Source organism: Paenarthrobacter nicotinovorans (genome assembly GCF_021919345.1).
Classification (GTDB): Bacteria; Actinomycetota; Actinomycetes; order Actinomycetales; family Micrococcaceae; genus Arthrobacter; species Arthrobacter nicotinovorans.
The window spans coordinates 57,672-115,342 of record NZ_CP089294.1; the positions used below are offsets into that span (position 1 = coordinate 57,672).

Here is a 57,671-nt window from a genome sequence, read left to right on the forward strand (position 1 = left end):
TCCAGGACTAAGTAAGGCAGAAGGGCCTGCCACGCTGAACGTCGAGTTGGCTCGGCTTTAAGCCGTCGTATAGGGAGGACCCGGGAAGGAGCGCTACCACACCAGGCTGACCAGACGGCTTAGCCGTTAACTCGCCTGGACGGCGGCGTCTACTCCCCCATTGGAGTGTGCAGTGGCGGGGAGATAGGCAGCAACATGATGGGTCAGGGCATGCTCGGCCAGCTCAGGATCGCCAGCTTCGAGGGCGTCAACAATTGGTCGATGTGATTCGGCTGCGTCATCTAATGGGATGTCGCTGGAGGCCATTGCCAAGATCGTCATGACCTCGATTCCCAGGGCGTTCCAAGCGCGCAGCAGAGAGGCGTTTTCGGCCGCCCGTACGACGGATCGGTGGAACGTGGTACTGGCCGCAGCGAAAACCCTGCGGTCACCCCCTTCCGCTACTTCCTTCATAGCCTCGAAGCTTCCACGAACCTCCTCAGCGTGTTTGTGATAGTTATTGGCGGCTAAGCGGCCGGCTATGCCTTCAAGGGCAGAACGGATGGGCACCGCCTCAACCAAATCCTTTTCGGCTAGTTGTCGTACGCGGGTGCCGACGTGGATACGGGATTCGAGCAGGCCAAGGGCGGCGAGTTCACGAAACGCCTCACGCACCGGCGTCTGACTTGTCCCGAGCTGTGCCGCTATTTCCATCTCACGAACGGGGGCACCCAAAGGTAGCCTTCCCTGCGCAATTTCCATGACGATGAAGTCTCGCACTTGGCTGGCGACGGTCGTTCTCGTCAGCCGCTTAGAGGTAGCGTCCATGGTTCCTCGGCCTTTCTTGGTGCGCCCGGAAGGCAAGCACGAGCTTTCTGGTCTCGCCGGGCTTTGCACTCACCCTACGCGGGGCAAGGAGAAAAAGAAAGTTTTAGGCATTATCGATAATGCTTGACTTGGGGGTGACCGCGGTCATACAGTTGCTGCTCGAACAGGCCGCCGAGACGGTGCGGTTTCCGCTTCGGCGGGCGTCACAACGAAGTGAGATGAGGCTTTCGTGTTAGCACTTGAAGTACGGGGAGTGAGCAAATCATTCTTCGGATTCCCGGTACTGACCGGCGTAGACCTTGAGATAAGGCCGGGAGAGGTGCACGGGCTCGTAGGAGAGAACGGCGCCGGGAAATCTACATTGATGAAGATTCTTGCGGGAGTCTACACAAGGGACGAGGGCAAGGTTGTTCTAGGTGGCAAGGATGTTATGTTCAGCCATCCTGTGCAGGCTCAGCTGGCAGGCATTTCCACGGTATTCCAGGAATTCAACCTGTTGCCGGACCGGTCCGTAGCCGAAAATATCTATCTCGGCCGCGAACCGCGTGTGCGAGGTTTCATCTCGCAACGAAAGATGAACGCAGCGACTGCAGAGCTTTTTTCATCCCTTGGAGTTGACTCCATTAACCCGGCAGCGCATGTGCGGACACTATCTGTGGCGCAGCAACAGCTCGTGGAAATTGCCAAGGCCCTCAGCTTTGACGCCCGGGTCATCTCCATGGACGAGCCAACCGCTGCGCTTGCGGATCACGAAGTGGAGCTCCTGTACAGCATCATTGAAAACCTCAAGAAGCGCGGCGTTGCCGTTCTCTACGTTTCCCACAGATTGCGGGAAATTTTTAAGCTTTGTGACCGCATCACGGTTCTCAAGGATGGCGCCCTTGTAGCCACGAAGCCGGCAGAAGAACTCAACGAGCAGGAACTGGTCCGGCTTATGGTCGGGCGCCCCCTATCCTCGTTCTTCCCGCCCAAGACCGAAGGAACAGTAGTTGGAGACACAGCGCTCTCCCTTCAAAACGCCGGGAACCATGTAGTAAACAACGTGACGCTGAAACTCCGTCGCGGGGAAATCCTGGGAATAGCCGGACTGCAAGGGTCAGGCCGCACAGAAGTTTTGGATGCTATCTCCGGATCGGCACCATTCACCCGCGGCGAGATACACGTCAATGGGGCACCCACGACCATCAAAACAACCCGCCAAGCAATTCGAGCCGGGATTGCTCACGTCACGGAGGACAGGAAAGCTACGGGACTGCTCCTGAATCAATCAGTCATTGATAACGCTCTGACAGTAATCCGAGCCTGCTATCCCAAACGCACTTCAACTGCCCGTCAGGCTGCAACCGACCTGTTTCTGGAGCTGCAACTCTCAGCACGGGGACCGGATCAGGAGATCAGGTACCTTTCCGGCGGCAATCAACAAAAGGTGATTCTCACCAAGTGGCTGCTTATGGAACCACAAATCGTCCTTCTCGATGAGCCAACCAGAGGGATTGATGTTGGTGCGAAGTTTGCCCTGTACGTCCTCATGCGACGTTTGGCTGCCGCCGGACACGCCATCCTCATGGTTTCCAGCGAATTGCCTGAACTCATCGGGATGGCCGACAGAGTTCTCGTTATGCGTGACGGGGAACTGGTCTCCGAGCTTCCTGCCGGGTCCAGCGAAGAAAGCATTTTGCAGGCAGCGGCCGGCATAACCGACGCGGCGGTGGCAGCATGAACGCTCACAGATTCAAGTCCACTTTGAACAACACCCTCCGGTCCAATACAGGTTCGGTATATCTGGTCTGGATCCTCGTCCTCTGCTGCGGTGGGGCTCTCACTGGGCTCTCCGGCCGCAGCTTTTTTACCGAAGGGAACATTACCGACCTTCTGACCAGCACCACCGTCCTTGGTCTGGTTGTCGTCGGACAGACCCTCGTCATTCTCCTTGGAAGCCTTGATCTGTCCGTTCCATTCGTGCTCAGCCTTTCCAGCGTCCTGGCCGCAGGAGTCATGGCAGGACGATCAGAAAACTCTACTGCCGGTATCGTCACAGCGATTTTGGTATCCCTCGCCATTGGACTCGTCAACGGCCTGCTCGTCGGTCTAGTCAAGATCAATGGCTTTATCGCCACGCTCGGTACAGGTCTCGTGGTTTCGGGATACCTCTTCACCAACTACCGCGGAAGCACTGGCAAAGCATCCCCTGAACTTGCCGCCATCGGGTCAGCCTCCTGGGGAGTGGTGCCATGGACGACAGTTGCCATGGTCCTATGCCTGGTGGCCACAGCCCTGTTTCTGAACAGGACCCGGACAGGGCTCCACATTTACGCCGTGGGCGGGGATCCCGCCGTCACAAGGATGTCGGGAATCAGGGAATCGTTACCCGCAATCGTGGCTCACTCCCTTTCCGGACTCTTCGCGGGCCTCGCCGGACTGGTCATCGTCGCGCGTCTGGGCGTCGGCAGCCCCGAGGTCGGCACCCAGGGTGGTTATGACCTGCTCTCAATCGCGGCCGTCGTGGTGGGCGGAGCAGTCCTAGCCGGCGGAAAAGGATCGATTTGGGGCTCGCTCGGCGGCATCCTCATCTTCGCGACCATCGACAGCCTGCTGGGAATCATGGAAGTCAACCCCTACCTGAAGGAAGTAGTCAGGGGCCTCATCATCATCATCGCTGTCGCTGTCTATGCGAAAAGAAACCAGCTCAAACGATCCGCGCGCTTCGACTCACTGCGGACGAAATCAACCAGTTCAATGAAGGAGGGCAGCATCCGATGACCACAATCAGGTATTCCGCCCAAAGGCAGCCCCTGTTTTCACGAACCCTGCGTTCCTTCGCCACACCTGGTGGAGCGATCTACTTGCTCCTCCTCGTCCTCCTTATCATCCTGACCTTCTACAATCCATCCCTCGCAGAGCCGGACCAGATGACCCGGTTCATTGGGAGGTCAGTACCAATCGCGGTCGTGGCAATTGGCCAGTACTTCGTCATCGTCGCAGGGGAATTCGACCTGTCAATGGGCGCCGTCATCTCGGCTCAGGTCGTTCTTGCCGGAAATCTGATTGGCCAGGAGCCATCCCGCATCCCGCAGGTTATGGTGCTCATGATGGTGCTGGGAACCGTTGTAGGCATCGTCAACGGCGTACTGACCTCTCTGCTCAAGGTACCCAGTTTCATCACCACGCTCGGAACGGCGCTGGTCCTGTCCGGACTGACTTTCTACTTCACCGGGGGCGCTCCCAGCGGAAACCCGGCCGATGCATTCCGCGCCATTGGCCGCGGCGGACTGCAAAATGTCCCCCTTATAGGATTCGTGCCCTACTCCGTTCTGGTTCTGCTCTTCGTAGCTATAGGCGCGGCCTGGCTCATGAAAAAACCGTTCGGACGAATGCTGATTGCAGTTGGTGACAATCCTGCGACAACAGCCCTTGCTGGCGCCAGCCCCTGGTGGATCCGTACTAAAGCCTTCATCCTTTCATCCACAGCAGCCACCGTGGCAGCAGTTCTCATGGTCGGCTACGCCGGTGTCAGTCCGGTTGTCGGACAGGGCTATGAGTTCACGGCCATCACGGCCGTCGTTCTCGGCGGCGTCGCCCTGGGAGGTGGACGTGGCGCAGTCCTGTCCGCGGTAGCAGGGGCTTACGTCCTGGAAACCCTTGTCAGCATTCTCAACTTTGCCGGCGTCCAATCGACGTGGCGCCCTTCAGTTCAAGGCGCAATTATCATCCTCGCTCTCGGCATCCCACTGCTGCGCATGAAGCGCCCAGCATGGCTGACGAAAAGGCCGGTAAACCGCAACACCCCGGATGACCAGTAACAAATAACAACAACCCCCTGGCCATAGCAGGCCACTTCGAAAGGAACAACGTGCCTACACAAGGGACCAAAACAAAGATGTTTGCGGTACTAGGTGCAGCCGCCATGATGATCACCGCGTGTGCTCCCGGTTCGACCGCTGGTGCGGAAACCTCTCCGGGTTCCACCACCACAGCCAACGACTGGTTCGACCAGGCACAATTCGATCTGGAAAACTCGCAACGGACTGCAACCTTTGCCGGGGACCCATCCACCCCCTATCTTCAGTACCTCGACGGGCCAATGGTAGACGCCACAGCATTCAAAAAGAACGCGCCGGCCAAGGTCTGTTTCTCCAACGCTGCGCTCAGTAACACGTGGCGGCAGACCGGCTGGATCACCATGAACGAACAGCTCAAGGAGCTGCAAAAGCAGGGTGTCATCTCGCAAATGGAAACCCGCAACGCCCAAGACAGCGACAACACACAGGTTGCTGACATCGACTACTTCGTGAACCAGCAATCCTGTGACGCCTTCATCATCGCCCCCAATTCGCCACAGGCAACGGCACCGGCAGTGGAAAGAGCCTGCAACACAGGAAAACCCGTCATCATCTTCGACCGTGGGGCCGGCACGGATTGCGCAACCACATTCATCCACTCCGTGGGCGGCATGGCCTGGGGAATTGATTCAGCGACGTTCGTAACAGAAAACGTCAAACCAGGAGGACACGTAGTAGCACTGCGTACGGCGCCTGGAGTTGACGTTTTCGAGCAGCGCTGGGCCGCTGCCCAGCACATTTTCAGCGAGGCAGGGCTGAAATACACGGACTACATCACCGGTGCCGACCCCACCAAGATCAAAGCAGTCGTGGCCGATGAGCTCGCCAAAGGAACTGTCGATGCCGTTTGGGTGGACCTGGGCGACCAGTCGGTTCCAGCTATCGAGGCCTTCGAGGATACCGGCAAGGACATCCCTGTGGTGACCGGCGAAGACAACCTCTCTTACCTCAGGGCATGGAAGAACAAAGGGTTCAAAGGCTTCGCGTCCGTGTATGACGCCTACCAGTGGCGAACCGCGCTCCTTGCGGCAGCGTCCCTCTTCCGGGGCGAATCAATCCCCAAGGATTGGGTATTGCCGCAGGTACCCGTCACTTCCGAAGATCTCGACAAGGTCCTGAAGACCAACGAGGGAATGCCCGATTCGCATTACGCAGCCTTCGGCGGCGAGGACCTTCCAGGCTTTCCGCAGGTATGGCAAAAGCGGGTCATTCCCTAACGCACAGGGGAGGGCCGGGAAGAACGTCCTTCCCTCCACACTTCACTTCAGTTCGAAAGGAAAGCCCATGGCGGCAGACAGCGCTGTTTTTTCGCCCCATCCAGACCTATTTCCACCTGCGCGCGTCGCAGAGCTCATCGTGCTGGCAAAAGCACTCTATCCACACCCGGACCTACGGGACGGACCTTACACCCGGACTGTTTCCAGCATCATCACACAGGCCGCATCAGATCCCGGGCTATACCGAACCCTGTCAGACGGATTAAGGGACTTGGTCCAGATAACAACTTCGCCAATCCGCGACATGGATTCCAAGGCCATTGATTGCCTGTTGCGAGCGGTTGAGCAAACGACGTTCTTCAACACTCTGCGTCCGCTGGTTGCATTTCACCTTTACGACGACCGCGAAGTCTGGGAATTCATAGGCTACCCGGGGTCTTCGTTCGAACAGGGCGGCTACCTGCACCGCGGATTCGACGACCTGGCATGGCTTCCCCAACCCCGCATCGAAGAACCCGCCGAGCCCCTCCTCCCCATCGGACCTCTCCCAACCATGTCTCCTGACGTGACCGAATATGCAAGGACAGCCGGATGAAAAAGTATGACCTCACTGATGACGACGTCGCCGTTATCATCGGTTCCGGCCCCGGCGGTGCCACCTTGGCCCTCAGACTCGTGCAGCAAGGCCTTAAAGTCGTGCTTCTCGAAGCAGGCCCATGGATCACCAACGACAAGTTCATCAACGACGAACGGGAGTCCTACAAGCAGCTCACATGGACCGACACCCGACTGGCAACTGGATCATGGAGCCTCGCGAAGGACTTCCCCGGCAGCCCGGCGTGGAACGGAAAGGCCGTCGGTGGAACGGCGACATTCTGGACCGGACTGACACCCCGATTCAAATGGCACGAGTTCAAGACACACACGTACTACGGAGACCTGCCCGATGGAACCATCGCAGACTGGCCACTGGACCTGGACGAACTCGACCATTACTACACCGCAGCGGAAAAAGCGGTGGGAGCCTCCCACCGGCACGGCCGACCTCCGCTGCCGGCGAGCAACGGCTACAAGGTTCTGGCGAACGGCGCCGAACGAATCGGATACCGCCATTACGCTACAGGCCCCTACGCCACCAACGTTGAACCCTACGATGGCCGCCCGGGCACAGTTCAGGACGGCTTCGCTATGGCAGGCGATAAAAGCCGCGCCAAGTGGTCACCACTTGTCAGCGAGATACCAAAGGCTTTAGCCACGGGCCTGCTGGAACTGCGGACCGAAGCCCAAGCCGTACAAATCACGCTTGGCCCTGACGGCCGCGCGGACGGCGTCGTCTACACAGACACCGTCGGAAACCTGCAACGTCAACGGGCTCGCCTCGTAGCTGTAGCAGGAAACGCAATCGAGACCCCACGCCTGCTCCTGCTTTCGGCTACCTCGGGCCATACCGACGGCCTTGCCAACTCCTCAGGCCAGGTCGGGCGCAACTATATGCGGCACACCACCGGTCTCGTCTACGCCGAGTTCCCCAACGAAGTCCATATGTACCGCGGCGAACCAATGGCAGGCATCATCAGCGACGAATCGCGGCATGACCCATCACGGGGCTTCGTTGGCGGCTACTACATCGAGATGATCGCCCAAGGGCTGCCCTCATTCAGTACCTTCATGAGCCCGGGGGAGTGGGGGCCACAATTCACAGAAAAGGTAGAAGCCTACACCCGCACAGCGGCACTTTGGATTTGCGGTGAGGACGTTCCGCAGGCATCCAACAGAGTGACCCTAAGCAACACCGTCACCGACCGCCTCGGTCTGCCCGCACCTGTCGTCCACTACGACGACCATCCCAACGACATCGCCATGCGGAACCACGGCTACGAGCAGGGCGAGAAACTCTTCAAATCTGTCGGAGCCATCCGCACAACCAGAGCCCCGGGGATGCCCTCCGGCCACAACCTGGGAACAGCCCGAATGAGCCAGAAGCCTGATGAAGGCGTCGTCAACAGTTTCGGTCAAGCCCACGACGTACCTAACCTGTTCGTCTCCGACGGGTCACAATTCACCACCGGCGCTGCCGCGAACCCCACCCTGACAATCGTCGCCCTGTCGATGCGACAGGGCGACTACATCGGCCGGCAGCTCAGCGCGGCAGCTCTGTAGACATTCCGTTCCGCTGCCCTACCAGCCATCGAAAACAGCAACAAGGAGCATCATGGCAATCGCGACCATCGACCCCACCACGGGCATCACCCTGAAAACCTTCGACGCCCATACGCCCGAAGAGGTAGAAAACCGGATCGCCCGTGCGGAAGCAGCATTCCGGTCACTGCAGAACACCTCCTTTGAAGAACGTGCCCGCTGGATGCATAAGGCCGCTGACATCCTCGAAAGCGAAGCCGACGAAGTGGCCCGTCTCATCGCCACCGAGATGGGCAAAACCTTAACGACAGCAAAGTACGAGGCCCTCAAATCAGCCACCGGCATGCGGCACTTCGCCGATCACGCCCAGCGCTACCTTAGCCCGGAAACCCCGGTCCCGGCGTCCGAGGTCAACGCCTCCAACCTCCACGTACAATTCGACCCGTTAGGCGTCGTTTTGGCCGTTATGCCCTGGAATTACCCCCTTTGGCAGGCCGTCCGCTTCGCCGCCCCCGCACTAATGGCGGGCAACACGGGGCTCCTCAAGCACGCCTCAAACGTTCCTCAATGTGCGCTGTACCTGGGAGACCTCTTCGCCCGCGGCGGTTTTCCTGAAGGCGCGTTTCAGACACTGCTGGTTGAAGGCAAAGACGTTATTCCCCTCGTGGATGACGCAAGGATCAGGGCGGTCACCCTGACCGGCTCCGTCGCTGCCGGTTCCGCCATTGCTGAAGCAGCCGGCAGGAACATCAAAAGGAGTGTCCTGGAACTGGGAGGCATGGATGTCTTTATCGTCATGCCCTCGGCCGATATTGAAAAGGCCGCTGCCCAGGCAGTAATCGCACGCCTTCAAAACTCGGGGCAGTCCTGCATCGCGGCCAAGCGCTTCTACGTTCACGAAGATGTCTACGACCGCTTTGAACATCTGTTCGTTACAGGTATGGCCGAAGCAGTTGCCGGTGACCCCTTGGACGAAAGCACCAGCTTTGGCCCCCTGGCCACGGAGCGAGGACGCCAGGACGTTCATGAACTGGTTAGGGACGCCCGCGAAAAAGGGGCAGCAGTTCAGTGTGGAGGAGAAATACCGGAAGGGGAGGGCTGGTACTACCCGGCGACTGTCCTCACAGGCGTAACAGAGGACATGCGCATCTACCGGGAAGAATGCTTCGGCCCCGTGGCTTGCCTCTACAAAGTGTCATCACTCCAGGAAGCCATCGCTCTCAGCAACGACTCTGATTTTGGTTTGAGCTCAAGCGTGTGGACCAATGACGAGACCGAAGCGACCGAAGCAGCTCGATCAATCGAGGCCGGGGGCGTCTTCATCAACGGTCTGACGGCGTCATTCCCGGCGGTGCCTTTCGGCGGCCTCAAAGACTCCGGCTACGGACGTGAGCTCTCCGCCTATGGAATCCGGGAGTTCGTAAACATCAAGACGGTCTGGACCTCCTGACCCACCCGAAACGGGGCGGCGCTGGCCCTACTAACCCTCAGCGCCGCCCCTTCAACCCTTTTCTCTGAGGAAAATATGACTAAAACAGCGATTGTCCGCGTCGCCATGAATGGCATCACCGGCCGGATGGGCTACCGCCAGCACCTGCTGCGTTCCATCCTCCCCATCCGCGACGCCGGCGGCTTCACCCTCGAAGACGGCACCAAGGTCCAGATCGAACCGATCCTCGTAGGCCGCAACGAAGCCAAGATCCGCGAACTCGCCGAGAAGCACAAGGTTGCCGAGTGGAGCACGGACCTGGACTCGGTCGTCAACGACCCCACCGTCGACATCATCTTCGACGCCTCCATGACCAGCCTCCGCGCCGCCACCCTGAAGAAGGCGATGCTGGCCGGCAAGCACATCTTCACCGAGAAGCCCACCGCGGAAACCCTGGAAGAGGCCATTGAACTGGCCCGCATCGGCAAGCAGGCAGGCGTCACCGCAGGCGTCGTACACGACAAGCTGTACCTCCCGGGCCTGGTCAAGCTCCGCCGCCTGGTGGACGAAGGCTTCTTCGGCCGCATCCTGTCCATCCGCGGTGAGTTCGGCTACTGGGTCTTTGAAGGTGACGTTCAGGCAGCACAGCGCCCGTCCTGGAACTACCGCAAGGAAGACGGCGGTGGAATGACCACGGACATGTTCTGCCACTGGAACTACGTCCTTGAAGGCATCATCGGCAAGGTCAAGAGCGTCAACGCCAAGACCGCCACGCACATCCCCACCCGCTGGGACGAAGCCGGCAAGGAGTACAAGGCAACGGCTGATGACGCTTCCTACGGCATCTTCGAGCTTGAAACCCCGGGCGGCGACGACGTCATCGGCCAGATCAACTCTTCCTGGGCCGTCCGCGTCTACCGCGACGAACTCGTCGAATTCCAGGTGGACGGCACCCACGGCTCCGCCGTTGCCGGCCTGAACAAGTGCGTCGCCCAGCAGCGCGCACACACCCCCAAGCCGGTCTGGAACCCTGACCTGCCCGTCACCGAGTCCTTCCGCGACCAGTGGCAGGAAGTCCCCGCCAACGCCGAACTGGACAACGGCTTCAAGCTGCAGTGGGAAGAGTTCCTGCGCGACGTCGTCGCCGGCCGCGAGCACCGCTTCGGCCTCCTCTCCGCAGCCCGCGGCGTGCAGCTTGCAGAACTCGGCCTGCAGTCCAACGACGAACGCCGCACCATCGACATCCCGGAGATCACGCTCTAATGACTTCGCTCATCCTTCCCTCCTCCGACGGCGGCACCCGGGAATACCGCCTGCAGGGCGCCACCACCTGGGCCCGCCCCGGCGGGCCGCTGACGGCCCGCCGGGCGTACGCCGCCGCCCACGTCATCCCCGAAGTCCTCGCGGATAACACTCCGGGTGCCCCGGCCCGGCTCGACTGGGACGCCACCATGGCGTACCGCCACGAGCTGTGGTCCTACGGTCTCGGCGTCGCCGATGCCATGGACACCGCGCAGCGCGGCATGGGCCTGGACTGGGCCGCCACCCAGCAGCTCATCAAGCGCACCGGCGTAGAAGCGGCGTCCGTGGTTGCAGCGAACAACGCAGCCACGGCCGGCAAGTCCGTCCGGGACCTTGTCTCCTGCGGTGCCGGAACGGACCAGCTGGACATTGACTCACTGCCCGCAGGCGAAGCCGGCCTGAAGGCCGTGCTCGAGGCCTACCGCGAACAGATCGCCGTGATCACCGAAGCCGGGCCGAAGGTCATCCTGATGGCCTCCCGTGCCCTGGCCAGGGTAGCCAAGGGTCCGGAGGACTACCTGAATGGGTACTCGACGCTGCTGCAGGAGGTGGACCAGCCGGTAATCCTGCACTGGCTGGGCACCATGTTCGACCCCGCGCTTGCCGGTTACTGGGGCTCGGACGACGTCGCTGCCGCCACCGAGACCTTCCTGGGCCTCATCAAGGACAACGCGGACAAGGTTGACGGCGTCAAGGTCTCGCTGCTCGATGCCAGCCACGAGGTGGCCCTGCGCGCAGCGCTGCCCGAAGGCGTCCGCCTCTACACCGGTGACGACTTCAACTACCCCGAGCTCATCGACGGCGACGGCACCCACCACTCCGACGCGCTGCTGGGCATCTTCGCGGCCATCTACCCGGCCGCCTCGGTGGCCCTGCAGAACTACGACGCCGGAAACGCCGCCAAAGCCCGCGAGATCCTGGACTCAACCCGGGAACTGGGCAAGCACATCTTCAGCGCCCCCACTTTCTACTACAAGACCGGCATCGCGTTCATGTCCTGGCTCAACGGCAAGCAGCCCGGGTTCCAGATGGTCGGCGGCCTGCACTCCGGCCGCTCCGTCTGCCACCTCGCCAAGACCTTCGAACTGGCCGACCAGGCCGGCCTGCTCAAGGACCCGGCACTGGCTGCCTTCCGGATGTCTGAATTCTTACAGACAAGCGGGATCTAGATGGACCTTGCCAATCCGCGCCCGAATGAACACGCACGGGTTCTCATCGCATCAGATAAATTCAAGGGCTCCCTTTCCTCACGAGAGGTCGCCGCCCATCTCACTGCTGGTCTTCGCAGCGTGCATCCAGACGTTCAGGTCAAACAGCTGCAGGTCGCTGATGGTGGCGAAGGCACAGTAAAAGCGGTGATCAGTGCAGGCTTCAGCAGCCATCTCGTTCAAGTCAGCGGTCCCACGGGACGTCCAGTTGTCGCAGAATTTGCAACACGGGGCAACGAAGCCGTTATTGAGATGGCAAATGCCGCTGGCTTAGCCCTTCTCCCAGGGGGTGCCTCCGCTCCGCTGACCGCTAGTAGTAGAGGAGTAGGAGAACTCGTCTGCGCAGCCCTCGACCTGGGCTGTAACAAGATCATCATCGGGGCTGGAGGAAGCGCCTGCACTGACGGTGGGGCTGGATTGCTGGCGGCACTCGGTGCCGAATTTCTCGATGCCAAGGGTCAACCTCTGCACGAGGGCGGGGGGTTTCTGATGGACCTCGCCTCCGTGAAACTGGACAACCTGGATAAGAGACTTCGTCGGGCGCGATTCGTTTTGGCAACAGACGTTAACAACCCATTGCTCGGTCCTGAGGGTGCAGCAGCGATATTCGCGCCCCAAAAGGGGGCTACGATGACCGACATCGCGCGCCTCGAAGCCGGACTTGAGCAGCTAGTCGCAAGTATGGAGCAAGAAATCGGTCCTCGGGCTATTAGAGCCGCCGCAGTACCAGGAGCGGGATCTGCCGGCGGGCTCGGTTACGCTGCCATCGCAGTCCTGGCTGCGCAAACCCAACCAGGAGTCGTTGCCTTCCAAAACATCCTGGAACTGAACCACTACATCGCGGACTCAACACTCGTAATAACCGGTGAGGGAAACATGGACGAGCAAAGCCTCGGCGGGAAGCTGCCCCTGGGCATCAGTCGCATCGCTTCAGAACACGGTATACCAGTGATTGCAGTCTGCGGAAACATCGCCCTGGACGCTTCGCAAGTTGAGCTCGCCGGTTTCACCCGGGCCTACTCTCTGCGGGAACTGCAGCCCGATCTGTCCCGATGCATCAACCAAGCTGGGCCACTGTTAGAACAAATTGGGAGCACCATCGGATCTGATCTTCACAAACTGGGTGCATGACAGACACGGCGGGCAGGGCAGGTCGCACGTTGGAGGCAAGAATATGAGCAAATTCCAATACCTTGAGCCCGGCAGCCGAATTGAAGCATGGGACAAAACCGGCACCCGCTGGCAAGGAACCGTAGATATGGCAGACCCTGATCTGGGCGTTATTTGGATCCACACAGACGTTGGGGAACGCAAACTCCTCGACTTCCACGAGCATACGATCCTTGCGCCCTGCCGGTAAATCTGCAACCAGACTCGCTGAGGCTCGTGGTTTTAACGCCGATAACGAATATTCCGTCAAGCTGGGGGAGCAGGCCGATCACTGATTCGTAGCAGAGTTCTGGCACTGCAGTCGGGGACTGTGAAGCCGAGCAATGTCTATCCCTCCGCGCTATCAACCTCAACTTCCATCTTCACCATGATGTTCTCGACCTCGGCGCGCGCCTCGTCCGACAAGGTGGTCCTTGCCAGTACCGATTCATGATCGAGTTCTTCCAGCTCGTTTTCATCAGAGAATCTCAGTGCGTCTGCGTGGTCTGCCAAAAGCTCCGCCGCTACAGCCCGACCGAAGCCCACCTCTTGCAGTTGAATCGCGCGCTCGTCCGTGGTGCCGTACTCGACGAGCGTCGCCACATTGATCCCCGATGCATTTCTTCCAAGCGCCATGACACTGACGTCAATGAAGTTCTGCAGGTACCCCATGATGCGGAACCGTAGGCCCCCTTCTATATCTTTGAGAGTCCATTCGATAATGAGGTTGATGTGCTTCGCAGAGTGCCTGTCGAAGGGCTCAGTAACCAGGCTCTCCTCGCGGGAGTAGTCACGGTAGGTGATTGAACCACGTTGACTGTAGTAGGCAACCGAGCTGGAGATAACACGGCTGATCGGGTCGCCTCGCACCCACCCGCGCATAAGGAGCGCCCAGTAATAGAGACGGCGATCCCATCCATCGGCATCCGCTCTCCTCGGCATGAGAGGGTCTGTTCCCGATACCTCGGTTGTCCTCCAGTCGTACAAGGTGCTGAGCCGTCTAAGAACGGTGAGGAACGTCTGGACATCACTGAGAACGGCGTCATTTGTAACGAGGGGAACAGTAGAGCCGGCCTTTAGTTCGTTCCAGATACGGTCCTGGTATTTCGGGAGGATGTTCGGTGAGCGCCGCAAAACGTCCGTTGGCACGGCAATTGAAGAGGCTGCTTTTCTGAGCAACTCCCGGCCGTCTTTGACCTTGTCGAGGAAGTAGCTGCGAAGCGGTGTCTGCTGGTTATCGAGCTGGTGCAGGGTGAGGATTGACGCGTATTGCTCAACACTTCGCTGCTGGTCAGCCGATGTCGCCGCGGGCAGACTCTCGCCCCGCAGGATCCGCGCTATGTCCGTGTATTCTTTCTTTCGGTTGTTTGCCGGCCTGACCAGAAAGCTCTCCGCCCGGCCAGGATCTGACCGAGAAATCAGTGCGCGCGTCGTCGTTGCCCAGCGGTTATCCTCCTCGCGAACACAGACAACGTTGCCAGAAAAGTCGTATGTGAGACGCCCTGCGCGTCCGGCAAGGTTCTCAAAATCGATCTTCGTAAACAGACTGTTTCCGTGCTTGTCGTTAAGGACGAAGATGTTCTTCGCTGGGAGATTGACGCCCTCCAGTAACGTCGATGTGCACACTACGAACTGGACTGCTGAGTCGGGGTCGGCGAAGGCCTGCTCGACTCGTTCGCGCACCTCTTGCGGCATCTTGCCGTGGTGGAAGGCAACGCCATGACGCAACGTGTTTGCCAGGAAGTAGTCCTTGTGGACGTACTCGCGAACGTGCGCGGCAAGCTCTTCGACCTTCTCATCAGTGACTTCATTTCGACGTTCCGCAAGTCTGAGGGCGAATTCTGCAGACTTTAGCGACCCGTTGATGTAGATGATTGCCTTCCGCTCGCCACTAAGCGAGAGGATGAGGTCCACCACGCCTCCATGTCCCGGCCCGGCCTCGATTTCCCTAGGCTGCGTATCCTGCCCGGAGAAGTAGTACTGCTTTCCGGCGATTAGATCAACGAAATAGCGCTGCTGCGCGACCGTTCGCTCCCGGACGGTGAACGCTCCGTTGACGGCCTTACCAAACAATTCCAAGAAGAGCTCGGGATTTTCAATGCTGGGTGACGCGAACACGAGTTTTGTAGCAAAACGACGAGTCACCTCGACGATCGAGTGGTAGTAGAGCGAGCTTCTTGCGTCGTTTTTTGCAATGACCTTCTGGGCCTCGTCAACCACAAGGTAGTCAATCTCGCGCACAGGGTTGGCGAGATAACGAAGCAGCCGTTCTGGCGTTAGCACGAAAACGGTGCGTCGGTACTTCTGACGCAGCAACTTGGGCAGTGAAGGATAGGTTGCAACGTTCACCTCCGGCACGTCCGCAAGGAGCTTCCGAAGATCGGCCGCCGTCTGCCCGATGAGTGCCTTGGTTGGAACAAGCACGACGACGCAATGATCGTTGAGATCATCGCGACGAACGATGTCATACAGTGCGTCCTTGATGATGAAGGACTTACCGAGCGAAGTTGGTCCCGAAAAGCTGAAGTAGTCCTCGCCGCGCATTTTCTCTGTAATGGCGTATTGGGTATCGGTGAGTGTGGCATCTCCCTTGCTGGTGCGCTGCAACACCTCCTTTGCGATGCGCAAAGTGCCCCGAGAGAGCGGCAGCGCGAAGCGGCTCCCTACACCCTTCTGAAGGGTAGCGATACCAGGGAAATTGCCGAGCTGCACGAGAACCGCTTCGGCAACTGCGAGCAGTCGGTTGCTCAGCTCTTGGTCGAAGCCTGTCGAGGAGTCGTACTCCCGAAGCAAAGCGATCGTCGTGTAGGCGAGTTCTCGGTGACGAGGGTCGCTAGCGTGTGACAGCACGTCCGCGTAGCGCAGCAGGTGCTTTGCCTCAAGCGGATCGACAGCGTGCAAGACCTCCCCTGAAAGGAACAGCTCGGCGACTGCGCGCTCGAGGTTTTCATACGCGGATTGGAAGTCCTCGCGCTCAACAATCATCTCGCTGAGCAGGTCAGCGGCGGTACGCGAGGTCACTTCTTTTTCTTCTCCTTTTGTGGGCGCAGGTTCTTGCCACTCAGCTCAGAGGCGAGATCGATGCGGATGTTCTCGATTCCCCGCAGGCTGCCATTCACGTTTCGCTTCAGGAAGGGGACTGCGTAAATGTGGAACTGGAAACCGCCTAGCCCGCGCTTCTGGATCTCGGTCCGGATGGTTTCAACCTCCGCGGTTATCGTCGATAGTGCGAGCTCACGAAGATAACTCTCGATTTCCTGTGCTGTGTGATCAGCGAACGGATAGGTCGTCACGTCGAGTTCGAAGCCGATGAACACTCCGAAAGCATTCGACTTCGTGATGGTTGGCATCCCTGATGCAGGGGGCAGAAGAATAGAAGCAAGGAGCTCGACTTTCGCCTTGTCGAGGCTTTCTTTCAAGAGTTCGGACTCGACCAGCCAAGTGTCGAAATCGAAGTCGTCCTCCTGGACCTTGCCCATGGACTCGAAGGCAGCCTTCACACCACGGCCGGCACTGGATCCGACCTTACGAGCCGTATCCCCGTACATCTTTGACTCGCCAAATATCAGCTGGTAATTACCTGGCGATGCCTCAAGTAGGTGCACGCCATCAGTACCGTGGACATAGTGCTCCGAAGACGTTTTAAGTTCCATTTTCGAGAGGATCTTGGGCGCACCCAGATGTCCTTCAAGAAAGGAGTAGAGAAGCAGCTCGCCACCTTCACCAGCGTTGGCGTCAGGGGTCTTGAATTGAGTCTGGGTTTTCCTGAAGAACTCACCCATGCGGCTCGGATCGCTGAGCATCTTCTGCAGGTTCTGGCGGGAGAGAACGTAACTGATGCTGTTATTCACCAGTTCTTTGAAGAGCGGCTTCACAGCAAAATCCCCGCCGTCAACGCGAAGCACATGTAGGTGCATGACCGTCTTCTGGTGGATATCAAACCTTGTGGGATCGTAGAAGAGCGCCAAGAAGCGGTCGCGATTCATCAACGAGAGCGGCAGGGCAGGGCTGCTCATTGAGTGGCCACCACCATTCGCCGAGCATGATGTCGAGATGTGGGTTCAAAATCTAAGCCCCTGCGTGAAAACATGTGCCGGCTCCTTCGCGCCAACGGCACGTGTTGAGGTTTTTTGTTTACCCGTCAACGGTACCGGCGACCACCGACACAGGCAGCCCGGCGCTGTTCGTGTCTCCACGGACGTTTTTCCTGCGGGCCGCAACTGGCATATTCATGGACGTACAGGAGTTCTCGCCGCTACTTCTATTCCCGTGCTTTGAACGCCTGCCTTCTGTAAAGCAGTCACGCTGGACCGACAACTGCCCCTGAACATCCTTGCCCAGTGTTCCGTGGGTTCCTGTCCGCGGCAGGAGTTATTGACTCTTGTACATCGGTAGTTGGTCGCTGTAGGTCGGCCCTTGTTGATGGTTCAGCAAGACAACCAGGCGGGGTTGCGAAGTGTCGTGTGCTGATGAGTAGTCGGGATCGCAGGCTGGCTTCTTAAAGCCTCTGAGGACCTCTGCCTGAACACAGTTCCACCCGACGCCTGTGGGGAAGTAACGGAGGAATATGGTGCTGGCTGTTGAGCAACCATTGCCCAGGTCCATCTGGATGCAAAGCGTGTAATCCGTTGCGCCCGGAGGGGGGTCGGATGGCTCCGCATACTGAACTCGTATGGACGGGTATTTTGCCTTAGTTTCCACGTCGCTGAAGCAGATAGCGGGTGTTGACCGGGTGCACCACTTGCCACCTACGGCCGCCGGCATGCCCGGAATCGAAGACGGGCGAGGAGACGAGGGCGCGGCGGCTACCTGGTATTTGAGGGTAATTGTGTAGCCGTTGATGTTCAGGGCTGTATCGGCAGCCGCCGCGAAGCCGTTGGCTGCGGTCTGCAGTCCCGACCAGACCCAGGAAAAAACCTGTGCTATCCCGACGGCCAACATGTCCAGCATTTTGCCTTTGGCGATCCTTTCGAAGACCTTGCCCATGCAGGACATGACAGTGCCCGTAGCGCCGTTGAGGTAATTAGCGGCAGCCTTGGCATTGGTCACGTCAGCCGTGGCCATACTTTGAAAGCCTGCTACACAGTTGGCTGCGTCCACGGCCGAATTGATGGTTTCCATCGGAATCTTGCCGAGCACCTTGGTGTATACCATTCCAACAGTTTCGACGCCGAACCATAGCGCCGTCGCCAGGTAGGCAGGGGGAGAAGGTTGGAGCCGGACGCCTTTCTCTCCACTAGCGGCGTCAACCCGGTACTCCACGGTCTCGCCTGGCCCGATGATGTCGATGACGTTGCCGGGCTTTGAAGGCGCCGTGATGTACTTGGCGAGTCGAGGAACCATTTGCCCGAAATCCAAGCTGCGGGCATTCATAGACAAACCCTTGGTTCTTTCAGCCGAGACGGCGTACCCGCGGGAGTTGTTGACCTTCAGCACGGTGGACCCATCCTGCGACTTCCCCAGACACCATCGAACCCGGCCGCCGTCATCGCTGGCTACCGACACGTTTCCCGCACGGGCTTCAGTTTCGCGATCGCATTTTGGCTGCTCCCCAGTGCCGGAGTCCCTGTAGATTCGGTCCAGCTGTCCGCGAGCCCAATTCATAGCCGCGTCCCAGGCCTCCTTCACCCAGTTAGAGAAGTGCGTGGTGTGAACCATCAGGTCTTTGCCCGAAATCTCGGCGTCCAAGACGTACTGGATTGGATCGTTCGGGTTCTCGTTGAAACCAACGAGGGGTGGCGGTGCACCGTCGGTGATGGCGTCCTTAAATACGAGCGTTGCCTTGCCCGTCAAATGGGCACCCGATAGTTGGATAGCCCACCCGCGGCGGTCCTCCGGGAGATCGACAGGCTTTACCTCGAGTTGTCCACTACCGGTAAAGGCGGAAGCCGGGATACGAATTTCAGGGGACCCGTTGTTGCTGAGCAGCGTCACATCGTTCCCCTGGCTGACGCTGACACTGCCGTCGTTATCCGACCCCACCGCTGAAACCCATGGTGGAGACCACACGCCGGCCAAAACTAATGCAATGGATATTGCACAAACGACCGCCGTCACCGACAGAACTACCCCCAGTACCGTCTTCATATCGACATTCTGAGGGGTACCAGGGGCACTTCGGCTCCACAGTTGCAATATTACGCGACAACGATCTACAGCCACTCGCTCCGTGGGCCCGTCAGGACCCTCGAGCAACTTTGCGGGCACGAATGATTGCACGTTTTCGCATCTACCGTCGGCCTACACATACGCCGACGCCGACAACGGATATTTCGTCCGCCTATGGGGGCCGGCTGCTGAGGAGGTCAAAGGATGGCGGTCGTGACGTTTCAGCCGGATCCGACCCTTTGTACTGGGAGCCAGCCACCGGCTTCAACCGATTCCTAGCAGTTAGAATTCACCAACATCACCGTTCTAACCCGGGGCCCCTTCAATGACTCATCCCTATCCCGCCATGCTGCCTGCACCGCAGCATCCTAAGACGCCCAGGGCTCTAATCATCACGTTGATCGTCATTGGATCACTAGCCGTTGCATCCGTGCTTGGCGCATTCATCTTCTTTGGCATTCAAAGTTCCGCTGCCGCAGCACACGAAGCACAAGCCAGTAGTGCAGCTTCATCGAGGGCAGCGGCGAGCCAATCAGCCGCCGCAGAAGCTGCAAACAAAGCCAGGGCACAACGGGAAGCTGCCGCATCACTGGCCAAGGCTGAGGCGGAGAGGGCCAAGGCAGACCGGATAGCGATGGAAAAGCAGGGTTGGACATATGTGTCCGATTATCTGTACTTCGCCACACCCGAAGAAGATTACCTCTGCCCGTCCACGCGGTACGGGTGCACCTACATGGTCGTGACCAACAACAAGGCCGGGGGATGCCCGAGGGGGATTGGGGTTCGTGCATCGTTCATCTCGGCCAGCGGCGTATCCGTATACAACGGCGCACGCACAACAGGGGCGCTGGCGGCCGGCGAGCAGGCTCAACTGGACTTCACCGACTTATCGGGGCAGGGCGCGTCATTCCGCGTGGACTCAATGTCCTGCTACTAAGACCTCAAACCGCATTCGTCTTGATGACGCTGAGCCCAGATTGAAACCAGGCAACAGAGATCGCTCCGGCCGCCGCGGTCGAACTTGGAAGCGGTGAAATGCGTTGTTCCGGAATCGCGCGCAAACGTGGACAGCAGGCTGACCTGGACCTGCTTCCCGTCGGGTCCTTGGCTCAGGATCTGAATCAATGATTCATCGAATGCATCACCGGCACTCATGCGGCCGCTGGTCCGCAGTTGCCGTGAAAACCCCGAAATGACGGGGCCAGGGCGGCTCTTTGCCCTGCAGAAAACAGGGTCCCGTCGATTGCGTTTAACGCAATAGGCAGCTTTCTACTTTACATAACATCCGTTATCGGCATCCAAAGTACGGGAGTAGAAGTAGCTGCGGGAACTCCCGTCCATCAACGAATCTGGCGTTTCCGCCGGACAAGCAGGCTTTTGTCGAATGCGGACGTGCTGGCGTCCTGGCGTGAACTCGCGCTTGGGTCCTTGCGACTGTCGGTTTCATGCATCTAATGCATGTTTCCATGGTTTAAGGGTCGTTGTGAGTGGTGTCGTTCCGGGTTTTGTCCCGCGGAGGCTGGTGGATCCGGACATTGGGCTGTTCCGTGCTGATGAACGGGTTTTTACGGCCATGCTGGATGGCTGGCGGGCGCAGATGCTTGCCCGTGGCCTCACGACGGACACCATCAAGCAGCGTTGCCAGCTGCTGGAGCGTTTTCAGCGGTTCACGGGTGAATTTCCGTGGCAATGGCGCCCCGCGGACATCGATGATTTCCTGGCCTCGGCACTTTGGCCCAGTGAGCGTGGCGCCCGGATGTCCCTGGGCTCGTTCGGTGATGCGTTCGCTGCCGCGCGGGATGCCGTCGGTCTGCCGCACGAGTTGGGTCTGCATTGCCCGAGGCATTTCTACGTGACGCACCTGGTCGAAGCTGGTTATGACGCGGCCTTCGTGCAGATTATCTGGGGCAGGAACCGGGGTGTCTTTGACGTGCAGCACGGGGCCCGTAACCGTGCAGTTCCGCGTGATGGAGGTGCTTATCTGAAGCTGTCCATCACACGGGATCGCGGGAGGGTTCATGCAGGTTCAACGAGTTTTGGTGTCCGGTTCGCCGCTTGAGTCGTGGACTGTGCTTGATGATCATGGTGTCGTTGAGCCGGTGGAGCGGTTTTTGGCTTACCTGACCGACGTCGAGAGGTCGCCGAACACGCTCAAGGCGTATGCGCATGATCTCAAGGATTGGTTCGTCTTTCTTCGCCACCGCGGCATTGATTGGCGCCAGGTGAGGCTGGAGAACGTCGGCGAGTTCGTCGCTTGGCTGCGGCTTCCGCCTGCCGGGCGCGCCGCTGACGTGACGCTGCTGCCATCGGCTTCCCATCACTGCGGGCCGGGCACGTTGAACCGCAAGCTCGCGGCCGTGAGCGGCTTTTACGTGTTCCACTCCCGTCACGGGGTCCCGCTGGGCGACCTTGTCACCGAGTTCGAAACGGTCCGGTACCGAAGAACGGGATGGAGACCGTTCCTTGCTCACCTTGCCGGGGACAGGCCGCAGCGGCGCAGGATCGTGAAGCTGCGTGAGCCGAAGAGGTTGCCCACGGTCCTGCCTGCGGCGACGGCTCAAGCAGTGCTGGATGCGTGCACGCGGCTGAGGGACCGGTTCCTGTTCGTCCTGCTCTGGGAGTCGGGAATCCGTATCGGCGAAGCACTCGGACTAAGGCATGAGGACATTGCAGTCGCCGAGGGCGAGCTGACGATCCGCCGTCGGGTGAACGCCAACCGTGCCCGGGCGAAGTCCGTTTCGCCGCGCACGATACCGATCGGCGCGGACGTCGTGCGGCTCTACGGCGACTACCTTCACGAGGAATACGGAGATCTGGACAGCGACTACGTGTTCGTGAATCTGTGGGCGGGCCCCCGCGGCCGCCCGATGGGCTACGCGGCAGTCTATGACCTGGTGAAGCGGCTGCGCCGGGACACTGGAGTGGATTTTGACCCGCACTGGTTCCGCCACACCTATGCCACCCGCTTGCTACGAGCCGGGACACCCATCGAAGTGATCAGCAGCCTGCTTGGCCACGCATCGGTCGCAACCACCATCGACGTCTACGGCCACCTCACCGTTGAGGACGCCCGCCGCGCCTTCGAAAAGGCAGGGCTGCTGACCGGAAAAGAGGTCACCTGGTGAGCTCCCTCGCACTGAATGAAAACGAGGACGGTTGCGGTCTGTTGGCTAAACTCATGGCCACCGTCCGGCCCGAATTCAGACCCGAAATCGTGATCCCGGCCCCAGGCTCCCTCGTCTTCAACACCGAGCCCTGCCGGATCGACGAGTGTGAACGGCAACGTACGGTGAAAGGGTTCTGCAAAAGCCACTACAAGCGCTGGCTGGACCAAGGACGCCCCGAATGGGAGTCATTCCTCGCCAGCCCCGGCCCATTACCCGTAGGCGACGGCCCCTTGGCGGCATGCACCGTCACCTGGTGCCGCTTCGGTTCGGCCAGACGCGGCCTCTGCGTCAGCCATCACGGGTTCTTCAGTCGTTCCAGCGAGACCGACGTGATTAAGTGGCTCGCTACCCTCTCACCCGAGCCGGTCATCGAGCGGCCCGAATGCAGGCTCGCGTTCTGCGACCTCTGGGCCCAAGGCAACTCGCCGTTGTGTCTGAACCACAAGTCCCGCTGGCACGCCATTGGCGCACCGGATATCGACGAGTTCGTCGCCCGGTGCGAAAGCGTGGGCCTGGACCGGTTCGATTTCCGATGCCTGGCAGATCGTCCCCAGCTGCGGCTTGAGCTCCAGCACGCCATGCAATGCCGCCACGATGAACGCCGGGCCAGTACCCGCTCCTCCGTTGTGACGCCCGTGATCCGGCTCGTCTCCGACAGCGGCGTCACCTCGCTGCTGGACTGGAATCTTGACCAGTGGGCAGCGTTCTATATCGCCGGCCGGGTGGGCCGCAGTCACCGCCACAACGGGCAACTTGCGTTCCTGCGCTTTGCCTACACCCGGCTCGAAGACCTCGTCGCCGGCACCGGCTGGGAGTCAGAGTATTCCCGCGACGCCTGGGCCCTGCACCGCCTCGGCTACACCGACACCCGCGGCACCCTCCGCTTCGACAAGATCCCGCAACCGTGGCTGCGCCCCCTGGCAAAACGCTTCATCCGATGGCGGCTGACCAGCGGCAGGGAAATCATCCAAGGGCGCGTCGACATCCTCGCCCTGAACCGATTCGCCGCGTTCCTCGCCCGCACCATCCCCCACTCCGACAGCCCGGACTGCATCGACCGCGGCATCCTGGAACGCTTCCTCGCCGAGCTCGCCCGGGACAAACGGGCAGTAATTTCCCGTGGCCGCGACGTCAGCTCCCTGAACGCCTTCTTCGCCGCGATCCGCCGCCACGACTGGGCCAAAGACCTGCCGGCATCGGCGAACTTCTACCCTGAAGACTTCCCACGACCAGCCAAACGACTGCCCAGGGCCCTGGCCGATCACATCATGGCGCAACTGGACCAACCCGAAAACCTCGGCAAATGGACCAGCCCCGACAGCCGGCTACTCACCCTGATCCTAATGCGCTGCGGACTGCGCGTCGGGGACGCCTGCAACCTCGCTACCGACTGCGTGGTCCGTGACGGTGACGGCGCCCCCTACCTGCGCTATATGAACCGGAAGATGAAACGCGAAGCCCTCGTACCCCTCGATGAGGAAGTCCACGCCGCCATCCTCGATCAGCAGCGACGCGTCCGCGAACGATTCCCCGACGGCAGCAACTGGTTGTTCCCGGCCCCGAAGATGAACCCCGACGGAGCAAAACCGCTCACCACGCACTCCTACCGCGGACAGCTTGAAGACTGGCTGGAACGCTGCGACATCCGCGACGAACACGGACAAGAGGTGCGCCTGACCCCACATCAGTGGCGCCACACCTTCGGGACAACACTGATCAACCGCGACGTTCCCCAGGAAGTTGTCCGGGTCCTCCTCGACCACACCTCGGCGGAGATGACCGCCCACTACGCCCGGCTGCACGACACAACCGTGCGCCGCCACTGGGAGGAAGCCCGTAAGGTCAACATCAACGGCGACACCATCACCATTGACCCGCAAGGACCACTCGCCGAAGCCAGCTGGGCCAAACAACGCCTCGGTCGCGCAACACAGAGCCTGCCGAACGGATTCTGCGGGCTGCCGGTTCAGAAGTCCTGCCCGCACGCCAACGCCTGCCTGACCTGTCCCATGTTTGTCACCACCGCCGAGTTCCTCCCCCAGCACCAAGAGCAGCGCCGCCAGACCGTCCAGATCCTGTCCGCCGCCGAAGCCCGCGGACAGACCCGGCTCATCGAGATGAACCAGGCAGTACTGCACAACCTGGACCGCATCATTGACTCCCTCGACGACACCGCACCCGACGAGGCCGCCGGATGAACCGCTCCGACAACAGCCGGCACCTGGTCAAAGCTGCACAGCAGCGCGCGGCGCTCACCAGGTCCAAAGCCGTCCAAGCGCTGCGCACCCTTCATGCGGAAGGCCGCCCGGTCACTTTCGACGCCGTCGCCAGATACGCCCGGGTCTCCCGGTCCTGGCTTTACACCCAGCCCGACCTCCGCGCCGCAATCGAACGCCTCCGCCAAAACCAAGCCGCCCCGGAGCCCACACCGGAATCCCGGCCACAGCGGGCAAGCGAGGCCTCGCTACGGCAACGACTAGAAGCGGCCAACGACAGAATCAGACGACTCAACGACGAGAACCAACGACTGCGACAGCAACTCGCACACGCCCTCGGACAACGCCGCCAAAGTCCATCACCAGACCCCGCGACCATCCCGAATCCATAACGGATCCACGAGAATGGAAGGACAGCCAATGCCACCGTCATGCACGTCCCGGACACACCCACCAACACAAAACCGCAGGCCAGAGGCACACCAGCCCGACGGGCTCAAGATAATGCAGACGCAGGTTGGCCACTCCTATGCGTCGACTACCGGGCTCTATACCTCGGTATCGTCGGACTTCAAGCAGAAAACCGTGCAGCAGATGATTGCACGCCGCATCGCGAACTTGGAGGACCCAGGTGCCTGAACAGCGCCGGATTGGCTACCGCTGGAAACCTGCGAGCCCTGATGACAAAGCAGAACCTCTGGAAGACCACCGAACTGATGCCGCTCCTGAAATCCCGTGGCATCAACCTCTCCGAAAGCCAGGTCTACAGGCTGGTCACCTCGACGCCGGAGCGCATTCCGGCAAAGACATTCGCGGTGCTCTGCGACGTCCTGGGCTGCACCCCGAACGACCTTTTCGAACCTTTCGTGGAGATGCGCGCCGCGGCGACAGCGAACGCCCCGAAACGCAGCGAAGACCTCGGCATCCAACCAGGAAACCCGATCGCACGACGTGTCCGACTCGTCGCTCCCGAAGACGGTGAGTAGGCCACGCAAAGCAGAGGACCCCGTTCGCTGGCCGGTCCCCTGCGGCCGCTGCGGCCAGCACCACCAAACGGTCGCGCGTTGGCCCGACGGCGGAGTCTGCGGCTACTGCTATCAGCAGGCAAAACGCACCCGCGGGGTCTGCGCCTGCGGCCATGACCGGGCCGCCGCCATCCTCATCCTCGTCTTCGGACAACAAGCTGAAAACATCGCACGTCTAACCTGGGACGACATCAGCGTCACCGGCGGCGTGGACCAACGGCCGACTAACGGTCGTGAGCAGTTTCCTTGCTCCGCAGCTTTTTGCCCTTGCCACGGTGTTTCGCTGAGTTGCTAGCCTTGCCGACATCTGCAGCCGTGAAGGTTAGGGCCATCGCTCGGTGGCAACCCTAGCTATGACTTTTCGCAAATTCTGCAGCCGCGGACCAGACAGACCCATCTACAACCGCAACATCACAGTTACGTCAGTGTGGTGTCCTCGACAGGGACAGTTTGCTGTCGTGGCGCGTTGTCCTTTTTAGCGGGATAGCTTCTCCCTGTCCGGCTCCATATCACCGATGTGTCCGGCGGTGTTGGCTGCTAGGACTCGGGCAACGAAGGCGCTGTACTCGTCCATGTAGTGGCGCAGGAATTTCGCGGTGCGTTCATCCTTGACTTCGCCCCCTTCCCCAAACACGTCCGCGTCGTAGTGAACGTATGCTTCAGGCGAATTCAGCTGGGGTGCGTCTAGGAAGCTAAGGATGCTGCGGAAGGATGACTGCATCACGGCGGTGCCGATACTACCCGGGGAGGTCCCGATGATGCCGGTGGGTTTACGGGCGAACGAATTCGATCCCCAAGGACGAGAGCCCCAGTCGATAGCGTTTTTAAGGGCACCCGGAATGGAACGGTTGTACTCGGGAGACACGAAGAGAATACCGTCCGACGCTTCAATGGCACGCTTGAGCGCCCGGCCTTCCGGCGGGAAATCCGCGTCGTAGTCATAGCTATAAAGCGGGAGATCCCTAATCGGAATTTCGCTGAACTCGAGGTCCTCTGGTGCAAGATTTATCAAAGCTTGCGAGAGAACCCGGTTGATAGAGCCGGTTGCCAGGCTCCCCACGAAATATCCGATCCTGTATTTTGCTGCCAAAGTTTCAATCCTTTCTTTTCCGATTTACGGCGGCCGCAGGCTAACTTGTGCGTTGCTGCCGGTTTATGTGGTCAGCCAGCCGAGCCAGGGAAGAAGATCCTGTACTTCGGGATTGCGATTTTCAACGGGAGTCCTCAATGCCTGAGAAGGAAGGGCAGCCTTGCTAAATTTTTCGACGAACGTGCAGTTACCGAGTGGTGTCCGATCTTGGAGGTGGCGCGCACCATGGTTAGTTGACCGCACATGGCAAAACCCGGGGCGGAACAGGTGGAACGAGTGCTTGTTCACGTCTAGACCTTTTGTAGAGCTATGGATACAGCGACTTTCGCTACGATGAAGGGTAGAAAACTTTTACGGCACAGGTGCTTGTCCCGTTTCAGTTCAAAGGCGAATTATTGCGTAGGACTTAACGAGGGTGCTTTTGATACTCCACCGACCGCTCCAGCCGTTCTCAAGGATTAGGACTGTTCCGGGCTTGAGGGTGATGCGTGAGCCGTCATCATGAATCAGTTCACCTTCTCCTTCTAACACGCTAATAAATTCCTCGTATCCCTGATGGACTGTACTAAATTCACCAGGACTCACCCGCCACAGACCAAGCTCCGTTTTGCCGTCCGTAAAAAGCACGTGGGTACTCGCGGCGGGTGTGCCCTGAATGACTCGTTCGGAAGTAATCGAAACCGGTTTTGGCCAGTGTATGGAAGATGCGTGAAGTACGGTGCTCATGCTTTGCTTCTTTCAGAGTCAGAGTTACCAGACTTAGTTTCAAGGCGCTGCATTACACGTCCGGCGGCTCGCTCGCCGCTGCGTATAGCTCCTTCCATTAGGCCTACAAATTCGGGTTCGCTGTATTCGCCGGCCCAGAAAACATCTCCTACCGGCTTTTCCAAAAGAGCTGTCCCCGCTGCCGTTACGCCTGGGGCATGGGCGGCGTAAGCGCCACCTGCCAGTTGGTCCTCGGACCATACAGTGGTCAGCGCGGCAGCGTCCTGTGGGATGGCGAGATCCGTGCGAAGTGCTCGTGCTTTGGCAACCCATTCCGCTGGGCGCTGTTTAAGGTTGGCACGGGTAATGGCTGATGGTGAGCCCATGAAGGCGTTCAGCACCGGGGCCACGGCCCCGGATTCGTCCGTGGCTGTCCAGGTCCAGTAGCGGCCTTCGACGGACATGACAGCACTTGTGGCGGGCTGGGTTTCCAATGGGAGGTGTAGTTTTGCCGCATGTCCTTGAAGAACGTGCTTTAGGGCTGCGTCACGTGCCTCGGTTGTCGGAAGGTTCAGTTGCGAGTCACGGATTACAGCCAACGGAAGAGCAACAACGACGGTGTCGAAAACGGACGTGTCGGTGTCGGTGGTAACAAGAACACCGCCGTCACTAATGTTTTCAACCGCCCTCACGGTTTCGCCGTAACGAACAGCAGAACCAAGTGCAGCTGCCATCGCGTCGGGCAGCCGCTGATTGCCGCCAGCCACCCGCCAGCTGGGTTTGGGTTCGAACGAGGCGATATGTTGTAAGGATCTCGCCGTGACCTCTGATGCGCTCACAGCCGTAGAGATTTCGATTCGGGCACGAAGGGCGTCGACCAGTTCCGGTTCGTCGGGCAACTTGGCAAGCAACTCTTCGGCGGTCCCCTGAAGGCCACTGCCACTGGCTAATTCCAGTGCTTCCCGTCCGGTACGGATAATGTCATCACAAGTGATTCCAGTCGTGTCGCCGGGTTCCCGAACGTAATAGCTCATGCCAGTGTCAACCAAGCTAAGCCCAAACTGGGAAAGCAGCCGCCGCATGGAGGTGTAGCCATCTAGAACGAATTCTGCACCTCGTTCTATCACATAGCTGCCTTTTGGTGTGTCAAGCGTTTCGGACCACACACGACCACCGGGGCGGTTGCGGGCTTCGAATACCGTGACGTTTTCACCGGCTTCGGCGAGTTTTGTAGCAGCTGCAAGGCCAGCCAAGCCGGCACCAAGAATTCCTATGCGGCCCACACAGCCACCTCCGTTTCGTTTTGTTCAGGGGCGAAGACAGTAGAAGACGCTGTTCCCACCCCAGATTAGGTCGCTAGGAGTGCTAACAAAATCATACGAGTATGATAAATCTGTCCTCATTTTTGTACTTCTGAATAGTCGTTGCGGTGTCTGCCGGGTGGCGCGTGGCCGAGTGGATTGTTGCCCTAAAAGCCTCGGCGAGGGAAAGTTCCGGATGTGCTTACCCCCAAGCGACAGGCCGCTGGAGACGTCCAGCCTGACCTCGTGGAGGATTTTCCCGGTTTCATAGCCGGGTTCGTTTTCGGACTCAAGTACGGAATTAGTACAGAAATCATCCTCTAGAACTGTTTGGGACCACTGCGGGGCGCTTCATACTGACTGCTTAGACGTGAGACCGTAACCGCCTTTGCGTTCGCTTCGAAGCAACAGAGCACTTTTATGTCTGAAACATAGCGCGGTAGAGACTCGCGCACCGCCTCGGAAGGAGCCACCGGCATGCCACAGCACACGGGCATATTTAGCAAGGTCATCACAGTTGATCACCGCTGCGAGGTGGATGAACGACTCACCGCCGTGGTCACCGAGGCAATGGCGCATGCGTTACGGACGTCAACCCATGGAATTGTTGTCACGCGTCACGACCAAAGAACGTTCAGTGTCCGCCTTTCGCCGGACATATCCCCAGGGACGACAGTGGAGCGCGATCTCTGGAGAAGCAATGTTGGATGTCGACCGAATATCTAATGTTGGACTCCGTGCTCCTAACATAAGAGTCAATTTCGCCGGCACTCATGCGACGCCTACCGTCACAACTTTGTCTCACCATGGTCCGCGTCTTGCGCTGTCCTTAGCGGAAACTTACTCACCCCCAATGTGCCCACCCACCACAATCAGTCGCTTACAAAACAATCTTCTGAGGACTACAAATGACAGTTGAATCGGCTGTGTTCCCCGCCGCTCCCCTAGAGCGCGAGGCCCCTCTGCTCGCGTCTGTGCCCACCGGCTTGCTTGTTGGCGGCCAGTGGCGGGATGCATCAGACGGCGGAACGTTTGATGTGCGTGATCCTGCTACGGGGGAGGTGCTCGCTACTCTAGCTTCGGCCACTAGCGAAGATGCCGTCGCCGCTCTGGAGGCTGCTTGCGCGGCGCAGACCTCGTGGGCGCGGACCGCTCCGCGGGTGCGAGCCGAGATTTTGCGCCGTGCCTTCGACCTGGTAACAGCGCGATCGGAGGACTTCGCGCTTTTGATGACGTTGGAGATGGGCAAGCCATTGGCTGAAGCCCGGGGCGAGGTTGCCTACGGCGCCGAGTTTCTGCGTTGGTTCTCGGAAGAAACTGTTCGGGACTACGGCCGATACCTCACCACCCCCGAAGGTAAGAACAAGATCCTGGTCCAGCACAAACCCGTAGGTCCCTGCCTGCTGATAACGCCGTGGAATTTCCCGTTGGCCATGGCTACTCGCAAGGTTGCTCCCGCGGTCGCCGCTGGTTGCACGATGGTTCTTAAACCAGCAAAGCTGACGCCGCTAACTTCGCAGCTATTTGCCCAAACGATGATGGAGGCCGGCCTTCCTGCAGGAGTTCTCAATGTCGTTTCTTCCTCCTCGGCGTCGGGGATATCCGGGCCACTCCTGAAAGATTCCCGGCTGCGTAAGGTTTCCTTCACAGGGTCCACTCCGGTCGGCAAGCGCCTGATGTCAGACGCTTCCCGACATGTCCTGCGGACTTCCATGGAATTGGGTGGAAATGCTCCGTTCGTCGTGTTCGAAGATGCAGACCTGGACAAAGCTGTAGAAGGGGCAATGGCGGCCAAGATGCGGAACATGGGCGAGGCCTGCACAGCAGCCAACCGGTTCCTCGTTCAAGAATCCGTGGCGCAGGAATTCACCCGGAAGTTCGCAGCCGCGATGGGTGCCCTCTCCACCGGCCGAGGTACGGACCCTGCCAGTCAGGTCGGCCCGCTGATCAATAACGGTGCTCGCGACGACATCCATGCCCTAGTCACTGCTGCGGTGGACGCCGGCGCTGTCGCTGTCACCGGCGGGGCCCCCGTGGACGGACCAGGCTACTTCTATCAGCCCACCGTCCTCGCCGACGTTCCCAACAATGCGGCGATCCTCGGCCAGGAAATCTTCGGACCCGTCGCTCCTGTCACCACCTTCACTACTGAACAGGACGCAATCAAACTGGCTAACGCCTCGGAATACGGGCTCGCGGCCTACCTTTACAGCCGCGACTTTAACCGGCTCCTGCGGGTGGCGGAGCAGATCGAGTTTGGCATGGTTGGCTTCAACGCGGGCATCATCTCCAACGCCGCCGCCCCCTTTGGTGGCGTTAAACAATCAGGGCTAGGCCGCGAAGGCGGGTCCGAAGGTATCGCCGAATACACCACCACCCAATACATCGGCATCGCCGATCCCTACGAGAACTGAACGACTGGTAGGGGCTTACATGCCGTCTGAACCAGTGAATAATGCGACTTGCTAGGATACAAACGAGCGCAGGCCCACGGCATGCAGTATTTCGGAACGGTGAGTGGCACCATCTGGAAGACCCCTTTGCCGAAGTCATATCCTTCACTGGGCAAGTCACACCGGCGGATGGTGCGAAGCTACTCGCCCCGGTACGTCCGTCCGTCCTCATAGGAATGAGCCATAACCGCCCTACCAATAAGCATCCGCTTCCCGTATAGGCATGGCACAAATCCGTACATACCCTGGCCAACCCGGGTGATCAGATAAAGACGGCTCGGGACGCTGGGGCAGTCCACGTGGAGGGCGAGTTGGCAGTTGTTATTCGTAAACGCGCTGCCGGTCTCACCACGGAAGAGGCGATGGACCATGTGCTGGGGTACACGATCGCGAATGATGTCACGAACGCCGACCAAGGACTTATCGACGAAAAACTCTTCCAAGCCAAAGCCGGTATCAATTACACACCTCTTGGACCTTGGATTGAGACCGACATTAGGGATCCTGAAAAGGTCAACATCACCGTGCGAGTGAACGGCGAGGTTAGGGCCAATTCCGGGACATTCAATCTACCCACGAGCGTCGTGGACTGCCTGGTGTATGTCACTCGCTGGACGACTCTGAAGCCTGGTGACATCGTGATGACGGGGGCGCCGGGTACCTTCGCAGCTGTTAACCCCGGAGACTGCGTACAAATCAGTCTCGAGGGAATTGGTACGTTGACCAGCACAGTCGTCTAAATACTGCAAATAAAGGACCCCTTCCGAGAGGGGTCAGGCACAATCCTTCGCAAGTCCATGATCTGACCCTTGGCGCCGTTCTTCAAGCGGCCCGGATAGTCCGATGTGCTTCGTCACCTAGCCCGACTTCCTTGAGTTCGCCGAGCGCCGGCTCTCCCGAGCTATGAGAAGACGCGGAACATCGGCTGTACCCAACCTCTTAGACGTCTTTGCGTCGTGCCGAGTGTTGGCGCGTGGTGGCAAGGTTCAATATAACGATGCCCCCGATCACTGCAGTAATGGCTGTTATCCTTCCCAAAGTGACTGCCTCTCCGTGGATAATCGCGCCAGCAAAGGCAACGGCTACTGTGCCTAGACCAGACCACGTAGCATAAGCGACGCTTAGTGGTACTGCCCTAAGCGCGCGGGTTAGCAGAAAGAAGGAAAAGGCGTATAGTGCCATGGCCGCGGTTGTCTGTGCCGGGAGTTGAAAGCCTTCGGAAAAGTCGAGAATTACTGTGCCAGTCACCTCGGTGGTTATGGCACTTCCAAGATACAACCAAGCATGAAGGCGATGTCTATGAAGTAACGGCGCACGTTTCTGCCCCCTGTTACCTTTGTCAGCCGCCACGCTTCCTGCCTCTCCTGTGATGATCTGCCGAATCGCTGTGCAAAAGTTCAAGACCGTCCTGACTGGAGTTCGTCGTGCATAGCTACTCATGCCCCCGATTATCAGCCTTCATGGTCTGAACTCGGGAGGCAGAGTTTGAGTCATTGACCGGCTTGGAGGTTGAGGGTGACCACGCCCGTGACCACAAGAGCCAGTCCGATGGCATGTTTCCAGCTGAAGCGTTCATTTCTGAACAGGACGCCAATAACTGCTACAGACGCAGTTCCCAGGCCGGCCCAAAGTGCGTAAGCAATTCCGATGTCGGTGAACTTGAGGATCTGAGCCAAGAGGGCGAAGGCAACCGTGTATAGGCAGGCGACTGCCACAGTCGGCTTGAGTTTCCTGAATCCGTTTGTTTGAGGGAGCAGACTGGTAGCTGCTACTTCCGCAGCGATCGCCAGTAAAAGAAGGGGCCAGATGGTTAATGCCCTCCTTCCATACCTGGTCTGCAAACGAAGGGTGGTCCTGGCGGGGCGTTTCTACGCATACGAAAGATCCCGTTCGGCCGCCTCAACGACGTTTACAAGAAGCATCGCCCGGGTCATAGGACCAACACCGCCGGGGTTGGGTGAGATCCAGGCGGCGACCTGCATAGTGTCGGCATCGACGTCTCCTTGGAGGGCGGCTTTGCCGGTGCTGGCGTCAAGGATCCGTGACACTCCTACGTCTAAGACTATTGACCCCGGCTTCAGGTGTTTACCTTGCACGATCCCCGGTACACCGGCAGCGGCCACGACAACATCTGCGCGCTTTAGCAGCTTGGGGAGATCAGCCGAACCGGTATGCGCTGAAGTGACGGTTGCGTTGATAGCGCGCCGTGTAAGCAGTAGCCCCAGGGGCCGGCCCACTGTCACTCCTCGACCGATGACAAGCACTTCCAAACCGTTGAGAGCGATCCCGTGTCGGGATAAGAGCTCCACGATGGCGTTTGGAGTGCAGGGTAGAGGAGAGGTGAGGTCGCCGCTAACGTTGAGTGCAAGCTTTCCAAGGTTGATCGGATGTAGTCCGTCTGCATCCTTTTGAGGGGAAATTTTTTCCAAGACAGCATTTTGGTCGATATGTGGGGGCAGTGGTAGCTGGACTATGTAGCCTGTGGTTCTGGCATCTTTATTCAGCTCATCAAGAACGCTCTCTAATTCCCTCTGAGAGATTGTCGACGGTAAGTCCCGACGAATGGATTCAATCCCCACTTCCGCACAGTCTCTATGCTTCCCCGCTACATAGGAATGGCTTGCAGGATCATCACCAACGAGGATCGTTCCCAAGCCAACCGTCTTGCCATGGTCCTTCAATGCTGCAATTCGACCCGCGAGTTCGGTTTTCACGGCACGAGCGGTTGCCCTGCCGTCCAGGATGTTGCCGACGTTCTCCAACGGGTTCGGTTCGTGCATGACGTTCTTGGCCATAGGCCTTCCTTTGTAGTGGTCCCGTGAGGCTTTCATCTGTCCAGAGGCCGAACCATGCGATATCTGGGCCAAGGGGGGTCGAGGGGGATGTCGCTCCTAACCGCGGAGCCGTTCGCCCTTTGGATCGTAGAACGGCCGCCGGGAGACCTTCGCGGGGTAAAGCCGTCCCTTGCACTGGACCTCGAAGTCACCGGAGAGATCTGCATCAGGTTCAAGAGCGGCAATTCCGACTGCGCGTCCCAGCGTGTGGCCATAGCTGCCGCTCGTCATGCGTCCGACTGGAAGGCCGTTACAGTATACGGTCTCGTCATGTACGAACACCGGATCGGGGTCTTCCAGTGCTACATACACCGTTCGATGATCGGGCGCTGTGGGGTCGAGCTTGAGGAGGGCGTCTTTGCCTAGGAAGCCTCCCGGTTTGTCCATCGAGATAGTGAAACGAAGGCCTGCCGAATAGGGATCGTCAATGGGCCCGATGTCGTGACCCAGGTGCCTGAATCCCTTCTCGCTGCGCAGTGAATCCAAGGCGTGGTATCCGGCCAATTTGAGTCCAAGATCCTGCCCTGCTTCCCACAGCGCGTCCAGGACGTTGACTGCCATGTCGGCACTTGGGTACAACTCGTAGCCCAATTCGCCTACGAAGCTCACGCGCAAACTGTACGCATAGCCGTCTGCAATTTCTACCATGCGTCCGTGGGTGTATCTCTGTGCTTCGTCGGACCAGTCTTCCGGCGAAATCCTGCTAAGAAGTTCTCGGCTTTTCGGTCCCATGACTCCGATTGTGGCCAGAGCCGCCGTGCAGTCAAATACCGCGGCCGCTTTACCCCGAGCGATTCGTTTGAGGTATGCTGCCGTCTTTTGCTGGGTAAATGACGGGGTAACGACCAAGAACCGGTCAAGGCCAAGACGAGTGATGGTTCCGTCTAGTTCGATCCCCGCTCGGTCATTTAAGAAGAGGGTATAGACCGCTTTATCGGTCTCGACGTCGATGTCTGCTGTTGCGGCCATCTGACACACCTCAAGAGCATCAGGACCAGCAACTTCGAATTTTGCAAAAGGACTCAGATCGAAAAGGACCACGCCCTCACGCGCCGCTTTATGTTCTTCGGCGACACGGTCGAACCAGTTCGGGCGTCCATAGCTGTAGTCGTAGGTGGGAGAGGTTCCCGGGGCCCCGTACCAGTTTGCCCGCTCCCCACCGTTAACTTCACCAAAGCAGGCCCCGAGCTCAGCGAGGCGCGCGTGAAGGGGCGTTCGACGGACGTTGCGGCCAGTTTCCATCTGCAAGTTCGGCCAGTGCATTGCATAAAGTCGACCAAGGCCCTCCTTAGTTCGGGCCTTGAGATAGTTTCGGTTGTTTTGGTGTCCCGAAAAGCGCTGCACGTCCACCGCGGATGAGTCAAAACCGGGCGTACCTGAAATGACCCACTCCGCCAGCTCCTTACCTATGCCGGGAGCAAAGATAATCCCCTGAGAATTGAAGCCTGCTGCCACGAAGAGATTGGAAAGTTCGGAGGTTTCACCCACGGCAAAGTTGGCGTCTGGGGTGAAGCTTTCGGGAGCGTTCAGGAATCGGTCGAATCCCGCCGAAGCAAGTGCCGGCACTACCCCTTCGGCCTTCGCTCTGATCGGAGCGAAGTGTTCCCACTCCGGTCCGAACTCGGCGAAGCCGTTGGAGGGAATCTCCTCAACGGGGCGTGGAAGCCCGTCAGGCTCGAATGCGCCAACCAAGAGCCTCCCGGCCTCGTGACGGATGTAGTAGCTGTTGTCTAGATCCCTATATACGGGCAGCTCAGGGACAGCCCCGTCAATTTCTGCAGATCGGACGTGGATGTGTTCGGCGGCGTACAAGGGGACCTTCACCCCGGCGGTGGCCGCGAGATCACGAGTCCACAAACCGCACGCCAAAATCACCCGATCGCAGTGCACGATTCCTTGATCCGTGAGTACGCCGACGACGAGATCGCCCTGACGAAGTACCTTGTGTACGGCAACGTTTTCGCGTATTTGGGTCCCAAGGCTATGGGCGAGTTTAGCGAGAGCCACTGTTGCGTGACCCGGGTTGATGTGACCATCGTCAGGCAGCAGGAGCGCTCCGGCAACCCCTGAGTAGGTTGCGAGAGGCCACAATTCCTTGTATCGGTCCTCAGTTAGCCATTCAGTTCTTACGCCCTGCTGGTCGGCCACGTCCTTTGCATAAAGAAGCTCGTCAACGCGACCGGCGGTTCGCGCAACACTGAGGGACCCGCAACGCTGAAATGAGACGTCCAGCCCGGACATCTGCTCGAGCCGGCTATAAAAGTCCAAGCCGTACTTGGCCAGCTTTGTCATAGTCGTGGTCCCGCGCGCTCCAGTGACCAAGCCTGCGGCGTGCCAAGAGGTGCCGCTGCCCAGGACGTTGCTCTCCAAAAGTAGGGTGTCGTTCTCACCCGCAGCTGAAAGGTGGTAGGCAATGCTGGCACCGATAATGCCGCCACCGACCACGACTGTACGGACGTGGGTCGGCAACGGGTCATGGGAAGTAGCTGTAAACATGCTGGCGCTTATGTCGCGGTCGACAAGCCTGTCCATCAGGGTCTCATTTCTACTCAGGTCGATGTACGACTCTGGGCAAGGGTAGTTGTGCTTAGTTGAAGACGACGGTGCGGTGGCCGTTCAGCAGGATCCGCTGTTCCGCGTGCCATTGAACGGCACGGGACAGTGCAAGTCGCTCAGCATCCTGCCCTGCCACTGCGAGTTGAGCTGGACTGTAGTCATGTCCAACTCGAAGAACTTCCTGTTCGATGATTGGTCCTTCGTCCAGTTCGGCGGTGACGTAGTGTGCTGTCGCCCCAACGAGTTTCACCCCGCGGTCAAATGCTTGGTGGTAGGGTTTGGCGCCCTTAAACCCTGGAAGGAATGAGTGGTGGATATTGATGGCCTTGCCAGCAAGTTCGCGGCAAAGATTGTCGCTAAGGACCTGCATATACCGGGCTAGAACGGTCAGTTCCACTTCATGTTCTGCAAGGAGAGCCAGCAGATGTTCCTCTGCTTCCTGCTTGGTTTCCGGCGTTACCGGAATGTGAAAGAAGGGGATTCCATGGGCATCTGCAACTGGCTGAAGAGTCGCATGGTTCGAGGCGATGAATGGAAAATCCACTTTGAGTTGTCCTGAGCGCCAACGGAAGAGCAGGTCGTTGAGGCAATGCTCGGCTTTGGAAACCAGCAGTGCAACCTTGGGTCGATCAGAGGCGTCGACCAAGGTCCACTCCATCTCGTATGTGGAGGCCACCGCTAGAAACGCGCTTTTCAGATCGCCAATGGATACAGTTGCTGGGCAGGAGATGTGCACGCGCATGAAGAATCTGCGTTCCGCGGCATCGTCGAACTGCTGACTGGCAAGAATATTGCAGCCATGGGATACCAAGAAGCCTGAGACAGCGTGAACGATTCCAATCCTGTCTCTGCAGCTGAGTGAAAGAATTACTTGGCGGAATTGGGCGTTTTCCATGGGGCTCCTAGGGGGGAGGTTCGTACGTGGGGGTGCCCTTGCGAGGAGGGACGGTTCGGGCAGTGCCTATAGATAGGCCTACGCCTGCCAGCTGCACCTGCATCGTGTGTTGACCATACGCGCCAGAACGGGCCCCTTCCATGCGGTGTTTGTCTGAAAAGACCATGGTTTTGGTACTAAGGTCTAAACTGCGACTTTGATACGTCACAGTGGTGGGGCGGCTTGCGTTGCAGCCTGCCGAGCGGAGCGTGGCCTGGGCTGGGGACGCAAAACCTTCGAGGGAGTCGTTTTGCCACTGCCCCTCACCTTCGCGCCAGCGCCGGAAGAAATGCATGAAGCCAGCGACCGGAGGTGGCATCGCTGGCAGCTATACCCAGGTGATCAGCTCGGCAAAAAGGAGGCCTGGCCTCAAGCTCATGGACCGCCTACATCGTGCTGGTCTTAGACCCTCAACCGCTGTCACATGGCTTGCTCAATCAGTACCTGTCGACGTGCTGCTGCTTCCCGGGCCCAAACTCAGCGGGTACCACCCACCTTCAACGGCCCGTTGGATTCAGCCCCGGTGAAGTTCCCAATTTCACAATGGGTCCTTGTTGGATGTTCCCCGCATCTGTTCGGACAGATGCGGGGAACGAAGCATGGCTCCCTTCAGCTCACTGTCCTCGTGGGTCTCTTTTAGAAGGTTCATTGTGGTAGCAGGAGGCTCCCGGCCGGGGTTGGACGGGAGCCTCCTAATTGCGCGCTATTTGGGAGCGGGCGCTACTCGCCGCTGCAGTTTATGCAACCTGCGCCTTGACTCCTAGGGAGATCATGCAATGCGCCCTAGGCGGAAATCGAGGTCCTTCTTTTGCTGCGGACAGATGCCACAAAGCCGACGAGGAACACCGCGACTGTTCCGATCATTACATAGGGTAATGCGCTCAGGGGCCCCGGCGCTGGGTACAAGATTCCGTTTACATAGAGCCACAGAACAGTTGCCGACGCCAGAGCAGCGCCTATGTTTACCAGAACCGATTTCCGCGGACTGAGGCGATTTAGCAACACCGCACCGCCGATGCAGATGAGGAAGTATGGAATTACCCAGAAGTAGACCAACAGGGTGGCAATGTATCCGTAAATTTCCAGGGGGGTGGATGATGTCAGCCAGAGCATTACAGGGGGGCCAACGAGCGAGGGAACTCCAAGGAAGGCAATGGCTGCCAGCGGACTCTTGTAACGCTTGCTGACTTTGGTTAAGGCAGAAGGCAGGAGGCCGTCAGAAGCCGCGCTGACAACGACTCGCGACCCGTAGTTGAAGAATCCAATCAGGCTGGCAAAGACGGCAGCAGCCAGAACCAGGTCGCTGATGTTCGATAGAAAACCTACCCCTGCTGCTTCAGCAAGCACCGCATTCGGTGAGACACCAAGGGCAAGCTGGTCAGCAGAATCGACAAGAGTCGGCACCTGGATAACTGTGGCAGCAAGGAAGGCCATACCGAGGACGACGGGGATCACCATGATTGCCCGAGGAATCGCGCGGGTAGGGTTTCTGGTTTCTGCGCCAAGGGCCGCGCTGCTTTCGAAACCGATGAAGAACGTCGAGCCTATTGCTAGACCTTGCAGGAAACTGTTGAAGGTGAAGTCGCTGAGACTAAGCTGGCTCGCCAGGTCAACATTTCCGCCGAATGCCGTTGCCACGGTAATGACCAACATAACGGGCACAGAAACGACCGTGAGGATGACGCTGGAACGGACTGATACGTCCAATCCTCGATAGGCGATCCCCATAGCTATCAGCGCCGCTAAGACGTAAATTACCAGTTGTATCTCTGGTCCTGCTGCGCTAGAAACGCCCACGGACATGAGGAAACTTCCGACATAGAGACCCAGTGAGACGACTAGGACCATGACTACAACGATGTAACCTGGGACCATCGCCGCCGCGATGACGAGCGGGCTCCACGAGCCAAACACGTGCCGAATATAGGAGTAGAGCGACCCAGTTCCTATAAACCGTCGGGCGAACGCAGTAACGAATAACCCAATGATGGTGAATGCCACAACGGAGGCAGCCATAGCCAGCCACGACGAACGCCCTGTGTAGGCGGCGAGGAAAGCGGGGACTGCTGAAAGACCGACGGCGGGAATAAAAGAGGATATTGAAAGCCCCATCACCTGCGGGCCGGTGAGGTGTCCCAACTGTAGATCTGCATGGGCTATATCTTGAGGAGGTGGTGCTTGGCCACCGTCCGCCGATGTTCCTGTGATATCAGAAGAAGAAGATTGCAAAGGTGTACGCCTTTCAGGTGAGTCGCGGTCACACGACCACGACGCTTAAGCGGCTTCTTCGAACCTGTCGAAGAAGTCGGTTGGGAAGATGCGCCCTTGCACCTACCAGATGGCGACTTGGGTTCGGATTGTGGTTGCGACCAATTCAGTCTTGTATGCTCACCGAGCCAGTTCGCCAGCAATGTTTTCGGCTGTTCAAGCTGTTTAGCCTTCTAACAGCGTTCGATACCAGCGGGAGGGGTTGAGTCGAGCTGGTCTCACAAATGACGGCCACGCTCCGATGCTGTGGGAATACTTGTGTGGCCGGTGTCAGGTCAGTGCACGGTGCCTACAAAGCTCCCTAAGGGTCATGGCTGCCTGCGTGTGACACACCTTACGCATCCGTTCCGTGAGCCAAAACTCGACAAGAGACCAAAGTTTGCGAAATATTCGTGTTGGCGTACTAGAGAGTTACCTCATACACGAGTACTAAGATGCCCGTATGGAACAGCAAGTGCTGACGGTCAGGGACCTCGTTACCGCTCAAAGCCTGGGTATGAAGGTACTTTCTGGCGCCGGCGGCCTTGACCGGCAGGTTCTATGGGCGCACAGCTGCGAGTTGAGTGATCCCGACCGCTGGCTTGGTCCGCACGAGTTACTCATGACAGTGGGCCTGTGTGTTCCGCATAGTGCCGTGGAACAACGGAACTTCATTGTCAAACTCGACGAGGCCGGCCTTTCCGGTGTTGCCCTGGGGGATCACAACAGCCTCCCCCCACTCACTCGGGAACTATACGAAGAAGCAGACAGACGTTCTTTTCCTGTACTTCTCACGAACCAGGCCACTCCCTTCGCAGCAATTGGGAGAACAGTTGCCGCTGCTACCGCAACCACCCAAACCATGCAAGTACTCAAGCTGAGCAAGCTCTATCAGTTGTCCACTTACGCCCGTACTGACCCGTTACGGATGATGAACGACTTACAGGCTCTTCTAAGGGCGGGTCTCAGCGTCTTCGATGTGCAAACCGGCCTAACGATTGTAGAAGGGGCACCGCTAGAATTTATGCCCACGTCCGTCCGGGAACGTACCTATGCGCTCCCGGGGGACAGCGACTCCAGGCTCATGATTTCCGAATATCCCGGCGAAGAGGTGAGCAGCTTCCTGCTAATCCATGTCCTGCAGGTGATAGATGTCGCGTTGAGCCAACTTCTACGGTCACTTCGCCGCCGTTCCGAACGGTCGACTCAAATGCTTGCGTCCATTTTTGAAGGGCGTAGCCCTGATGGGTTGGGGAGCATTCTGGGTCCGAGCGGTACTTCGTCAGGCTATCAATTCGTTGCAGTGGCATTGGAAGATAGCGAAAAGGTAGCCCGGGCCGCGTCCATCAAGTCACTGCCAGTTCTGGCCGGGCCCGGAAGCAGCTCGTTTTTTATCCTGATGCCTGAGCAGAGTCGAAATGACGTCCGGAACTTGCTCCACGGCCTCGACGTCCGGGCCGGGGTATCGTCAACCTACCTCGACTTGCGGGATGCTAAAGCTGCTGCGGATGAAGCCGCAAAGATCTTTTCATCTGGTGGGACGAACGGTCTATGGACGGACTTCACCGGGGTCCCGGTATCGCTACTAACCCGCTCTAGAAAGGAAGCCTCGGCCATAGTCCAACAGGTATTAGGTAGACTCGCGGGTACGGATCCTAAAATAACTGTTCTGCGTGAAACGCTGTTTGCTTTCCTTGCCAATGACCGTCGCTGGAATGAAACGGCAGCCGCTCTTGGCATCCACCGGCAGACCTTGTCCTATAGACTCACCCGGATCAAAGAGATCACCGGGCGGGATATCGCGTCGTCAGCGGATCTGTCTGCCTTCTGGCTTGCGTTTCAAGCCTGGCCCTCCTTCTCGGACAGATCCGACTGAAGACTTCCGTCATTCACGAGTTCCTCGTTCCAGGCTGTCGTAGTGACGGACATTGTCTAGGGCACCGCTCATACACCCTGCGAAGGGCGTCTTCCAAAGAGCAGGTTCTACTTGCGATCCAAGGAATCAGACAAAAGGGTTTCTTGTTTTTGGCTTTCCCTATCATGACTGCCGCTTCCCGAACGTCTAATGTCGAAGAACAGGGCTTGTTGTTGAGTGCACCTGTGAGCAGCAAAATCGGCTGACGCGACTCGCCCCGGTTCCTGCTCCGGTTATCCCTGCTCTTACATAGGAGCCTTCCGTATCAGCAGTCGAGCTCCCTTTGTCCCTCAACACCCTCGTCCACCAACGCGTGGCCTCGAGGAACAGAAAGGTTACCCCATGATGACAGCCGCCGTTCCGGACGGGCACACTTTAGATCCCCGCTTACGCACCCTCACCCCAGGACAGCACCCGCGTCTTGCCCTTGAACCTGCCGGTTCTGGTTGCGAAGAGCACCCCTGCAGATTCTGCAACTTGCCGGAAACGGATTGAGCAGCCAACGAAAGCAAGTTAGCGGTGCTGCTGTCACGGACAATGGCTTCCCCAGAACCCGCCTCATCCCGTCGGTGTTCTTAGGACTACTTGTGCAAGCGAAATCGAGAAGTGAGGGTGTGCAATTAGGCGGTCTTGTTTTTCGCTGGTCGTCGATGTGTCAAACGTGTCGGCGCCGCCGCACAAAAATCGGTTTTGACCGCGGTGGATGTCGCGGACGCTGCGGACGTTCTTGGCGTCGGAGGTGACGTCCTTCCCACAGTTTTACCGCTCAGATGTTCCCTTCTTCGCCTTACCACCAGTGACGGCAGCCCGCTGCTCCGGCCCACAGCAACAGGTGTACGATCTTGGGCCGTTGGGACGTGGAGAGAAAGCTGGCGAAAGCACCATCGGCCTCTGATGCGAGATGGGGGCATATCGCAGGCCTTCAAGCTGTGTGGAGTCAGTGGGCTGGTTGTTTGTTTGGTTCGGGAAGGTTGATTCCTACGTAGGTTTGCGGTGCTGGTGTGGTGGGTCGGTCTCGGAATCTGTGCGGGTACTGGTCGTAGTAGCGTTGCAGGGTTTGGTCGCGTTCCTTCCGAATGCTTTTCCATGTGCCGTCGTGGACTTGCGCTGAGGAGAACAGGGCGATGCCGGAGTGTTCGTGCTTGGTGTTGTACCAAACCCAATTCCCATTTACAGGCGCCCTCGTGTGGTTCATCGTCGAGGTATGCGAGTGGCCGGAATTCTCCCCTCAGACGCTCCTGACCCGCGGGCCGGATGGGCCGAGCGCCTGAAGCTGATGCCCATTCCGGTGATGGGGCTCGCGCCTCAACCATCGTTGGAGGACACCGACAGCGTTGGTGTGACCTATGGCCAAGATGATCGTGGGTACAACGAGATGACGGCGAGCATCACCTATACGCTCTGGCGAAACCCGGATGACCACTCAGACCCGGTAAACCTCGCGGACCTCAACGAGAAGACACGCAGATCGATCGAGGAAGTTCCGCCATGGCCGCGGCCCCCTTGGCTGATCGAGTACGTGGAGCGCCTGCGTTACCCGCAACTTGAGGAGGCCGTGCGAACCACCTGGCACCGTGATCCATCCGAGCGTTCTTCGGTTCGAAGCCTGTTGGTTGACCATGTCAACCACATCCTCATGAACCAATATCGGCAAGAGCTCTGGCCGGGCAGCAACCCGTGGGACCAGCACGCCCCCACAGTTACCGGCCGGATGGTCAACAGCCAGGCCAGGACCGTCATCAACGGAGTCGATATGCCCGGTGCAGAGGTCGATACGGACCCGTTCGTCTACGGTATCGGAGCCCAACTGGCAGGCGGCGGCGTGGTGACCGCTGTGCTTCCCCGCACTGAGCTCAAGCACATCCAAGTCCAATTCATGCCCCGGACCTAACGGTTCCATTCCAAACACAGCAACACCAAGCTTGACGTCGCCCCCTAGGGGAACCTCGTCCGTAAGCCGATCCCCAACCGGGTCAGCGATCCAGTCCATTGGCGGGGCCGGGACGAAGGATGCATGGTCGTTGGCGGTAACGGGTGGCCAGTGTCGCCCCGAAAGGGGCCGTCATCGACATCGATGAGACCGATCTCGCCGAGGCTTTCTAACTGCCCGGCGCTGACCTTTCCAACGAAGAACTGCTGGTCCAGGTCATTCCCATCCAGTCTGACGAATTCACGTTTATGTCCTGTTTCCTTGTCCACCACCGCAGCCAGCTCGCCAAGGAAAGGGACGGAAACAAGTATTGCACCGAATGCGAAGGCTGAACCATTTCACCTGCTCGAAGGGCGACGGCTGACCCTGGGAAATATGTGGACAGGGCTGCAGCGCAACAGCAGTCCCAGCGTCTCCTCGACCTCACGAACCCGACGCGCCGGCCCCGGACTAAGCTTCACCACCTGGATGGGAAACAACGCATTCCGCAGCTTCCAAACCTGTCACAGTCAGCCCTTTCTAACGCGGACCACTCGCCATTCGTGCGGGCCATGTTCCCATGCTCTCGTGGAATCAGATTCGGTCGAGGTCACCCTCCTGGATCATCCGCCGCCACTTCCGGAACGTCCACCGTGTCCCGTAGCGCCACACATTGCCCGATATATGGCTGATGTCCACAACCGGCACGCTGCGCGATTGCCATGCACAGTTTCACCAACTGCTCATATCGGGCATCGGAGGCACTGGACTTCCTAGACACATATTAGGTCTACCGATGAAACTCCTAAGTCGCTGAGGTTAACTCCAAGCCGTAGGAACGGTTCAATTTTGGCCCGTCACCGACAATGGCTTTTATTCACGCAAAGACACCTTCCGCCCTTTGTGTCCGCTGCCTGGCAGAGACCAAGACCGGAAGGCGGCAGGTCGGTCATTCTTCCCAGCCAAGTCCATTGGTCGTCGCGAGAGGGGTGCTTGCATTCGGCACATTCTGTCTGTCCGCTGCCAAATAGTGCCGTACGTAGTCGATCCATCCGGAATAGGAAAGCCATAGTGGAACGTCCTTCTGTTCAGAGAATCAACCTAAACGTGCTTTTGAGACCCACGAGAAATAGGTGGGGTGCAGGCTGCGGGGCATCGTCCTACAGGAGGCGATACATCTGCTCGACGGTGTCTACGTCCTCACCGGTAGATTCATCACTGCAATCGATAAGATCTACGAGCCACGGTTTCTGGCGTAAGAAAACCCTGGCTCCGGCATCACCGGAAACGGTACTGGCCACTGCTGGCCGAAGTCCTGCATCGATGACCATTGGATGACCTCTTCGGAGCACCCGAGGGCTGTCTAACGATGAGTACGCAGCCGAACTGATGCGCCCCGGCCGGTGGGAGACGAGTAGCCGGCCAACAGTGGTGACGCTGAGCCCTGGTTGATCTACCAGAGCCACGAGGATGTGGTTCTTTGTATGTGCAGCAGCATCACCGGCAAGGTAGGAACTTCCCATACCTGAGGACCAGTCATGGTTCACCACTATCCGATAGGGCTCAAGGTTTGCACGGGCGCACACCGCTTGTGCATTCGCTCCAAGAACAATTACTACCTCATGACAGCCGCCGACAAGCATTGTCTCGGCGGCGTCCTCAACGAGGGTTCGTCCGCGGTATGGCAGGAGCGCCTTCGGACCACGCCCAAGACGTTTTCCGGCGCCGGCGGCCAGCAACACTCCCGTCACACACGGCAAATCCGTGTCACCCACCGTGAGGTTCCTGTTCGCAAGATGGAAGGACTGTCAGATCCCATTGCTTGGTGCGATCCCGACGCAGTCGATAGTCAGTACAAAAGATTAGCCTTCTCTCCCCAAGCCCTTCTAGGCGAATCCAGATGATGCCAAGGGAAGGAGCGCTCGTGTCCACGACGCCGGAGTAGGGTAACGTGCCATCTTCACACACCTGGATCTGGTCACCCTGCCCCAACATTTGCAGATCAAATAGCTGGCTTTCGTCGAAGTTGCCGGGTGCGGGATTTTCTACTGACTTTGAAACTGCCATGGTCTTGTTGTCCACCGGGTTTTGCCAACTTCGGCTGTCTTCAGAAGGTTGCATTGCTAGCTCTTTAAGGTTGGACATTGCTAGGCCGGATCCGAGTGCACAGCGCCAGTGGAGTCGCGCAGAGGGCGGCCACTCCCCTGCCAACGCTTGGCTATTATTTCGGCCACAACTGACACTGCTGTTTCCTCCGGTGTCCGGCCGCCGAGATCAAGTCCGATGGGACTATGAAGCTCGGCAATTTGCCGCTCTATCACTCCAGCCTCCAGAAGGCGGTTTAGCCGATCTTCATGGGTCTTTCGTGAGCCCATAGCGCCTATGTAGGAGGGCCTGCATGCCCCCTCCAGCCGCAGGGCGATTTCCAAGACAGGGACGTCGAACTTGGGATCATGGGTAAGAACGCAGATGACCGTGCGGTTGTCCACCTTTCCCTGTGTCACTTCCTGCTGAAGGTAAACGTGAGGCCAAGATACGATCACCTCGTCCGCACCAGGAAAGCGCGCGGTGGTCGCAAATACAGGGCGAGCATCGCAGACGGTCACATGAAAGCCCACCATTGACCCAGCCCGCGCGACTGCTGCTGCAAAATCGATGGCACCAAAAATGATCATTCTGGGCTTGGGCTGATAGGAAGAAACAAAGACCTTTGTTCCGGTTTCCATCCGTTCCCCGCTGGGACCGTACGTGAGCACCTTGGATTCACCCGAAGCCAGCAGGCCTCTCGCATCGTCGGCAATCGCATGGTCCAGCATGTTATTGCCGAGGGTCCCGCCAGTATGGGCTGGCCAGACTATTAGCCGCTTACCCAGCATTTCTGGCTGGTCATGTTCGACCACGGTAGCAGTGGCAACGGGGTTGCCCTTCTGAACGTCCTGAATGATCGTTCGTAATTCTGGGTAACTTTCTTTGGTGACTCGTTCAACGAAGACGTCGATTGTTCCGCCACAGGTCAGTCCTACGGCTACAGCGTCATCGTCGCTATATCCAAACCGTTGCAGAACAGGAGTACCGTCTTCAATGACCTCCTGCGCAATTTGGTAAACAGCTCCTTCGACGCAACCCCCGGAGACTGAGCCGACGGCCTCCCCCGGGGTGCTTACGGCCATCGCAGCGCCCGCTGGCCGGGGGGCCGATTTAGACGTGCTGACGACTGTGGCGAGGGCGAAGGTTTCTCCGTGCGTCGTCCATTCTGCCAGTGCTTCAATAACGTCACGCATGTGCTATCCGATCTGCTAGGTCCCTAAAAGCTGCCATGGTGTGGCCGGCGACCAGGGCATCAACGTGCGGGAGAACGGCCTTAATGCCGCTCTGTATAGGTTCGTATCCAGACTTTCCGCGGTGGGGGTTGGCCCAGATAACACGATGAGCCAAACCATGGAGGCGGGAAACCTGACGGGCAAGATCCCTGGGATCCCCACGTTCCCATCCGTCACTGGCGATCACCAGCACAGAACCTCTGAGCATTGCGTGTTGTCCCCACAGGGTAATGAAGGCCGCTAGGGCTTCGCCCAGTCGCGTGCCTCCGGACCAATCGGGAACGACGAGTCCAGCGTCCAACAGTGCGACCTCCGGATCCGGGTGCTGCAATGCCGAGGTCACTCTGGTTAGGCGTGTGCCGATAGAAAATACTTCTGTTGTGTCGGACGCGCCAGCTAAAAGGCGGTGACCGAAGCGGAAAAAGCTGTCAGCATAGGCTTCCATAGATCCTGAAACATCTACGATCAAGACGACTCGTCGGGGCTTATTCGTTCGGAAGCGATATTGCAGGCGCCCTGGTTCGCCGCCTCTCCTCAGATTGTCTCGGACAGTGTGTGCCGGATCGATGCGCTTGTGGCGATGGGTCCGCTTGTAACGCGCCCTTCTCAGCGGTTCTCTAACAGGTAGAGCAGCAAAGGCCTCCGCAAGATAACTCTTTTCCTCCGCTGACATGAGTGCCACATCTCGGTGTTGCAGGGATTCATCTTTGCTAGCCAGTGCAATCTGCTGCTCCAATTCCGGCTGAGGGCTGTCGCCGTCTGCTGCGTCGGGAAGGCTTGCTTCCTGTCTCTCCGAAAGGGGCACAGGAATCGGCGATTCCGATGAAAACCACAGGCGGAATGTCCGGTCGTAGGGCCCGAAGTCAGACCTGCTCCTACATAACGTCGCGCGTCCGGCCCAGAAGACCTCGTCGCGACGCTGAAGATCCAAAACGCTCAGAGCCTCGAGGTAAAGCTGGGCCTGTTCGGCCCCTATGGTCATCCCCTCATCTCTGAGAGCACCTACGAAACCATAAAAAATTTTCAGACCTACTTGTGAAGACATCGCCAGTACCGTTCACGTTAGGTAGGAAAGACGGTTCTTAGGGCGTTCAAGATAAGCTCCTGGTCGTCTTGGTCTTTGCAGAGGGCGCCAATTGTCAGGCTGGCACTGTCGGCGTCGATGTCACTTCCGCCAAGGCGGTTCAAAGCCTGGGCCCAGTCAAGCGCTTCGGCTACCCCAGGGGAGCGTCGCAAACGTCCCTGATTGCGCAAGGACTGGACTACGTCCACCACCTGCTGCGCTAGCTTCTCATCCACGCCGGGCAGCCGTGTCTTGATGATCTCCAACTCACGGGCCGGTTCTGGGTGGTCTATCCAATGAAAGTAGCATCGCCGTTTCAGAGCCTCGTGTAACTCTCGGGTCCGGTTGGAGGTCAGGATCACGATGGGTGGAACTTTGGCGGTGATAGTACCCAATTCGGGTATAGATATTTGGTTTGATGCGAGCACTTCCAGGAGGAACGCTTCAAATTCATCGTCAGCTCGGTCAACCTCGTCGATGAGGAGAACGGCCGGTCCACTTTGTAAGGCCCGAAGAATCGGACGAGGCAGCAGGAAACGTTCGGTATATAGGGACTGCTCTAGTTCCTCCGCACTCGTTGTCGAATTTGCTGCCTCCAGTGAGCGTAAGTAAAGAATCTGACGTGAGAAATCCCAGTCATAGAGCGCTTGGGTGGACTCGATGCCCTCGTAGCACTGCAGTCGGATCAACGGGATTGCCAGCATCTTAGCTATTGCTTCGGCCAAGGACGTTTTTCCCGTGCCTGGAGCACCTTCAACAAGCAGCGGCTTGTTCATCGCAACAGATAGAAAGACGGTGGTGGATAGACCCTCGTCAGCCAAATAGTTGACAGCCTTGAGCCGCGCAGCCATCTCACCGGGACTTTCCGGTTTGGTCACTTTGTCGTTACTCATTGTCTCGCCTTGCTAGTCGGTTTTCGAGGTGTGGCATTGCGGCTTTTTGCGGTGTCTACTTATGCAGGTGCTGAATACCGCCAGTAGAAGGGCGTCCACCGGCCGTACCAACCGTAAGAACAGCCGATTCCGGGATGCCCCGCCCTACCCGAATCGGCAGGACATCCCGGCCGAGTCTGCTCGGATTAGACCCTTACTATTCCTACAAGTGGCTTGCGATCACGGTCTTGCCCTTAGCAGCCCAGATATCTGCCCGCCGGTCGTTCAGCACCGGGAACGAACTTCGCAGTTCGTTCAGTGAATCGAAATTGAGAGTTGCACGGAGAACGGCTTCCTCTTTGTCTGCCTGAGCGAGGATATCTCCGTTGCCATCCACAATCTGACTGTGACCACCCAGCTCCACCTCCTGGTCAACCCCCGTCATGTTGCATTGCACGACAAAGGATTGGTTTTCGATTGCTCGAGCGCGACCCAGAGTCTGCCAATGCTGAATTCGCGTAAGTGGCCAGCATGCTGGTATCACATTGAGCGCCGTACCTTCTGCTGAGATGTGTCGATATAGTTCGGGGAAGCGAAGATCGTAGCATGTGCTGAGCCCAGTGATGGCAGTGGCTCGTTCTGTCTGCAGCTCCACCACCCTGGGTTCATCTCCCGCTGCTATCAGCTTTGGCTCTCCGTCGGAAAAGCCGAAGCGGTGGATCTTTTTATAGGTCGCCCGGAGGGATCCGGTCGGGTCAAAAAGAACCGATGTATTCCACATGTCAGAAGCAGCGCTGCTTGGTTCCGTGACCATGAAAGAGCCGGCGTGAAACCAGGCCTTCTTGTCCCTGGCCACTTCGGACAGGAAAGTGAACACTTCACTTTCCAGCGAAATGGCGTTCTTTCGCCAGCTGTCGTAGGAGAACCCGCCATGAAGCCAGAGTTCAGGCAGGACGATCAGGTCCGCTTTGCCGACGCCAGAAACCAAGTCCTGGATACGCGAAATCCTGTCCTCGAGCAGCTCTGTTGAGTCAAATTTCACCTGAACAGCTGCTACGTCAAGTTGCCCTCTACTTGGTGCTAGTTCGCGCACTTCCATCAGGTTCAAGACCTTCGGTTGCTTCCTGCGGCAACACCGGCCGAGAAGACCGCAATCAGCGCAGCTACGATGGAAACGATTGCGGGCAGCCACTGTCCAACTGCGGGAACTTCGACCTGAGTGCCAGGGCCCTTTTTGGCGGCCCGCGTGTCCTTTGCCAGCTTGATGAGGTCCAGTACTTCGGATTCTGCCTGAAGAGGTTGCTTTACTTCTCTTCCGAGGGCTGCTTCAGTTTTTGAGAGCTCAGATGCTTCGCTGCTGCTCTCGCTTCCTGAAGTCATCTCTACAGCCAACCGTTGGGCGAATACTCCGAGGATGGCCGTGGCCGCTTCATTGATTACACCTCGCCCGAACTGAGCGATTTTACCTGTCATGTCCAGCTCGGTCTGAACAATGACGGTGGCGCCGTTTGCTTCCGGCTCAAGTCGGGCGGTGATAGTTGCGGACATATTTCCTTGCCCGCGAGCATCCTTCGCACGGGCCTGAATTACCGCGCGGCGGCCCTTTTCATCGACCTCAATGAATCGGGCAACGCCGACATACTCGGCCGTGATGGGCCCAACCTTGATTTTTGCCTTGCCCTCGTACTCGTCACCGTCAACACTGGTGATGGATGCTCCGGGAAGCATGGGGGCGATTCGCTGCAAGTCCAGCAAAACCGGCCACGCCTCGTCCGGGGGTACGGGCACGGTAAAAGTGTTGGTCATCTCCATGATGGTTTTTCCTTATTAAGAATTAGTGACGACGGATGGTTCATCCACTTTAGGGAGCCCAAAAGCAAACGCGGGGTTTCCGGGCTCAAAGCTTCCCCCGTGCTGCAGACGGGACGCCATCTTTTTCACTTTGTTGAGATAAGCGTGTCCCTGCTGCAGCTGTCTGGTTTCCCAACTCTGCAGGGACCCCCGCAGATCATGGTTCTTTGTGAAGACTTCGGCAAGGGTTCGTGCGTCATCACAAGCTTTAGCACCCCCCGCAGCGGCGTGGGGCCTTGGAGTCACCGCCGCGTCTCCGATCAACAGGACACGGCCATGAACCATGCGGTCGACGGTGGCATCTGCAACAACAGTCACGAATGGGGAGGAGGCGTTGAGTACGAGGTCCCTGAAGGGCTTGAAGAGGCTCTCGCCCTTACTGTGGAACTGACGGAGATTGTGGGGATTCAGCGAGTTGTTGTGCACCGATGTCGGGAGCCTGATGCCGCGAACGTCTGTCATAAGTTCGTCGAGGTCCGGTCCTTCAGCGACGTTCCAGTACCACTGAAAATTCAGACGCGGGGACTCGGCGTTTTCCCGTCCTGGAATCGGGTAAGCGATGAGGTGGCCATCGTCCAGAAGTCCATACGTGAACTTGTCGTTAAAGTAGTTCCACACGTCGTCGGCAACTTCGCCCGGCTGAAGCACGCCTCGCCAGGTGACGTAGCCCGCGTATGTGGGCTCAATACCCAGCAGGCGCTTGCGAACTACCGAGGCTCCGCCGTCCGCGCCGATCACCCAGTTCGCTTCGGCCTTTGTGCCATCTGAGAAGCGCATCTGCACTGTTTCGGAATCTTGGCTTAGGCCGACCAGGCATTTACTGGTGTGGTATCGCTCGGGTCCGAACAGCTCGTAGAGCCCCCCGTATATCGAGTCGTAGCTAGTGAAGCGCCAGTCTGCAGGAACGGATCCGACTCTTTCTCCAGTCAGTGCGTCCACATATTCCATGGATGATGACGGCACGCTGATGGAGTCCAGCTCAACGCCTTGCTCCAGCAAGTAATGAACAAGCTCCGGCTGGACGACAATGCCTGTGCCGAAGCCTGAGAGGGGCTGAGGTGATCGCTCATAGACATCGACGTCAACGCCAGCATCTCGAAGCATCAGCGCTGCTGTCAGCCCAGATATCGAACCACCAACTACCGCGATACGGTCGGTCGTGGGACTCATGCGTTATTCCTTAGTGCCATGGCGAGCGGGCGCATCGGGGCACCGCTCGCTCCCCGAAGACGGATAGGAGCAGCGATTAGGCAAAATTCCTTTACTCCATCCGCTGCCAGTTCCTCCAGATTCAACAGTTCCACCATGGGCACACCGGCTTCGGCAAGGAAGTGGGTATGCCCGGGAAGCCAGTTGTCCTCATGCTCCGACGGACCTACCTCTACGCACTCCTGGTCAGCACCGATTGCGGAAATGTTTTGGCTGGTGAGCCATCGGGCAGCATCCAGGCTTAGGCCTGGAGGGTTTCCAAGAGTCTTGGTTCCGTCCGGCCAGTAACGCATACGTCCGGTACGGACCAAGGGCACATCCCCCGTCTGCAGTACGAGGCCGGCTTTATCCAGTGCCTCTTCGATGTCTGCAACAGTGATCGCGTAGGAATCAGGGAGGCAGTCAACGTTCTTGAGACCAGCAATATCCAACAATACGCCGCGGGTGATGATTGGCGGGATCGTCTCCGCCCCGCCCTTGGTCCAGGTCCGGCTGCCCAGATTCTCTTCCGGCTTATACCCATTGTAGATCTGTCCGTCGACACCGAAGTGGTTCAACGAGTCAATATGCGTCCCGGTGTGGGTATACATGAAGACGACGTCACCCGAGTAGCACACGTGCCTGTTGACATCCTCGCCGACGCCGTTGAGGTTATCCACCACCGTGCCTTGAGGGGTGTGGCTCATGAAAATTTGGTAGCTAGGGTCACCGGCTCCCTGAAAGCTGGGCATGCCTACGAAGTAGTCAACACTGAGGTCATAGACCCGAGACGGGTCGGCCCGGTGAAGGACGTCGGCGCGTACAGACTCGTCAAGGAGGTTTAGTGCGCCCCGCTCGTCATCGGCGCCCCACGGGCTCATCCCGACCTTTACGTCTGCAGTCTGGCTCATCAGACGGCCTCGACTTCGTAATCAACCACAGCCCTGTCCGCGAACATCGGCATAAGTGTGGCGACTACCTCGAGGTGGAAGGGATCCGTGGAGTACTTGTCCAGATCAGCCCAGCTTGCAAAGTCAGAAATCAGAACTCCGTCCCACGGCGCACCGTTATCCCCGGGGTCGCCAGAGTGAGTGCCAATCTCCCAGCCCTGAATGAAACCTAGGCGCGGGGGAAGAGTGTTGAGAATTTCAACAATTTCCTCCTGGTTGCTGCCTTCAGCTACGCGCCATGCAAATACGTGTCGAACCTTAGTCATCAGTAGACCTCTCATGTGTGTCTTGGATTACCCGCCGGGTTGTGTCTGTTCAGTTTGGTAAGAGCAGCGAAGTTGTCCCACTGGCGGATTGCACAAGTTACCGTTCTGCTTTGTTCAAACCTTGACAGCGGCTGAAGATCTGCTCGGGGGTGACTGGCAAACGGTCAGTATGTACGCCATCGGCGATGGCATCATCGATAGCTGAAGCGATTGCCGCGCCGGCCGCAATGATGCCAATTTCCCCAAGGCCCTTGGCGCCAAAGGGGTTGTCCGGTGACTTGGCATCTTCAGTTACAAAACAGTCGACGTTCGGCATCTCCTGAGCGCTTGGCAACAAGTAGTCCATGAACGACGTCGTAATCGGCTGTCCATCCTCTTCGTAGAGGAACTCCTCGTACAGGGCGCCTCCAATGCCTTGAACCGCCGCACCTATGATCTGGCCCCTCGTGGTCAGGGGGTTGATTACCCTTCCTGCTTCCGTGGAAGTGGAAAAGCGAAGAATCCTATGACCGCCTGTGTCAGGATCTAGTTCGATTTGTACGAGTGTTACCCCGTATGGATAGTTCATGGCGTTGTTCATGTAGACCGCGTCCGCTGCTAGGCCGGGTTCATCATTGTCGGCCCTCGCCGTGAAGGGGTCCCTCGCCGCTGCGATCTCGTACAGCGAGATTTGCTGATCAGTGCCCTTGACCTTAAAACTGCCTGCAGTTAATTCGAGGTCGTCCGGATCAGCTTCCAGCATCTCACTGGCCAAGCGTCTGGCTTTTTCCACAACTGCAAGCGCAGCTTTGCGGGCAGCACCTCCAGCAAGAACAGTTGAACGGCTGGACCAGGAACCCACACCGTCCGGAATAAGCTCTGTATCGCTATGGACGATGTCAATGTTTTCGGGAGCGATCTGTAGCTCTTCGGCGACAATCTGGGCCAGAACCGTTTCGATTCCCTGCCCGACCGAGGAACCTCCGGTTTTGACCGTAACGCGGCCGGCACGGCTGACTTCAACGCCGCCGGTTTCGAAAAGCCCCAGACCTGCCTTATCCATCAGCACGCCGAGGCCTACGCCGACTTTTCGGCCATCCGCCCGTAGTCGTTTGGATTCCTCAAGCCACTCCGAGAAGTTTGCTGCCTCCAGAGCTTCGTTGAAATGCTTAACTACGTCTCCCGAGTCGAAGTGGTAGGGCTCGTGGACGATGTCAAGACCCGGTGTCCAAGGGAGATCTTCAGCCGTAAGAAGGTTTCGTCGGCGAAATTCCGTCTTGCTGAGACCGATTTCTGCACACGCCAGATCAAAGATCCGCTCTCGAGCGAAAGTGGACTCGTAGCGTCCAGGCGCGCGGTAAGCTCCGACAGGTGTTTTGTTGGTGAAGACGGCGTGCAGAGTAGCATCGTAGGCAGGGACCCGATAGGGGCCGAACACAATGCCGGCAGTAATGTCGCTGACTAGCGGCTCCGCCTGCCTGAAATAGGCACCATGGTTGTGGAAAATTTCGTCCTTCATACCCAGGATTCTGCCCTCAGCATCGAGCGCGAGTTCGAGCTTATGCACCATTTCCCGGGCATGGGACGTGGAAGTCATGTGCTCGACTCGGTCCTCAGTCCATTTGATCGGGACTCCCAACGTACGGGCTGCCCATGCTGCAACAACGTTTTCTGGGAAGACTCCGCCCTTCACCCCAAAACTGCCGCCGATCTCTACGTGTTTCATCCGTACGTTGACCTCGGGAAGATTCAGCATCTTGGCGATGATCCTCCGGTTGTCATGCACATGCACGGTGCCCCAGATGAACAGCGTGTCCCTTGCTGGGTCGGGCTGTACCACTACGGCCCGCGGTTCCATAGGTACACCGGAATGGCGGTTCGTGACGTACTTGTGGCGAATGACGTGCTCTGCTTCGGCGAAGGCGCGATCAATATCGCCGTAGGCCTTTTTGATGCGCGCACCTTCATTGCCGCGCCCCGGAAAGAGCTCGACCTTACCGGTCAATGCTTCTTCCGGATCCAAGAGGACCGGGAGCGGCTCATACTCGATAGAGACAAGCTCAGCTGCGTCTTCGGCAAGATAAGGATCAACAGCAAGTACAGCAACCACCGGCTGCCCCACATATAGCACCTTGTCTACTGCTAGGACGGGGTGACTGAAGTCCTCAATGTTTTCATAAATTTCGTGATATCCCAGCTCTTCCAAGAGAACCGAACCCAGGTGCCGCGTGTGCTCAGACGTGATAACCATTCGTACGCCTGGAGTCTTTTCAGCTTCAGTGGCGTCTATGGACACGATCCGGGCATGAGCCTGTGTTGAACGGACAATGCGCATATGCAATTGCCCGGGCACTCCCAGATCGCCAGCAAATGTTGCTGTTCCAGTGAGTAGCCGGCGGTCCTCCCGCCGCAGAACCTCCTGGCCTATCCATGCCTGTCTGTTGCCCTCGTCCGCGCCGGCTCTACCGTTGTCAGGGATGAGCGCTTTAGCCTTTGCCATCATGCGTTCAGTATGTCATCGGGCCGTCCAGCCTGGATGTTCAGGCATTGACAAAAACGCGGCCTAAGTCTCCGCAGTTAGTAGGCGCCCTCGCGCAGCTTCCATAGCATGATCATTTCGCAGACCCCTTGCGCGGGGTCACGGAAGTCTGACTATAGGGAGATAACGGTATGACTGTAACTTCGCAGGTGAAACCTGAAGATGAAATGCTGAACTGGGGGCGTCTTATCCTTGACGGCGTTTCCTACTCAGACATGGTGGGTGCTCGCGATAGGCCCAAGGAAATCACCTGGTTTGACTACTGGATGAGTCTCGCAAATGAGTATGAGCAGGAAGCGGAAAGGAAAGTGGCACTGGGCCATGACCTGTCCGCCGGTGAACTCCTGATGTCAGCCGCACTCTGTGCCCAGTACGCTCAGTTCCTCTGGTTCGACGAGCGCCGGCAGAAGGGCCAAGCTCGGAAAGTTGAGCTGTATCAGAAGGCAGCTCCACTGTTGTCCCCGCCTGCAGAGCGTCACGAGCTAGTCGTCGACGGTATCCCGATGCCCGTCTATGTGCGCATTCCGGAGGGACCGGGACCACACCCCGCTGTGATCATGCTTGGTGGTCTTGAGAGCACAAAAGAGGAAAGTTTCCAGATGGAAAATCTTGTGCTCGATCGGGGAATGGCTACTGCCACATTTGACGGTCCCGGCCAGGGCGAGATGTTTGAGTACAAGCGGATTGCGGGTGATTACGAAAAGTACACGTCCGCGGTAGTGGATCTGCTCACCAAACTTGAAGCGATTCGGAATGATGCTATCGGAGTGCTGGGGCGGAGCCTGGGCGGTAATTACGCTCTCAAATCTGCCGCCTGTGAACCGCGTTTGGCCGCATGCATTTCTTGGGGCGGATTCTCAGACCTGGACTACTGGGACCTCGAAACTCCCCTGACAAAGGAAAGCTGGAAGTACGTCTCCAAGGTTGACACTTTGGAGGAAGCAAGGCTGCACGTCCATGCGGCTTTGGAGACCCGGGACGTCCTTTCCCAGATCGCATGCCCGACGTACATCCTGCACGGGGTGCACGACGAGGTTCCACTGTCCTTCGTGGATACCGTCCTCGAATTGGTGCCGGCAGAACACCTGAACCTAGTGGTTGAAAAGGACGGTGATCACTGCTGCCACAACCTTGGAATCCGTCCCCGGCTTGAAATGGCAGACTGGCTCTATGATGTTCTGGTTGCCGGAAAGAAGGTCGCCCCAACAATGAAAGGGTGGCCCCTCAATGGATAAGATCAGGAAGATCAGTACCGCGACCGCGCCGCTTGAATCCTGGCAGCCGGACGGTGTAACCGTCCATGAGGGAAATCCCAATGGTCATGGGTTCACGCTTTTCGAACGCACTTCCTCTCCCCAGTTCGGCACGGGTATCTTCACTTCGCAGCCGAGCACAACAACCTATGAACTCACTGACAACGAGATTATCTACGTTGTCGAAGGCTCAGCAACGCTCACACTTGCATCCCAAGAGCCGGTTTCCGTGACTGCCGGCGATTTGGTATTTCTGCCGAAGGGGCACACATCTACCTGGGAGTTTCACGAGCCATTCAAGGAAATCTGGTTCTTGGTGGAATAGGAGATGTTAGCAGCGACGCCGTGAGCAGGTTCATTTACGGTGCAGGTTGCGGGAGGCCGGGAGATTCCTCCAACCCAGTAAGCTCGAGCTTCATGGCCTCGACCATCCGCGAAAGTCTGATGGCAACGGGCAATTCATCTCGCAGCACTCCCCTTGCACCAATTTTGCCCTCGATGAGTTTCAGTCGATAGGCGATAGTTCGGCTGTGCACTCCGAGGCGCTGTGCCGCGGACGCCGCATTCTGACCCGAAGCAAAATAGGCTTCGAGGGTTTCCACTAACCTGCTTGGGGGGTCTTGGTGCAATCCGAGACCCCCCAGTTCGTCGGAGATGAATGTGGTTACGGCAGCGAGATCGCGCATAGCCAACGCCTCGAGCATGACATCTTCATACCAAGTGACCTGAGTGCCCAGTTTTTGGGCAACCGAATCGGCCTCCAACGCCCGTCTATGGGAAACTATAAATCCGTCCACACCTTCGCTCAGAGTCCCAAACGAAATTCTGGTGTCCTTCGGC

Annotated in this window: 47 protein-coding genes and 3 pseudogenes (1 of these 50 only partly in view); 25 read left to right on the plus strand and 25 right to left on the minus strand. The window is 58.3% G+C overall.

The genetic code is table 11. From position 1 onward, the window contains the following. Positions 1-126: 126 nt before the first annotated feature. A complete protein-coding gene (locus JMY29_RS20415) occupies positions 127-807 on the minus strand; it encodes a GntR family transcriptional regulator (protein WP_016359401.1) in 681 nt (226 codons plus the stop codon). A gap of 253 nt (positions 808-1,060) precedes the next feature. On the opposite strand from JMY29_RS20415, the gene JMY29_RS20420 reads away from it, so the two are divergent. The 10 genes from JMY29_RS20420 (at position 1,061) to JMY29_RS20465 (ending at position 13,072) form a co-directional block, all read left to right on the plus strand. Then, positions 1,061-2,527: a sugar ABC transporter ATP-binding protein gene (locus JMY29_RS20420; RefSeq protein ID WP_307730338.1), complete on the plus strand. Its 1,467-nt coding sequence runs from the start codon at positions 1,061-1,063 to the stop codon at positions 2,525-2,527. Continuing rightward, positions 2,524-3,567 carry an ABC transporter permease gene (locus JMY29_RS20425; protein WP_016359403.1) on the plus strand — a complete coding sequence of 348 codons (1,044 nt, stop codon included), beginning with the start codon at positions 2,524-2,526 and terminating at the stop codon, positions 3,565-3,567. Before JMY29_RS20420 ends, JMY29_RS20425 begins: the two co-directional genes overlap by 4 nt. Continuing rightward, complete coding sequence (locus JMY29_RS20430) at positions 3,564-4,607, plus strand: ABC transporter permease (protein WP_016359404.1); 1,044 nt, start codon at positions 3,564-3,566, stop codon at positions 4,605-4,607. Before JMY29_RS20425 ends, JMY29_RS20430 begins: the two co-directional genes overlap by 4 nt. A gap of 77 nt (positions 4,608-4,684) precedes the next feature. After that, a complete protein-coding gene (locus JMY29_RS20435) occupies positions 4,685-5,863 on the plus strand; it encodes a substrate-binding domain-containing protein (protein WP_016359405.1) in 1,179 nt (392 codons plus the stop codon). Between the two features lie 304 nt (positions 5,864-6,167). Further along, positions 6,168-6,458 carry a hypothetical protein gene (locus JMY29_RS20440; RefSeq protein ID WP_181968423.1) on the plus strand — a complete coding sequence of 97 codons (291 nt, stop codon included), beginning with the start codon at positions 6,168-6,170 and terminating at the stop codon, positions 6,456-6,458. Then, positions 6,455-8,023, plus strand: a complete 1,569-nt coding sequence (locus JMY29_RS20445) for a GMC family oxidoreductase (RefSeq protein ID WP_016359407.1) — start codon at positions 6,455-6,457, stop codon at positions 8,021-8,023. Before JMY29_RS20440 ends, JMY29_RS20445 begins: the two co-directional genes overlap by 4 nt. Positions 8,024-8,075: 52 nt before the next feature. Continuing rightward, on the plus strand, positions 8,076-9,452 hold the full coding sequence (gene aldh / locus JMY29_RS20450; protein ID WP_016359408.1) for an aldehyde dehydrogenase AldH: 1,377 nt from the start codon (positions 8,076-8,078) through the stop codon (positions 9,450-9,452). A 75-nt stretch (positions 9,453-9,527) separates the two neighbouring features. Beyond that, the gene (locus JMY29_RS20455; protein WP_016359409.1) at positions 9,528-10,694 is read left to right on the plus strand and encodes a Gfo/Idh/MocA family protein; all 1,167 of its coding nucleotides are present in this window, start codon (positions 9,528-9,530) and stop codon (positions 10,692-10,694) included. Next, the gene (locus JMY29_RS20460) at positions 10,694-11,902 is read left to right on the plus strand and encodes a dihydrodipicolinate synthase family protein (protein ID WP_016359410.1); all 1,209 of its coding nucleotides are present in this window, start codon (positions 10,694-10,696) and stop codon (positions 11,900-11,902) included. Before JMY29_RS20455 ends, JMY29_RS20460 begins: the two co-directional genes overlap by 1 nt. Beyond that, a complete protein-coding gene (locus JMY29_RS20465) occupies positions 11,903-13,072 on the plus strand; it encodes a glycerate kinase (protein ID WP_016359411.1) in 1,170 nt (389 codons plus the stop codon). A gap of 366 nt (positions 13,073-13,438) precedes the next feature. Here the strand turns inward: JMY29_RS20465 and JMY29_RS20470 are convergent, their stop codons facing one another. The 3 genes from JMY29_RS20470 to JMY29_RS20480 all read right to left on the minus strand — a co-directional run bounded on the left by JMY29_RS20470 (position 13,439) and on the right by JMY29_RS20480 (position 19,177). Then, positions 13,439-16,111, minus strand: coding sequence for a DEAD/DEAH box helicase (locus JMY29_RS20470; RefSeq protein ID WP_016359412.1), 2,673 nt, complete (start codon positions 16,109-16,111; stop codon positions 13,439-13,441). After that, the gene (locus JMY29_RS20475) at positions 16,108-17,106 is read right to left on the minus strand and encodes a HamA C-terminal domain-containing protein (RefSeq protein ID WP_016359413.1); all 999 of its coding nucleotides are present in this window, start codon (positions 17,104-17,106) and stop codon (positions 16,108-16,110) included. The genes JMY29_RS20470 and JMY29_RS20475 overlap by 4 nt, the downstream gene beginning before the upstream one ends. 355 nt (positions 17,107-17,461) lie before the next feature. Next, entirely contained in the window at positions 17,462-19,177 is a 1,716-nt protein-coding gene (locus JMY29_RS20480; protein WP_181968425.1) for a hypothetical protein, read from the minus strand. 367 nt (positions 19,178-19,544) lie between these two features. Between JMY29_RS20480 and JMY29_RS20485 the strand changes: the two genes are divergently transcribed. The 7 genes and pseudogenes from JMY29_RS20485 (at position 19,545) to JMY29_RS20515 (ending at position 25,567) form a co-directional block, all read left to right on the plus strand. Beyond that, positions 19,545-20,135, plus strand: coding sequence for a hypothetical protein (locus JMY29_RS20485; RefSeq protein ID WP_189076539.1), 591 nt, complete (start codon positions 19,545-19,547; stop codon positions 20,133-20,135). A 546-nt stretch (positions 20,136-20,681) separates the two neighbouring features. Beyond that, entirely contained in the window at positions 20,682-21,257 is a 576-nt protein-coding gene (locus JMY29_RS20490) for a hypothetical protein (RefSeq protein WP_189076546.1), read from the plus strand. Continuing rightward, positions 21,217-22,323, plus strand: coding sequence for a tyrosine-type recombinase/integrase (locus tag JMY29_RS20495; RefSeq protein WP_016359417.1), 1,107 nt, complete (start codon positions 21,217-21,219; stop codon positions 22,321-22,323). The genes JMY29_RS20490 and JMY29_RS20495 overlap by 41 nt, the downstream gene beginning before the upstream one ends. 53 nt (positions 22,324-22,376) lie before the next feature. Continuing rightward, complete coding sequence (locus JMY29_RS20500; RefSeq protein ID WP_189076544.1) at positions 22,377-24,563, plus strand: tyrosine-type recombinase/integrase; 2,187 nt, start codon at positions 22,377-22,379, stop codon at positions 24,561-24,563. Continuing rightward, positions 24,560-24,973, plus strand: coding sequence for a DUF6262 family protein (locus JMY29_RS20505; RefSeq protein ID WP_016359420.1), 414 nt, complete (start codon positions 24,560-24,562; stop codon positions 24,971-24,973). The genes JMY29_RS20500 and JMY29_RS20505 overlap by 4 nt, the downstream gene beginning before the upstream one ends. A 112-nt stretch (positions 24,974-25,085) precedes the next feature. Next, a pseudogene (locus JMY29_RS20510) lies at positions 25,086-25,220 on the plus strand (tyrosine-type recombinase/integrase); the annotation flags it as partial. After that, positions 25,213-25,567: pseudogene (locus tag JMY29_RS20515) on the plus strand (helix-turn-helix domain-containing protein). The pseudogenes JMY29_RS20510 and JMY29_RS20515, both read left to right, overlap by 8 nt. Before the next feature lie 514 nt (positions 25,568-26,081). Here JMY29_RS20515 and JMY29_RS20525 read toward each other — a convergent pair. The 3 genes from JMY29_RS20525 to JMY29_RS20535 all read right to left on the minus strand — a co-directional run bounded on the left by JMY29_RS20525 (position 26,082) and on the right by JMY29_RS20535 (position 28,684). After that, the gene (locus JMY29_RS20525; RefSeq protein WP_016359423.1) at positions 26,082-26,696 is read right to left on the minus strand and encodes an NADPH-dependent FMN reductase; all 615 of its coding nucleotides are present in this window, start codon (positions 26,694-26,696) and stop codon (positions 26,082-26,084) included. A 381-nt stretch (positions 26,697-27,077) separates the two neighbouring features. After that, positions 27,078-27,422 carry a cupin domain-containing protein gene (locus tag JMY29_RS20530; protein ID WP_016359424.1) on the minus strand — a complete coding sequence of 115 codons (345 nt, stop codon included), beginning with the start codon at positions 27,420-27,422 and terminating at the stop codon, positions 27,078-27,080. Further along, positions 27,419-28,684 carry a flavin monoamine oxidase family protein gene (locus JMY29_RS20535; RefSeq protein ID WP_016359425.1) on the minus strand — a complete coding sequence of 422 codons (1,266 nt, stop codon included), beginning with the start codon at positions 28,682-28,684 and terminating at the stop codon, positions 27,419-27,421. Before JMY29_RS20535 ends, JMY29_RS20530 begins: the two co-directional genes overlap by 4 nt. Positions 28,685-29,610: 926 nt before the next feature. Between JMY29_RS20535 and JMY29_RS20540 the strand changes: the two genes are divergently transcribed. Genes JMY29_RS20540 through JMY29_RS20550 form a run of 3 tightly spaced genes read left to right on the plus strand, consistent with a single transcriptional unit; the run spans position 29,611 to position 31,895 of the window. Next, positions 29,611-31,116: an NAD-dependent succinate-semialdehyde dehydrogenase gene (locus JMY29_RS20540; protein WP_166842588.1), complete on the plus strand. Its 1,506-nt coding sequence runs from the start codon at positions 29,611-29,613 to the stop codon at positions 31,114-31,116. Between the two features lie 41 nt (positions 31,117-31,157). Then, complete coding sequence (locus JMY29_RS20545) at positions 31,158-31,376, plus strand: DUF2437 domain-containing protein (RefSeq protein ID WP_229778673.1); 219 nt, start codon at positions 31,158-31,160, stop codon at positions 31,374-31,376. Between the two features lie 45 nt (positions 31,377-31,421). After that, positions 31,422-31,895 carry a fumarylacetoacetate hydrolase family protein gene (locus JMY29_RS20550; RefSeq protein WP_229778681.1) on the plus strand — a complete coding sequence of 158 codons (474 nt, stop codon included), beginning with the start codon at positions 31,422-31,424 and terminating at the stop codon, positions 31,893-31,895. A 199-nt stretch (positions 31,896-32,094) separates the two neighbouring features. Here JMY29_RS20550 and JMY29_RS21005 read toward each other — a convergent pair whose 3' ends face one another. The 6 genes from JMY29_RS21005 to JMY29_RS20575 all read right to left on the minus strand — a co-directional run bounded on the left by JMY29_RS21005 (position 32,095) and on the right by JMY29_RS20575 (position 39,708). Continuing rightward, positions 32,095-32,595: a DMT family transporter gene (locus JMY29_RS21005; protein WP_016359429.1), complete on the minus strand. Its 501-nt coding sequence runs from the start codon at positions 32,593-32,595 to the stop codon at positions 32,095-32,097. Between the two features lie 50 nt (positions 32,596-32,645). Then, positions 32,646-32,996: a DMT family transporter gene (locus JMY29_RS20555; RefSeq protein WP_016359430.1), complete on the minus strand. Its 351-nt coding sequence runs from the start codon at positions 32,994-32,996 to the stop codon at positions 32,646-32,648. 27 nt (positions 32,997-33,023) lie between these two features. Then, positions 33,024-33,950 carry a bifunctional methylenetetrahydrofolate dehydrogenase/methenyltetrahydrofolate cyclohydrolase gene (locus JMY29_RS20560; RefSeq protein WP_016359431.1) on the minus strand — a complete coding sequence of 309 codons (927 nt, stop codon included), beginning with the start codon at positions 33,948-33,950 and terminating at the stop codon, positions 33,024-33,026. Between the two features lie 96 nt (positions 33,951-34,046). Further along, positions 34,047-36,521 carry a GcvT family protein gene (locus JMY29_RS20565; protein ID WP_016359432.1) on the minus strand — a complete coding sequence of 825 codons (2,475 nt, stop codon included), beginning with the start codon at positions 36,519-36,521 and terminating at the stop codon, positions 34,047-34,049. A gap of 55 nt (positions 36,522-36,576) precedes the next feature. Beyond that, positions 36,577-37,440, minus strand: a complete 864-nt coding sequence (purU, locus tag JMY29_RS20570; protein WP_016359433.1) for a formyltetrahydrofolate deformylase — start codon at positions 37,438-37,440, stop codon at positions 36,577-36,579. 822 nt (positions 37,441-38,262) lie between these two features. Further along, complete coding sequence (locus JMY29_RS20575; protein ID WP_016359435.1) at positions 38,263-39,708, minus strand: APC family permease; 1,446 nt, start codon at positions 39,706-39,708, stop codon at positions 38,263-38,265. 481 nt (positions 39,709-40,189) lie between these two features. Between JMY29_RS20575 and pmfR the strand changes: the two genes are divergently transcribed. The 3 genes and pseudogenes from pmfR to JMY29_RS20590 form a co-directional block, all read left to right on the plus strand. Next, positions 40,190-41,602, plus strand: a complete 1,413-nt coding sequence (gene pmfR, locus JMY29_RS20580) for a transcciptional activator PmfR (RefSeq protein WP_016359436.1) — start codon at positions 40,190-40,192, stop codon at positions 41,600-41,602. A gap of 1,243 nt (positions 41,603-42,845) precedes the next feature. Further along, positions 42,846-43,532, plus strand: coding sequence for a hypothetical protein (locus tag JMY29_RS20585; protein WP_031217299.1), 687 nt, complete (start codon positions 42,846-42,848; stop codon positions 43,530-43,532). Positions 43,533-43,693: 161 nt separating this feature from the next. Then, positions 43,694-43,903, plus strand: a pseudogene (locus JMY29_RS20590) (DUF4193 domain-containing protein); the annotation flags it as partial. An 807-nt stretch (positions 43,904-44,710) separates the two neighbouring features. Here JMY29_RS20590 and nboR read toward each other — a convergent pair. From nboR to kdhC, 11 genes are all read right to left on the minus strand, one after another. Continuing rightward, positions 44,711-45,325 (minus strand): nicotine blue oxidoreductase, encoded by a 615-nt coding sequence (nboR, locus tag JMY29_RS20595; RefSeq protein ID WP_016359441.1) that lies wholly within the window; start codon positions 45,323-45,325, stop codon positions 44,711-44,713. After that, complete coding sequence (locus JMY29_RS20600; RefSeq protein ID WP_016359442.1) at positions 45,318-45,671, minus strand: hypothetical protein; 354 nt, start codon at positions 45,669-45,671, stop codon at positions 45,318-45,320. Before JMY29_RS20600 ends, nboR begins: the two co-directional genes overlap by 8 nt. 26 nt (positions 45,672-45,697) lie before the next feature. Beyond that, entirely contained in the window at positions 45,698-46,831 is a 1,134-nt protein-coding gene (locus tag JMY29_RS20605; RefSeq protein WP_016359443.1) for an XdhC family protein, read from the minus strand. Beyond that, complete coding sequence (locus JMY29_RS20610) at positions 46,824-47,915, minus strand: vWA domain-containing protein (RefSeq protein ID WP_016359444.1); 1,092 nt, start codon at positions 47,913-47,915, stop codon at positions 46,824-46,826. Before JMY29_RS20610 ends, JMY29_RS20605 begins: the two co-directional genes overlap by 8 nt. A gap of 17 nt (positions 47,916-47,932) precedes the next feature. Beyond that, on the minus strand, positions 47,933-48,826 hold the full coding sequence (locus JMY29_RS20615; RefSeq protein ID WP_016359445.1) for an AAA family ATPase: 894 nt from the start codon (positions 48,824-48,826) through the stop codon (positions 47,933-47,935). Positions 48,827-49,028: 202 nt separating this feature from the next. Beyond that, a complete protein-coding gene (locus tag JMY29_RS20620; protein WP_021474599.1) occupies positions 49,029-49,904 on the minus strand; it encodes a carbon-nitrogen family hydrolase in 876 nt (291 codons plus the stop codon). Between the two features lie 5 nt (positions 49,905-49,909). After that, positions 49,910-50,617, minus strand: a complete 708-nt coding sequence (locus tag JMY29_RS20625; RefSeq protein ID WP_016359447.1) for an SRPBCC family protein — start codon at positions 50,615-50,617, stop codon at positions 49,910-49,912. A 15-nt stretch (positions 50,618-50,632) separates the two neighbouring features. Further along, positions 50,633-51,826: a 2,6-dihydroxypyridine 3-monooxygenase gene (gene dhpH / locus JMY29_RS20630; RefSeq protein ID WP_016359448.1), complete on the minus strand. Its 1,194-nt coding sequence runs from the start codon at positions 51,824-51,826 to the stop codon at positions 50,633-50,635. Beyond that, positions 51,823-52,755 carry a cyclase family protein gene (locus JMY29_RS20635; protein WP_016359449.1) on the minus strand — a complete coding sequence of 311 codons (933 nt, stop codon included), beginning with the start codon at positions 52,753-52,755 and terminating at the stop codon, positions 51,823-51,825. The genes dhpH and JMY29_RS20635 overlap by 4 nt, the downstream gene beginning before the upstream one ends. Next, positions 52,755-53,060: a Dabb family protein gene (locus JMY29_RS20640; RefSeq protein WP_181968429.1), complete on the minus strand. Its 306-nt coding sequence runs from the start codon at positions 53,058-53,060 to the stop codon at positions 52,755-52,757. The genes JMY29_RS20635 and JMY29_RS20640 overlap by 1 nt, the downstream gene beginning before the upstream one ends. A 97-nt stretch (positions 53,061-53,157) precedes the next feature. Then, complete coding sequence (gene kdhC, locus JMY29_RS20645) at positions 53,158-55,542, minus strand: 6-hydroxypseudooxynicotine dehydrogenase complex subunit gamma (protein ID WP_016359451.1); 2,385 nt, start codon at positions 55,540-55,542, stop codon at positions 53,158-53,160. Positions 55,543-55,709: 167 nt separating this feature from the next. Between kdhC and JMY29_RS20650 the strand changes: the two genes are divergently transcribed. Continuing rightward, a complete protein-coding gene (locus JMY29_RS20650) occupies positions 55,710-56,813 on the plus strand; it encodes a 2,6-dihydropseudooxynicotine hydrolase (RefSeq protein ID WP_016359452.1) in 1,104 nt (367 codons plus the stop codon). After that, positions 56,806-57,156, plus strand: coding sequence for a cupin domain-containing protein (locus tag JMY29_RS20655; RefSeq protein ID WP_016359453.1), 351 nt, complete (start codon positions 56,806-56,808; stop codon positions 57,154-57,156). The genes JMY29_RS20650 and JMY29_RS20655 overlap by 8 nt, the downstream gene beginning before the upstream one ends. A gap of 34 nt (positions 57,157-57,190) precedes the next feature. Here the strand turns inward: JMY29_RS20655 and JMY29_RS20660 are convergent, their stop codons facing one another. After that, positions 57,191-57,671 carry the final stretch of a PucR family transcriptional regulator gene (locus JMY29_RS20660; protein ID WP_016359454.1) on the minus strand. The gene runs 743 nt beyond the window's last position, so 481 of the gene's 1,224 nt are visible here — the last part of the coding sequence; its start codon lies beyond the right edge, outside the window — the gene reads right to left on this strand; its stop codon occupies positions 57,191-57,193.

Bases quoted from the DNA above. Each gene is read 5' to 3' on its own strand.
- JMY29_RS20475 (WP_016359413.1), bottom strand. From the start codon at position 17,106: ATGAGCAGCCCTGCCCTGCCGCTCTCGTTGATGAATCGCGACCGCTTC.
- JMY29_RS20620 (WP_021474599.1), bottom strand. From the start codon at position 49,904: ATGGAAGTGCGCGAACTAGCACCAAGTAGAGGGCAACTTGACGTAGCA.
- JMY29_RS20440 (WP_181968423.1), top strand. From the start codon at position 6,168: ATGGATTCCAAGGCCATTGATTGCCTGTTGCGAGCGGTTGAGCAAACG.
- JMY29_RS20635 (WP_016359449.1), bottom strand. From the start codon at position 52,755: ATGAGCCAGACTGCAGACGTAAAGGTCGGGATGAGCCCGTGGGGCGCC.
- JMY29_RS20500 (WP_189076544.1), top strand. From the start codon at position 22,377: ATGGCCACCGTCCGGCCCGAATTCAGACCCGAAATCGTGATCCCGGCC.
- JMY29_RS20585 (WP_031217299.1), top strand. From the start codon at position 42,846: ATGCGAGTGGCCGGAATTCTCCCCTCAGACGCTCCTGACCCGCGGGCC.
- JMY29_RS21005 (WP_016359429.1), bottom strand. From the start codon at position 32,595: ATGAGTAGCTATGCACGACGAACTCCAGTCAGGACGGTCTTGAACTTT.
- JMY29_RS20425 (WP_016359403.1), top strand. From the start codon at position 2,524: ATGAACGCTCACAGATTCAAGTCCACTTTGAACAACACCCTCCGGTCC.
- kdhC (WP_016359451.1), bottom strand. From the start codon at position 55,542: ATGATGGCAAAGGCTAAAGCGCTCATCCCTGACAACGGTAGAGCCGGC.
- JMY29_RS20415 (WP_016359401.1), bottom strand. From the start codon at position 807: ATGGACGCTACCTCTAAGCGGCTGACGAGAACGACCGTCGCCAGCCAA.
- JMY29_RS20530 (WP_016359424.1), bottom strand. From the start codon at position 27,422: ATGAGCACCGTACTTCACGCATCTTCCATACACTGGCCAAAACCGGTT.
- aldh (WP_016359408.1), top strand. From the start codon at position 8,076: ATGGCAATCGCGACCATCGACCCCACCACGGGCATCACCCTGAAAACC.
- JMY29_RS20480 (WP_181968425.1), bottom strand. From the start codon at position 19,177: ATGAAGACGGTACTGGGGGTAGTTCTGTCGGTGACGGCGGTCGTTTGT.
- JMY29_RS20430 (WP_016359404.1), top strand. From the start codon at position 3,564: ATGACCACAATCAGGTATTCCGCCCAAAGGCAGCCCCTGTTTTCACGA.
- JMY29_RS20540 (WP_166842588.1), top strand. From the start codon at position 29,611: ATGACAGTTGAATCGGCTGTGTTCCCCGCCGCTCCCCTAGAGCGCGAG.
- JMY29_RS20655 (WP_016359453.1), top strand. From the start codon at position 56,806: ATGGATAAGATCAGGAAGATCAGTACCGCGACCGCGCCGCTTGAATCC.
- JMY29_RS20605 (WP_016359443.1), bottom strand. From the start codon at position 46,831: ATGCGTGACGTTATTGAAGCACTGGCAGAATGGACGACGCACGGAGAA.
- JMY29_RS20600 (WP_016359442.1), bottom strand. From the start codon at position 45,671: ATGCAACCTTCTGAAGACAGCCGAAGTTGGCAAAACCCGGTGGACAAC.
- JMY29_RS20650 (WP_016359452.1), top strand. From the start codon at position 55,710: ATGACTGTAACTTCGCAGGTGAAACCTGAAGATGAAATGCTGAACTGG.
- JMY29_RS20615 (WP_016359445.1), bottom strand. From the start codon at position 48,826: ATGAGTAACGACAAAGTGACCAAACCGGAAAGTCCCGGTGAGATGGCT.
- JMY29_RS20435 (WP_016359405.1), top strand. From the start codon at position 4,685: ATGTTTGCGGTACTAGGTGCAGCCGCCATGATGATCACCGCGTGTGCT.
- JMY29_RS20640 (WP_181968429.1), bottom strand. From the start codon at position 53,060: ATGACTAAGGTTCGACACGTATTTGCATGGCGCGTAGCTGAAGGCAGC.
- JMY29_RS20465 (WP_016359411.1), top strand. From the start codon at position 11,903: ATGGACCTTGCCAATCCGCGCCCGAATGAACACGCACGGGTTCTCATC.
- JMY29_RS20545 (WP_229778673.1), top strand. From the start codon at position 31,158: ATGCGACTTGCTAGGATACAAACGAGCGCAGGCCCACGGCATGCAGTA.
- JMY29_RS20560 (WP_016359431.1), bottom strand. From the start codon at position 33,950: ATGGCCAAGAACGTCATGCACGAACCGAACCCGTTGGAGAACGTCGGC.
- dhpH (WP_016359448.1), bottom strand. From the start codon at position 51,826: ATGAGTCCCACGACCGACCGTATCGCGGTAGTTGGTGGTTCGATATCT.
- JMY29_RS20455 (WP_016359409.1), top strand. From the start codon at position 9,528: ATGACTAAAACAGCGATTGTCCGCGTCGCCATGAATGGCATCACCGGC.
- JMY29_RS20445 (WP_016359407.1), top strand. From the start codon at position 6,455: ATGAAAAAGTATGACCTCACTGATGACGACGTCGCCGTTATCATCGGT.
- JMY29_RS20495 (WP_016359417.1), top strand. From the start codon at position 21,217: ATGCAGGTTCAACGAGTTTTGGTGTCCGGTTCGCCGCTTGAGTCGTGG.
- JMY29_RS20565 (WP_016359432.1), bottom strand. From the start codon at position 36,521: ATGGACAGGCTTGTCGACCGCGACATAAGCGCCAGCATGTTTACAGCT.
- pmfR (WP_016359436.1), top strand. From the start codon at position 40,190: ATGGAACAGCAAGTGCTGACGGTCAGGGACCTCGTTACCGCTCAAAGC.
- purU (WP_016359433.1), bottom strand. From the start codon at position 37,440: ATGGAAAACGCCCAATTCCGCCAAGTAATTCTTTCACTCAGCTGCAGA.
- JMY29_RS20610 (WP_016359444.1), bottom strand. From the start codon at position 47,915: ATGTCTTCACAAGTAGGTCTGAAAATTTTTTATGGTTTCGTAGGTGCT.
- JMY29_RS20625 (WP_016359447.1), bottom strand. From the start codon at position 50,617: ATGGAGATGACCAACACTTTTACCGTGCCCGTACCCCCGGACGAGGCG.
- JMY29_RS20505 (WP_016359420.1), top strand. From the start codon at position 24,560: ATGAACCGCTCCGACAACAGCCGGCACCTGGTCAAAGCTGCACAGCAG.
- JMY29_RS20460 (WP_016359410.1), top strand. From the start codon at position 10,694: ATGACTTCGCTCATCCTTCCCTCCTCCGACGGCGGCACCCGGGAATAC.
- JMY29_RS20485 (WP_189076539.1), top strand. From the start codon at position 19,545: ATGCTGCCTGCACCGCAGCATCCTAAGACGCCCAGGGCTCTAATCATC.